Annotated in this window: 50 protein-coding genes; 27 read left to right on the forward strand and 23 right to left on the reverse strand. The window is 67.7% G+C overall.

Going from position 1 to position 55755, the window contains the following annotated elements; genetic code table 11:
- Positions 1-937 (reverse strand): peptidylprolyl isomerase (locus AAC997_RS03160; RefSeq protein WP_340644248.1); only part of this gene is annotated, 937 nt, incomplete at its 3' end.
- Between the two features lie 262 nt (positions 938-1199).
- On the opposite strand from AAC997_RS03160, the gene AAC997_RS03165 reads away from it, so the two are divergent.
- The 3 genes from AAC997_RS03165 (at position 1200) to AAC997_RS03175 (ending at position 7027) form a co-directional block, all read left to right on the forward strand.
- On the forward strand, positions 1200-2375 hold the full coding sequence (locus tag AAC997_RS03165) for an acetyl-CoA C-acyltransferase (protein ID WP_340644249.1): 1176 nt from the start codon (positions 1200-1202) through the stop codon (positions 2373-2375).
- Positions 2376-2888: 513 nt separating this feature from the next.
- Entirely contained in the window at positions 2889-5651 is a 2763-nt protein-coding gene (gene secA, locus AAC997_RS03170) for a preprotein translocase subunit SecA (protein WP_340644250.1), read from the forward strand.
- Between the two features lie 104 nt (positions 5652-5755).
- Complete coding sequence (locus tag AAC997_RS03175) at positions 5756-7027, forward strand: flavin-dependent oxidoreductase (RefSeq protein WP_340644251.1); 1272 nt, start codon at positions 5756-5758, stop codon at positions 7025-7027.
- A gap of 218 nt (positions 7028-7245) precedes the next feature.
- Here AAC997_RS03175 and AAC997_RS03180 read toward each other — a convergent pair whose 3' ends face one another.
- Genes AAC997_RS03180 through AAC997_RS03200 form a run of 5 tightly spaced genes read right to left on the reverse strand, consistent with a single transcriptional unit; the run spans position 7246 to position 11558 of the window.
- On the reverse strand, positions 7246-7635 hold the full coding sequence (locus AAC997_RS03180) for a nuclear transport factor 2 family protein (RefSeq protein WP_340644252.1): 390 nt from the start codon (positions 7633-7635) through the stop codon (positions 7246-7248).
- Positions 7632-8612 carry an NADPH:quinone reductase gene (locus AAC997_RS03185; RefSeq protein WP_340644253.1) on the reverse strand — a complete coding sequence of 327 codons (981 nt, stop codon included), beginning with the start codon at positions 8610-8612 and terminating at the stop codon, positions 7632-7634. Before AAC997_RS03185 ends, AAC997_RS03180 begins: the two co-directional genes overlap by 4 nt.
- On the reverse strand, positions 8609-9043 hold the full coding sequence (locus AAC997_RS03190; RefSeq protein ID WP_340644254.1) for a DoxX family protein: 435 nt from the start codon (positions 9041-9043) through the stop codon (positions 8609-8611). The genes AAC997_RS03185 and AAC997_RS03190 overlap by 4 nt, the downstream gene beginning before the upstream one ends.
- Before the next feature lie 53 nt (positions 9044-9096).
- Complete coding sequence (locus AAC997_RS03195; RefSeq protein ID WP_340644255.1) at positions 9097-10485, reverse strand: carotenoid oxygenase family protein; 1389 nt, start codon at positions 10483-10485, stop codon at positions 9097-9099.
- Between the two features lie 26 nt (positions 10486-10511).
- Entirely contained in the window at positions 10512-11558 is a 1047-nt protein-coding gene (locus tag AAC997_RS03200) for a DUF2855 family protein (RefSeq protein ID WP_340644256.1), read from the reverse strand.
- 87 nt (positions 11559-11645) lie between these two features.
- Between AAC997_RS03200 and AAC997_RS03205 the strand changes: the two genes are divergently transcribed.
- From AAC997_RS03205 to AAC997_RS03220, 4 genes are all read left to right on the forward strand, one after another.
- Positions 11646-12248, forward strand: coding sequence for a TetR/AcrR family transcriptional regulator (locus AAC997_RS03205; RefSeq protein ID WP_340644257.1), 603 nt, complete (start codon positions 11646-11648; stop codon positions 12246-12248).
- Positions 12249-12420: 172 nt separating this feature from the next.
- Positions 12421-14304, forward strand: coding sequence for a methyl-accepting chemotaxis protein (locus AAC997_RS03210; RefSeq protein ID WP_340644258.1), 1884 nt, complete (start codon positions 12421-12423; stop codon positions 14302-14304).
- A gap of 51 nt (positions 14305-14355) precedes the next feature.
- Positions 14356-15504, forward strand: coding sequence for an epoxide hydrolase family protein (locus AAC997_RS03215; RefSeq protein WP_340644259.1), 1149 nt, complete (start codon positions 14356-14358; stop codon positions 15502-15504).
- Between the two features lie 37 nt (positions 15505-15541).
- Entirely contained in the window at positions 15542-16549 is a 1008-nt protein-coding gene (locus tag AAC997_RS03220) for a beta-eliminating lyase-related protein (RefSeq protein ID WP_340644260.1), read from the forward strand.
- On the opposite strand, the gene AAC997_RS03225 is transcribed toward AAC997_RS03220, so the two are convergent.
- The 5 genes from AAC997_RS03225 to AAC997_RS03245 all read right to left on the reverse strand — a co-directional run bounded on the left by AAC997_RS03225 (position 16546) and on the right by AAC997_RS03245 (position 21704).
- Positions 16546-18243: an alpha/beta fold hydrolase gene (locus AAC997_RS03225; RefSeq protein ID WP_340644261.1), complete on the reverse strand. Its 1698-nt coding sequence runs from the start codon at positions 18241-18243 to the stop codon at positions 16546-16548. The genes AAC997_RS03220 and AAC997_RS03225 overlap by 4 nt on opposite strands.
- 142 nt (positions 18244-18385) lie before the next feature.
- On the reverse strand, positions 18386-19381 hold the full coding sequence (locus AAC997_RS03230) for a nitronate monooxygenase family protein (protein ID WP_340644262.1): 996 nt from the start codon (positions 19379-19381) through the stop codon (positions 18386-18388).
- A 49-nt stretch (positions 19382-19430) separates the two neighbouring features.
- Positions 19431-20345: a hypothetical protein gene (locus tag AAC997_RS03235; protein ID WP_340644263.1), complete on the reverse strand. Its 915-nt coding sequence runs from the start codon at positions 20343-20345 to the stop codon at positions 19431-19433.
- Between the two features lie 16 nt (positions 20346-20361).
- On the reverse strand, positions 20362-20745 hold the full coding sequence (locus AAC997_RS03240; RefSeq protein WP_340644264.1) for a lysozyme inhibitor LprI family protein: 384 nt from the start codon (positions 20743-20745) through the stop codon (positions 20362-20364).
- Positions 20742-21704, reverse strand: coding sequence for an acetyl-CoA carboxylase carboxyltransferase subunit alpha (locus AAC997_RS03245; RefSeq protein WP_340644265.1), 963 nt, complete (start codon positions 21702-21704; stop codon positions 20742-20744). Before AAC997_RS03245 ends, AAC997_RS03240 begins: the two co-directional genes overlap by 4 nt.
- Before the next feature lie 138 nt (positions 21705-21842).
- Between AAC997_RS03245 and AAC997_RS03250 the strand changes: the two genes are divergently transcribed.
- The 4 genes from AAC997_RS03250 to AAC997_RS03265 all read left to right on the forward strand — a co-directional run bounded on the left by AAC997_RS03250 (position 21843) and on the right by AAC997_RS03265 (position 25240).
- The gene (locus AAC997_RS03250; RefSeq protein WP_340644266.1) at positions 21843-22394 is read left to right on the forward strand and encodes an SRPBCC family protein; all 552 of its coding nucleotides are present in this window, start codon (positions 21843-21845) and stop codon (positions 22392-22394) included.
- Positions 22394-23329: a methyltransferase gene (locus tag AAC997_RS03255; protein ID WP_340644267.1), complete on the forward strand. Its 936-nt coding sequence runs from the start codon at positions 22394-22396 to the stop codon at positions 23327-23329. Before AAC997_RS03250 ends, AAC997_RS03255 begins: the two co-directional genes overlap by 1 nt.
- A gap of 62 nt (positions 23330-23391) precedes the next feature.
- A complete protein-coding gene (locus AAC997_RS03260) occupies positions 23392-24369 on the forward strand; it encodes a hypothetical protein (protein ID WP_340644268.1) in 978 nt (325 codons plus the stop codon).
- 130 nt (positions 24370-24499) lie between these two features.
- A complete protein-coding gene (locus AAC997_RS03265; protein WP_340644269.1) occupies positions 24500-25240 on the forward strand; it encodes a glycine zipper 2TM domain-containing protein in 741 nt (246 codons plus the stop codon).
- A gap of 58 nt (positions 25241-25298) precedes the next feature.
- Here the strand turns inward: AAC997_RS03265 and AAC997_RS03270 are convergent, their stop codons facing one another.
- Together AAC997_RS03270 and AAC997_RS03275 are read right to left on the reverse strand one after the other, a co-directional pair.
- Positions 25299-26213: a tyrosine recombinase gene (locus AAC997_RS03270; protein ID WP_340644270.1), complete on the reverse strand. Its 915-nt coding sequence runs from the start codon at positions 26211-26213 to the stop codon at positions 25299-25301.
- Positions 26210-27520 (reverse strand): hypothetical protein, encoded by a 1311-nt coding sequence (locus tag AAC997_RS03275; protein ID WP_340644271.1) that lies wholly within the window; start codon positions 27518-27520, stop codon positions 26210-26212. Before AAC997_RS03275 ends, AAC997_RS03270 begins: the two co-directional genes overlap by 4 nt.
- Positions 27521-27588: 68 nt before the next feature.
- Here AAC997_RS03275 and AAC997_RS03280 point away from each other — a divergent pair, with 68 nt between their 5' ends.
- The 5 genes from AAC997_RS03280 (at position 27589) to AAC997_RS03300 (ending at position 31254) form a co-directional block, all read left to right on the forward strand.
- Positions 27589-28146 (forward strand): shikimate kinase, encoded by a 558-nt coding sequence (locus AAC997_RS03280; protein ID WP_340644272.1) that lies wholly within the window; start codon positions 27589-27591, stop codon positions 28144-28146.
- Entirely contained in the window at positions 28143-29258 is a 1116-nt protein-coding gene (gene aroB / locus AAC997_RS03285; protein ID WP_340644273.1) for a 3-dehydroquinate synthase, read from the forward strand. The genes AAC997_RS03280 and aroB overlap by 4 nt, the downstream gene beginning before the upstream one ends.
- The gene (locus tag AAC997_RS03290; protein WP_340644274.1) at positions 29255-30556 is read left to right on the forward strand and encodes an HlyC/CorC family transporter; all 1302 of its coding nucleotides are present in this window, start codon (positions 29255-29257) and stop codon (positions 30554-30556) included. Before aroB ends, AAC997_RS03290 begins: the two co-directional genes overlap by 4 nt.
- A 169-nt stretch (positions 30557-30725) precedes the next feature.
- Entirely contained in the window at positions 30726-31100 is a 375-nt protein-coding gene (locus AAC997_RS03295; protein ID WP_340644275.1) for a response regulator, read from the forward strand.
- A gap of 4 nt (positions 31101-31104) precedes the next feature.
- The gene (locus AAC997_RS03300) at positions 31105-31254 is read left to right on the forward strand and encodes a hypothetical protein (RefSeq protein ID WP_340644276.1); all 150 of its coding nucleotides are present in this window, start codon (positions 31105-31107) and stop codon (positions 31252-31254) included.
- Between the two features lie 82 nt (positions 31255-31336).
- On the opposite strand, the gene AAC997_RS03305 is transcribed toward AAC997_RS03300, so the two are convergent.
- Genes AAC997_RS03305 through AAC997_RS03320 form a run of 4 tightly spaced genes read right to left on the reverse strand, consistent with a single transcriptional unit; the run spans position 31337 to position 35383 of the window.
- On the reverse strand, positions 31337-33601 hold the full coding sequence (locus AAC997_RS03305; protein ID WP_340644277.1) for a xanthine dehydrogenase family protein molybdopterin-binding subunit: 2265 nt from the start codon (positions 33599-33601) through the stop codon (positions 31337-31339).
- Positions 33598-34551 carry a xanthine dehydrogenase family protein subunit M gene (locus AAC997_RS03310; RefSeq protein ID WP_340644278.1) on the reverse strand — a complete coding sequence of 318 codons (954 nt, stop codon included), beginning with the start codon at positions 34549-34551 and terminating at the stop codon, positions 33598-33600. The genes AAC997_RS03305 and AAC997_RS03310 overlap by 4 nt, the downstream gene beginning before the upstream one ends.
- A complete protein-coding gene (locus tag AAC997_RS03315; protein WP_340644279.1) occupies positions 34548-35054 on the reverse strand; it encodes a 2Fe-2S iron-sulfur cluster-binding protein in 507 nt (168 codons plus the stop codon). The genes AAC997_RS03310 and AAC997_RS03315 overlap by 4 nt, the downstream gene beginning before the upstream one ends.
- A gap of 56 nt (positions 35055-35110) precedes the next feature.
- A complete protein-coding gene (locus AAC997_RS03320; protein ID WP_340644280.1) occupies positions 35111-35383 on the reverse strand; it encodes a BolA family protein in 273 nt (90 codons plus the stop codon).
- 52 nt (positions 35384-35435) lie between these two features.
- Here AAC997_RS03320 and AAC997_RS03325 point away from each other — a divergent pair, with 52 nt between their 5' ends.
- The gene (locus AAC997_RS03325) at positions 35436-36089 is read left to right on the forward strand and encodes a J domain-containing protein (protein WP_340644281.1); all 654 of its coding nucleotides are present in this window, start codon (positions 35436-35438) and stop codon (positions 36087-36089) included.
- Between the two features lie 69 nt (positions 36090-36158).
- On the opposite strand, the gene AAC997_RS03330 is transcribed toward AAC997_RS03325, so the two are convergent.
- Complete coding sequence (locus AAC997_RS03330) at positions 36159-37031, reverse strand: TauD/TfdA family dioxygenase (RefSeq protein WP_340644282.1); 873 nt, start codon at positions 37029-37031, stop codon at positions 36159-36161.
- Between the two features lie 100 nt (positions 37032-37131).
- Here AAC997_RS03330 and cobS point away from each other — a divergent pair, with 100 nt between their 5' ends.
- Positions 37132-38136 (forward strand): cobaltochelatase subunit CobS, encoded by a 1005-nt coding sequence (gene cobS / locus AAC997_RS03335; protein WP_340644283.1) that lies wholly within the window; start codon positions 37132-37134, stop codon positions 38134-38136.
- A gap of 113 nt (positions 38137-38249) precedes the next feature.
- Here cobS and AAC997_RS03340 read toward each other — a convergent pair whose 3' ends face one another.
- Positions 38250-38429 (reverse strand): DUF1328 domain-containing protein, encoded by a 180-nt coding sequence (locus AAC997_RS03340; protein ID WP_215338773.1) that lies wholly within the window; start codon positions 38427-38429, stop codon positions 38250-38252.
- Between the two features lie 72 nt (positions 38430-38501).
- Positions 38502-39740, reverse strand: a complete 1239-nt coding sequence (locus tag AAC997_RS03345) for a hypothetical protein (RefSeq protein ID WP_340644284.1) — start codon at positions 39738-39740, stop codon at positions 38502-38504.
- Between the two features lie 138 nt (positions 39741-39878).
- Between AAC997_RS03345 and cobT the strand changes: the two genes are divergently transcribed.
- Genes cobT through AAC997_RS03360 form a run of 3 tightly spaced genes read left to right on the forward strand, consistent with a single transcriptional unit; the run spans position 39879 to position 43552 of the window.
- Positions 39879-41831 (forward strand): cobaltochelatase subunit CobT, encoded by a 1953-nt coding sequence (cobT, locus tag AAC997_RS03350; RefSeq protein ID WP_340644285.1) that lies wholly within the window; start codon positions 39879-39881, stop codon positions 41829-41831.
- A complete protein-coding gene (locus tag AAC997_RS03355; RefSeq protein ID WP_340644286.1) occupies positions 41828-42793 on the forward strand; it encodes an esterase-like activity of phytase family protein in 966 nt (321 codons plus the stop codon). Before cobT ends, AAC997_RS03355 begins: the two co-directional genes overlap by 4 nt.
- A gap of 12 nt (positions 42794-42805) precedes the next feature.
- Positions 42806-43552, forward strand: a complete 747-nt coding sequence (locus tag AAC997_RS03360; protein WP_340644287.1) for a dienelactone hydrolase family protein — start codon at positions 42806-42808, stop codon at positions 43550-43552.
- 61 nt (positions 43553-43613) lie between these two features.
- On the opposite strand, the gene rpmB is transcribed toward AAC997_RS03360, so the two are convergent.
- Positions 43614-43919: a 50S ribosomal protein L28 gene (gene rpmB, locus AAC997_RS03365; protein WP_293497165.1), complete on the reverse strand. Its 306-nt coding sequence runs from the start codon at positions 43917-43919 to the stop codon at positions 43614-43616.
- Positions 43920-44306: 387 nt separating this feature from the next.
- Here rpmB and AAC997_RS03370 point away from each other — a divergent pair, with 387 nt between their 5' ends.
- Positions 44307-47261 carry a TonB-dependent receptor gene (locus tag AAC997_RS03370; protein WP_340644288.1) on the forward strand — a complete coding sequence of 985 codons (2955 nt, stop codon included), beginning with the start codon at positions 44307-44309 and terminating at the stop codon, positions 47259-47261.
- Here AAC997_RS03370 and AAC997_RS03375 read toward each other — a convergent pair.
- Together AAC997_RS03375 and AAC997_RS03380 are read right to left on the reverse strand one after the other, a co-directional pair.
- Positions 47258-47833, reverse strand: coding sequence for an NUDIX domain-containing protein (locus AAC997_RS03375; RefSeq protein WP_340644289.1), 576 nt, complete (start codon positions 47831-47833; stop codon positions 47258-47260). The genes AAC997_RS03370 and AAC997_RS03375 overlap by 4 nt on opposite strands.
- Entirely contained in the window at positions 47830-49635 is a 1806-nt protein-coding gene (locus AAC997_RS03380) for a DUF4153 domain-containing protein (RefSeq protein WP_340644290.1), read from the reverse strand. The genes AAC997_RS03375 and AAC997_RS03380 overlap by 4 nt, the downstream gene beginning before the upstream one ends.
- A 148-nt stretch (positions 49636-49783) precedes the next feature.
- Here AAC997_RS03380 and AAC997_RS03385 point away from each other — a divergent pair, with 148 nt between their 5' ends.
- The 5 genes from AAC997_RS03385 to AAC997_RS03405 form a co-directional block, all read left to right on the forward strand.
- A complete protein-coding gene (locus AAC997_RS03385; RefSeq protein ID WP_340644291.1) occupies positions 49784-50413 on the forward strand; it encodes a TetR/AcrR family transcriptional regulator in 630 nt (209 codons plus the stop codon).
- Positions 50410-51381, forward strand: coding sequence for an HlyD family efflux transporter periplasmic adaptor subunit (locus AAC997_RS03390; protein WP_340644292.1), 972 nt, complete (start codon positions 50410-50412; stop codon positions 51379-51381). The genes AAC997_RS03385 and AAC997_RS03390 overlap by 4 nt, the downstream gene beginning before the upstream one ends.
- The gene (locus tag AAC997_RS03395; protein ID WP_340644293.1) at positions 51378-52295 is read left to right on the forward strand and encodes an ABC transporter ATP-binding protein; all 918 of its coding nucleotides are present in this window, start codon (positions 51378-51380) and stop codon (positions 52293-52295) included. The genes AAC997_RS03390 and AAC997_RS03395 overlap by 4 nt, the downstream gene beginning before the upstream one ends.
- On the forward strand, positions 52292-53425 hold the full coding sequence (locus AAC997_RS03400) for an ABC transporter permease (RefSeq protein ID WP_340644294.1): 1134 nt from the start codon (positions 52292-52294) through the stop codon (positions 53423-53425). The genes AAC997_RS03395 and AAC997_RS03400 overlap by 4 nt, the downstream gene beginning before the upstream one ends.
- 200 nt (positions 53426-53625) lie before the next feature.
- Positions 53626-55755: helicase-related protein (locus AAC997_RS03405; protein ID WP_340644295.1), on the forward strand; the 2130-nt coding region annotated here is incomplete at its 3' end.

The following is a 55755-nucleotide window of genomic DNA, read 5'->3' on the forward strand; positions in this document are numbered from 1 at the left end:
GTACGTCAGCGGCGCCCGGCGCCGACGGCGGTGCGGTCGCCGGCTCCTTGGGCTGGCCGGGCACATCCTGCGGCGCGCGGATCAGGGTCTGGATCTTGGAGCGGGCGCGCAGCTTCTCCAGCAGGTCGCGGACCTGGTCATAGGTCAGGAAGCGCACGATCTGGGGCCGCGCGGCTTCAAGGGTGATGGGCTGCTCAAGGCGACGGTCCTCAACCTTCACCAGGGCCCAACCGCCATCGACCTCGAAAGGGCCGGCGATCTGACCGGTCTTGGCGGTCTTCAGGTTGGCCTCATAGGCTTCGGGCATGACGTCGGTGGTGAAGTAGCCGAGATCGCCGCCGTTGAAGCGGGTGGCGGCGTCGGTGGAGCGCTCCATGGCCAGGGCCTCGAAGGACGCGCCGGTGGCCAGCAGCTTCTTGACCGCGTCGGCCTCGGCCAGGCTGCCCAGCACGATCTGCCGGGCCTTGAGCTCTTCGGACTGTTTGGCGAGCTTGAGCTGCTCCTGGTAGAGGCCGCGGATCGCGTTCTCGTTGACGGCGTCGGAGACGGTGCTCTCCACCAGCATGTCGCCCAGGATGCGCTCGCGGGCGGCGGCCAGGCGGCGCTGGGCCGCAGGGTCCTTGTCGAGCTTGCGCTTCAGCGCCTCGCTGGCCAGCAGCTTCTGGTCCACCACCTCGTCCATCACCCGGCGGAAAAGATCGGAGGAGACGTCCAAGGGCTCACCCTCGCCGATAAGCCCTTGAGCCACGGCCTCGCGCTTGACGTCGGAGGACCAGACAGTGCGGCCGTCGACCTTGGCCACGGCGGTGTCGCCCGGCTCGGGCGGATGTTCCGTGCCCGGGCCCTTCCCGCAGGAGGCCAACATCAGGGTCGCGGCCAGCACGACAATCATCGTGCGGACCGGGTGCGAAATGCGGGTGAAACTTCCCAACGCCATCGGCCGTACCTCGAAGTCGAAAATGCCGTTCGTCCGGCGTCCGTCCCTAGAGCCTTTTAGGTTCAAATGGAAACATTTGAACCGTTCGAAAAGGCTCTAATTCTTAGGGGCAGAGCGCGACCGTCGCCGGAACCGGCGGCCACTTCCGGCTGTCGCCGCTCTAGCCATTTACGCCACGGGATGCAAAGGTTGCCGCCGATCTAACCTGCGCGGCCCCATCATTCAGGCCGACGTGGTCCATTTTCCGGGAGGATATATTTTCATGACGCGCGAAGCCGTAATCGTTTCCTATGCCCGCACGGGCCTGGCCAAGTCGGGTCGCGGGGGCTTCAACATGACCCCGACCATGACCATGGGCGCCCACGCGGTGAAGCACGCCGTCGCCAAGTCCGGTCTCGACGCCTCGGCCATCGAAGACTGCGTCATCGGCAACGTGGCGCACGGCGCCGGCAACCTCGGCCGCCAGGTGGCCCTGCTGGCCGGCATGCCCATCACCACCTCTGGCGTGACCGTCAACCGCTTCTGCTCCTCGGGGCTGAACACCATCGCCACCGCGGCCAACTATGTTCGCAACGACGGCGCGGACGCGGTCGTGGCTGGCGGCGTGGAGAGCCTCTCCTTCCCCGGCGGCGGCGGTTCGCGTGAGAACAACGACCCGGCCCTGTTCCAACAATATCCCGGCGTCTTCATGCCGATGATCGACACCGCCGACATCGTGGCCGAGCGCTACAAGGTCAGCCGCGAAGCCCAGGACGAGTACAGCCTGGAATCGCAGCGTCGCATGGCCGCCGCGCAGCAGGCCAACAAGTTCAAGGACGAGATCGTCGCCCTGAAGACCAAGATGAAGGTCGTCAACAAGGAGACCAAGGAAGAGTCGATCGTCGACTTCGTGGTCGACAAGGACGAGTGCAACCGTCCCGACACCACCCTGGAAGGCCTGGCCAAGCTGAAGCCAGTCCGTGAAGGCGACAACAAGTTCATCACCGCCGGCAACGCCAGCCAGTTGTCGGACGGCGCCGCCGCCGTGGTGATCATGGACTCCAAGGCCGCCGAAAAGGCCGGCCTGTCGCCGATGGGCGCCTTCAAGGGTTGGGCCGTCGCCGGCTGCGAGCCTGACGAAATGGGCATCGGCCCGGTCTTCGCGATCCCGCGCCTGCTGGAACGCCACGGCCTGAAGATCGACGACATCGACCTGTGGGAACTGAACGAGGCCTTCGCCTCCCAGTGCCTCTATTCCCGCGACAAGCTCGGCATTGATCCCGAGAAGTACAACGTCAATGGGGGCTCCATCGCCATCGGCCACCCCTACGGCATGACCGGCGCCCGTCTGGCCGGCCACGTCCTGCAGGAAGGCAAGCGCCGCAACGCCAAGTGGGCTGTCGTGTCCATGTGCATCGGCGGCGGCATGGGTGCGGCCGGCCTGTTTGAGGTTTACTAAGAACTAACCTCAAGAACGCCTTTATTGTTGTCAGTTATGGCCCTCTGGATTCCGACCCAGAGGGCTATTTCATTCTACAATACTCATTCTGGATAGATCAGAAGCAGCCTACCCTTAGGATCTCCCCGCTAAAGCTTCTGAACGGCGTCAACAACTTGGCTGAACTGCTCTCGGGCTCAACGCTCGATCCCCGGCAGGCCGAGATGGTTCGGCTGATCGAAGGGCGGACCATATCGGTGCATCCATTCAAAATCGTCCCCGACTTCGCCCCCGTCCACCTGGTGGGCGGAGGTGGCGGCGCACCGGAGAAAGGGCGCTGTCGACAGGGAAACGGCACTCACCGCTCGGCGAATCCTGGGTTTGGGCGTATGGCTTGCTGACCCTAGCCGCGTTGACACTTGGTGGGGCGCTGCTTAAGTCTCGCGCGCCCTGAAAAGAGCGGAATTTCCGGGCAGGCGAAGGGTCCCTAAGCGGCCCCGCCGCCGCCCCGCATCATCCGGACGTCCCCCTCGCATGCTCTTCCAACGGTTCTTCGGCTCTTCCAACGACCGCAAGGTCAAGGCCATGACGGCCCGCGTCGCGAAGATCAACGCGCTCGAACCCCAGATCCAGGCCCTGTCGGATGAGGCGCTGCGCGCCAAGACCGCCGAGTTCAAGGCGCGCCTGGCCAAGGGTGAAACCCTGGACCAGTTGCTCGAGGAAGCCTTCGCAGTGGTCCGCGAGGCCGCTCGTCGGGTGCTCGGGCAGCGCCACTTCGACGTGCAGCTGGTGGGCGGCATGGTCCTGCATCAGGGCGGTATCGCCGAGATGCGCACCGGCGAAGGCAAGACCCTGGTCGCCACCGCGCCGGTCTATCTGAACGCGCTGATGGGCAAGGGCGTCCACGTCATCACCGTCAACGACTACCTCGCCCAACTTCACGGCGACTGGATGGGTCAGGTCTATACCTTCCTGGGCCTGACCAGCGGCAACATCGTGCACGGCCTGTCACAGGGCCAGCGCCAGGCGGCCTACAGCGCCGACATCACCTACGGCACCAACAACGAGTTCGGCTTCGACTACCTGCGCGACAACCTGGTCTATGACGCGAGCGAGATGGTCCAGCGGGGCCACCACTTCGTGATCGTCGACGAAGTGGACTCCATCCTGATCGACGAGGCGCGCACGCCCCTGATCATCTCGGGCCCCACCGAGGACCGCAGCGAGCTCTACAAGACCATCGACCTGCTGATGAAGGAGCTGATCAAGGATCCCACCACCTTCGATCACGACGAAAAGCAGAAGCAGGTCATCCTCACCGAGGAGGGCGCGGAGAAGATCGAGGACATCCTGATGTCCGGCGGTCACCTGGCTGAGGATACCGCCGGCCTCTATGACGCCGCCAACGTCTCCATCGTTCACCACGTGAACCAGGCCCTTCGGGCCAACGTGCTCTACACCCGCGAGAAGGACTACATCGTCCGCTCGGGCGAGGTGATCCTGATCGACGAGTTCACCGGCCGCATGATGCAGGGCCGCCGCCTGTCCGAGGGCCTGCACCAGGCCATCGAGGCCAAGGAAGGCGCCCACGTCCAGCCCGAGAACCAGACCCTGGCCTCGGTCACGATCCAGAACTATTTCCGTCTCTATTCCAAGCTGTCGGGCATGACCGGCACGGCCACCACCGAGGCCCAGGAATTTGGCGACATCTACAAGATGGACGTCATGGAGATTCCGACGAACCGGCCGGTGGCGCGGATCGACGACGACGACGAGGTCTACCGCACAGAGGCCGAGAAGAACCTGGCCATCCTCAAACAGATCGAGGAATGCCACCTGCGCGGCCAGCCGATCCTGGTGGGCACCGTCTCCATCGAGAAGTCGGAGACCCTGTCGGAGCTGCTGAAGGACCACAAGTTCACTGACGCCAAGGGCAAGACCGTCAAGGGTGTGCCGCACAATGTCCTGAACGCCCGCTATCACGAGCAGGAAGCCCTGATCGTGGCCGACGCCGGCATCCCCGGCGCGGTGACCATCGCCACCAACATGGCCGGCCGCGGCACCGACATCCAGCTCGGCGGCAACGTCGATATGCGGGTGCTGAAATGGCGTGACGAGCAGCTGGGCCTGGGCATCGAGGTCACGCCCGAGATGGCCATCAAGCGCAAGGCCGAGATCGAGACCGAGATCGCCGACCTGAAGGTCCAGGCCCTGGCCGCCGGCGGCCTGTTTGTTCTGGGCACCGAGCGTCACGAGAGCCGCCGGATCGACAACCAGTTGCGCGGCCGCACCGGCCGTCAGGGCGACCCCGGTCACTCCAAGTTCTTCCTGTCCTGCGAGGACGACCTGCTGCGCATCTTCGCCGGCGAGCGCCTGGACGGGATCATGCGCACCTTCGGCGTCCAGGAAGGCGAGGCCATCACCCACAAGTGGCTGAACGGCGCCATCGCCACGGCCCAGAAGCGCGTCGAGCAGCGCAACTACGAGATCCGCAAGAACCTGCTGAAGTACGACGACGTCGTGAACGACCAGCGCAAGGCTGTGTTCGAGCAGCGCGCTGAGTTCATGGACGCCGCCGACCTGTCGGACGTCATCAACGAGATGCGCCAGGACACCCTCGAGGACCTGGTCACCCGCCACCTGCCTCCCAAGGCCTATGCCGAGCAGTGGGACGTCGACGGCCTGCACGAGCATGTCGTGGGCATGCTGGGCATGGATCTGCCGATCGCGGGCTGGGCGGCCGAGGAAGGCATCGCCAACGAGGAGATCCAGGAGCGCATCCAGAAGGCGGCCGACGCGCGTGCCGTCGAACGTGAAGCCGCCGTTTCGCCTGAGCAGATGCGCACCATCGAGAAGAGCTTCCTGCTGCAGATGATCGATCTGCAGTGGCGCGAACATCTGATGCACCTGGACCACCTGCGCAACGTCATCGGCCTGCGCGGCTACGCCCAGCGCGACCCGCTGAACGAGTACAAGACCGAGGCCTTCTCGCTGTTCGAGAAGCTGCTGGTGGACCTGCGCCAGAACGTGACCCGCTGGCTGATGACGGTGGAGTTCAGCTACGCCGAACCGGAAGAGCCCGTCCCGCTGACCAACTACACCGAGGTCCACGTCGATCCACTGACCGGAGAGAACGCGGCCCAGATGGGCGCCCTGCCCGAGGGCCTCTCGGTGGAGCAGCGCCAGGCCCTTCCCGTCGCCGCCTTGCCGGAAGGATGGCAGCAGACGGGCCGCAACTCGACCTGCCCCTGCGGCTCGGGCAAGAAGTTCAAGCACTGCCACGGGACGCTGGTCTAGGCGCCCGATCGCCGTCTGAGCCAATCGGCGCCGCCGCCTGCAGGCTTGCGCGCACCGCTCTCCCCGCCTAGCAACAACGGCGAATGCGGGGAGAAGCCAATAGTATGCGTGTCGTCATTGTCGGCGCCGGGATCGGCGGCCTTACCCTGGCGCTCAGCCTGCACGCCGCCGGCATCGAGGCGGTGGTCTATGAAGCTGCGCCGGAAGTCCTGCCCCTGGGGGTCGGCATCAACATCCTGCCCCACGCGGTGCGCGAGCTGACCGATCTGGGCCTCGCAGACCAGCTGGCCGACAACGCCATCGCCACGCAGGCGCTGATGTACGCCAACCGCTTCGGTCAGGAGATCTGGCGCGAGCCGCGCGGCCTTCACGCGGGCTACAACTGGCCACAGTATTCGATCCATCGTGGCGTGCTGCAGCTGCTGCTGTTCAACGTCGTGCGCGAGCGCCTGGGCAAGGGTGCGGTGCATCTGGACCACGAGGCCACCGGCGTCGAGACCGGGCCCGATGGCGCCACGGTCAGCTTCCGCTCCAAGGCCACCGGGGCGGCCCAGGCCAGCGCCCGCGGCGACGTGGTGGTGGCTGCCGACGGCATCCACTCGGCCCTGCGCGCTCAGTTCTATCCCGACGAGGGCGCGCCGATCTGGAACCGCCGGGTGCTGTGGCGCGGGGTGACCGAGAGCGCTCCCTTCCTGGGCGGCGCCACCATGATCATGGCCGGCCACCAGGACGTGAAGTTCGTCTGCTATCCCATCGACCCGAAGGCGGCGGGACGCGGGACCTCCACCATCAACTGGATCGCCGAGCTGCGCTTCCCCGATACGGTCGAGTGGCGGCGCGAGGATTGGAACCGCAAGGGCGACCTGGCCGACTTCCTGCCGCGTTTCGAGAGCTGGGACTTCGGCTGGCTGGACGTGCCGGAGATCATCCGCGGCGCGGGCCAAGTCTATGAGTATCCCCTGGTGGACCGTGATCCCGTCGACCGCTGGACCTTCGGCCGCACGACCCTGATGGGGGACGCCGCCCATCCCATGTATCCGATAGGCTCCAACGGGGCCTCACAGGCCGTGCTGGACGCCCGAACCCTGGCCTATGAGCTCGCCACCCAGCCCACCGTCGAAGCCGCCCTGGCGGCCTATGAGGCGGCGCGCAGGCCCGCCACCAGCCGCATCGTGCTGTCCAACCGCGGCAACGGCCCAGAGCAGGTAATGCAGATGGCGGAGGAACGGGCGCCCGAGGGCTTCGCCCACGTCCATGACGTGATCAGCCGCGAGGAGCTGGAGGCGACGGCCGGGGCGTACAAGAAGATCGCCGGCTTCGACCGCGAGGCGCTCAACAGCCGCGCCTCGCTGGTGGTCGGCAAGGTCAAGGCCTAGCCCCACCGCATGGATTTAGCTGAAGGCGTGGCCTGACCAGGTCGACATCGCCATGCTGATCGTCACGCCCAGCGTGAGCAGCGGCCACAGGATTTTCACGGGTCTCTCCAAGGGGGGAATGCGTCGCCGGGGGAGCGGCGACAGCCCGTATATGGGGTGAGCTTGACCATTGCGGGAGGGGTCAGTTTCGCAGACCCGCTCTACAGAACCGCATGGGGTCAGGCCGGGGTCTCGGTGAGCGTGACGAAGAGCTCGGACTCGATCACCCACTGGCCGGTGACCTTCCTCCAGACCGCCAGATAGGTCCCCGTCAGGGTCGGCGACCCGCGCCAGGTGGCGACCCAGGTCCCGGTCTCCGCGGCCCGGACCTCGTCCTGATCGGGGCGGACGCTCTCGGTGGTCCGCAGATAGGTGACAAAGGCCGGATCGCGGAACTGGCTGTCGAAGGCCGCCAGCACGGACTCCACCCCCACCATCAGACTGCCGTCCCCGGCGATCAGGTTAATGTCGGACGCCAGGAAGGGTCGCAGGCGGGCGGGCTCGTGGGAGGCGATCAGCTTGTTGGTCAACTTGCGCCGGGCGCGGATGGCAGTCTCGGCCGGCGTCACGGCTCCACCACCACTGTGCCCACCTTGGCCCCGGCCTCCACCAGTTCGTGAGCCCCGGCGCAGTCCTCCAGCGGGAAGCGACCGGCGACCGAGAGGATGCGCGCGCCGGTCCCGATCCAGCGGGTGATGTCGGCTTGGGCCCGCTTGCGCGCCTCGGGCGGGGTGATCGGCAGATAGACGCCGTGGACGCCGAGGTTCAGCCCCATCAGGGCCCCTGCCGCCACCACCGGCTCACGGGCGCCCTTGGTGGCGTAGAAGGCCACCGAGCCGTTCACCCGGACCACCTGCAGGGTCGCGGCGATATTGCCGCCGAAGTCGACATCGACCACGTGGTGGACGCCCTCCCCGTTCGTCAGCTCCCGGACCCGCTTGGCCACCTTCTCCTGGCGGTAGTCGATGACGTGGTCGGCGCCGCCGTCCCGGGCGCGCTGCGCCTTCTCTTCGGAACTGACCGTCGCGATCACCGTGGCGCCGGCCCACTTGGCCAGCTGGACGGCGTAGTGGCCCACGGCGCCCGCGCCGCCGGTCACCAGGACGGTGCGGCCCTGGACGGGCCCGGCCACGAACAGGCTGCGGTGGGCGGTCATGCAGGGGATGCCCAGGGTCGCGCCCTCCGCGAAGGACACGCTGTCGGGCAGTTCCATCAGCAGGTCGGTGTCGAGCTCGATGTACTCGGCGGCGGACCCAAAGGCCCGGCCGTTGCGCTGGCCGTTGTAGAACCAGACTCGCTTGCCGGCCCAGGCCGCCGACACGCCGGGGCCGACCGCTTCCACAATCCCCGCGCCGTCGCTGTTGGGCGTGATGCGGGGATAGGCCATGGCGGCGGGCCCGGCGCGCATGCCGGCGTCGGAGGGGTTCACGCCCGAGGCTTTCACCCGGATCAGGGCCTGGCCGTGCCCGGGCTCCGGGGTGGGCCGGTCGCCGTATTCCAGCACCTCGCGAGCGGGGCCCGTGGCGTCGTACCAGATGGCTTTCATGCGGGCTTCCTCGGGAATGGCCAGTCGATCACCCCACCGGCGAACAAGGCCCACCAGACGAACACCGGCTGAAAGGCCAGGCGTGGCCCGTGATACCACCAGCTCGATGGCAGCCCGCCCACGTCAACTTGGCCGAAGGCGTGATGCAGGTTGGCTGGATAGACGCAGACGGCATAGAGCGCCAACATGACGCCGGAGATCCAGCGCAGGCGCGGGATCAGCAGGCCTGCCCCGCCCAGAATCTCGCAGACCCCGGTGAACAGCACCACCTCCAGCGGGTACGGAACCCAGGGCGGCATGATGGCCAGGAAGCCCGGCGCGCTGCGCAGGTGGACAACCCCAAAGGCGATATAGATCACCGCCAGCAGCCAGCGCAGGGTCGCGCGCAGGCGGGGGCGCGGTCGGGACGGGTCTGGGATCGCGAAGGTCATGGCGCGACCATCGCGGCGAGCCGGCCGAGGGGCAAGCCCTCGGCCGTCCTAAGTCAGTCGGCGACCCAGTTTCCGTGGAAGCCGAAGGGCACTCGGCGCGGCATGTGGGCCATGCCGATGGGGCCCTTGGCGACGTCGAGGGCCTCGAAGACCACGAAGTCGCTGCGGTCCTCGGCGGCGCGGTAGACCACCGCCGTCAGCCAGCCGTCGCCTTCGGCGGCGTCGGGCGAGCGGGGGGTGAAGACCGGCTCGGAGGTCATGTCGCCGCCGGTGAAGGCGTGGACCTGGCGCTTGCCGGTTTGCAGATCGAGGTGGGCGATGGCGTTCAGCTTCACCGACTTCGCATTCGTGGTGTCGCCGGCATAGAAGCCGTGGCGATAGGCGCTGCCCGCCAGCCGCTCGTCGAAGCGCGGGAACTCGCAGTCGAGGTCGTCGATGGCCTCTTCCTTGATGGCGTCGCTGGCGCCCGCCAGGTCGAAGGTCCAGCGGGTCAGGCGCGCGGCGGTGCGCAGACCGGGCGAGCCGTCAGCCATGGGGAACAGCGGGGCGGCGTCGTAGCGGGCCACCTCGGCGACGATCTTGCCGTCCACCTCATGGGCGTTCATCGGGTGGAAGACGTAGCAGGCCGGGACATTGAACCAGCGGATGGTGGAGACGTCGGCGTCGCGGCGCATGACGCCCACATAGCCCGCCTTCTCCGGCTCCCAGGCATAGGCCGGCAGGCCCTTCATGGCCCGATCGAGGCTGCCGGTCAGCGGCAGGACCGGGAACAGCACGTAGTTTTCGGTGACCAGGAAGTCGTGGATCATCGCCGAATAGGGCGCCTGGAAATCCGAGCGGCGGGTGACCACGCCATTCGCATCGGTGACGCCATAGCTCATCCCGGCCGACAGCGGCATTTCGCCGACGCCGTAGCCGAACCAGACCATCTCACCCGTCTTGGGATCGATCTTCGGGTGCGCGGTGACCCGGCCAAGGTACTGCGCAGCATACCCCTTGGGAGCCATGGTCCCGGCGGCGACCTCGAAGGGCATGTGGCCTTCTTCCAGTGCCAGCAGGCGTCCGGCGTGCCAGAGGATGTTGGTGTTGGCCACACCGCTGTCCTCGCCGGCGGCGACGGGGTCGGTGAGCATCGGGTTGAAGCCGCCGAACAGCGACCGGCCGTGCTCGTGTTCCAGCTCCCACTTGGGCGTTCGGACATAGCGGTTGCGATAGCTGACCTTGCCATCCGCGACCCGGAAGCCGTGCAGCATCCCGTCGCCGGTGAACCAGTGATAGTTGGGGTCCTTGGGCTCGAACTGCGGATTGGGGCCGGTGCGGTAGAGGGTGCCGCGAAGGCCCGCCGGGATCTCACCGGTGACCGGCAGATCGAAGTCATCCTCGGAACGCACGGGGGCGAAGTTGCCGCCGAGATAGGGATTGATGCGAACCTCGCCGTCCATGGCGTATCTCCCTTTAAGCCGCCGGTTCAGGCCGGCGTAATGATGTGTCCGTCCTGGGGCCGCACGCGACCTTCCAGGACCATGTGATAGGCGTCGGTCAGGCCCTGCTGGCCCTGGTGCTGGACCAGGTTCAGCCAGGAAGCGTCGGCGACGAAGGCGCGCAGGCCGGCGTCAAACCGGGTCTCGACTTCGCCCGGACCCCAATCGCTCATGCGTTTGCGGATTTGATCGGGGGCGAAGAACAGGGTGGGCGTCGGACCGGCGATCTCGACCTGGCCGCCGCCGGCTTCCCAGTGGGTGGCTCCGACGATGATGCTGCGGGTCAGGTCTGCGCCGAGCGCGGCATGGACCCTGGCGGTGGCGGCCCGATCCCCGGCGAAATCGACGAAGGCGGCGGGGCCGCGGGTCTTCAGGGACGCGACCTCGTCGTAGGTCAGGATCTGGTCGTAGAGCCCGAAGCCCGCGATCAGCTTGGCGTTGGCCGGAGAACTCAAGCCGATAACTTCCCGGCCTCGGGCCTTGGCGAACCAGGCCAGGCCCAGAGCGGTCTTGCTGGACGCGCTGGAGAGCACGAGGGAGGTGAGCTGCGCGTCCTCACCCAGGAAGTCATCCAGCAGGAAACTGGTCATCAACAGGGGGCGCAGGAGGGCGCGGTGATCGTCCAGGCGATCGGCCGGCGCCTCATTATAGGCGTTATAGGTGGGCGGCAGGTCAGCGCGGTGCGGCGCACGGTCGACGAAGCCGGTGCGGCCCTTGGCAAGCTGCATGACGAAGCTGGTGGACATCGGAAGGTAGCCGAACAGGCGCAGACCGACGGGCGCATCGGCCGCCTTGGACTCGGTCACCGTGGCGAAGCCCCACACCGGAATGCGGCCCAGGCCGTCCGGCGCCGGGAAGAACTTCCAATAGCCGAAGGCGTCACCGATGATTCCGTAGGTGATATTGTTTGCGGTGAGCGAGAACCGCTCCACCTCGAGCCGCACCTCGCCATCGGCCAGGGCCGGCGCCTGTGCAGGGACAATCTGCGCCTTGCGCAGATCCTTGCGGTCCACCAACAGGTCCCAAGCGGTCATCGCTTTCCTCAATCAATCTCTTACGTTGTAAATTTATTGCGTAAGAGGTAACGCCTTGCAAGCAGTTTGTTTGCTAGAGTTTCCGGTATGCCCCGCGTCCTGTCTGAAACCGATGTCGCCGACTTCCGAGAACGCCTCTGCGAGGCGGCCGAGAAGCTGTTCGCCGAGCGTGGTCCCGACGCGGTGACCATGCGCCAGCTGGCCTCCGAACTCGGCGTCAGCCCCATGACCCCCTACCGCTATTTCGCCGACAAGGAAGATATCCTGGCGGCGGTGCGGACCAACGGCTTCAATCGCTTCGCCCAGGCCCTGGAAGACGCCTACGCCTCTGGCGCCAGCCCCAAGGGCAAGAGCACGGCGGTGGGGGAGGCCTATCTGAACTTCGCCTTCGAGCATCCGCAGACCTACAAGCTGATGTTCGACCTGAACCAGCCGCATGAGACCGACTACCCCGACCTGATGGCCGCCGCCGACCGGGCTCACACAACCCAGACCGCCTATGTGAAGGCCCTGGTGGCCGCCGGAGTGCTGGCGGGCGACCCCGAGGAGATCGGCCGCATGTTCTGGGCGGCCGCCCATGGGGCGGTGACGCTTGAGCTCAGCGGCAAATTGCCGCCGGGCGCGGCGCGAAAACTAAATCAACAAATGGGTCACGCCCTGGCTCGAGGTCTTCGCCCTGGCGCTGAATAGTCAATTACGACTTCCAATTACCAAAAATTACGCGCCAAGATTGTCCGATACCTTGCCATCCCACCAGGGATTGCGGTCCGTCCACTTACCTTCTATTCACCATAACGTGGCCCAGTCGGATATCGGCCGCCGATCAACTTAGGAATCGGCGTCGAGATTCGGGAGGATCCTCATGAAATTCGACCTCAAGATCGGTCAGCGGCTGCTGATGGGCTTCGGCCTCGTCATTGTCGGTATGGCCCTGACCATCGGCTTCGTGACCATGAAGACCGGCGACGCGGCGCGGCAGGCCAAGATCGTGGCCGAACTCCGGGCCCCCGCCGCCGACACCAGCTTGAGACTTTCCGCCCAGATTCTGGCCAGCGCCAACACCTTGCGCGGCTTCATGCTGCTGCATGACCCCGCCATGAAAACCCAATGGGCCGACCAGTGGAGACAGATCGACGCACTATCGGCCCGGATGGACGGCCTCGCCAAACGGTTCACCAGCGCGGAAAATCAGAGGAGCTGGTCGGAACTGCGTGAAGTCCTGCCCAAGCTGCATCAGGCCCAGGCCGATGTGTTCGACATCGCCGCCACCAATCCCGACCCGACGGCCGCCACCGACGGACTGCGAACCGACGTACTGCCGCTGTTCAAGGCGGCCGAGACCCTGCTTGTCGGGGAAACGGGAGACGGCGGTCTCGCCGGTCGGCAAAGCGTCCTGATGACCACCGAACTCGAGAACACCAACAAGCAGATCCAGCGGGCCAACCTGCTGCTGATCCTGGGCCTGGGCGCCATGATCGTAGTCGCGGCGACCGTCGCCTGGCGGACGGCGCGCGGCATCACCGGGCCCCTGGGCCGCCTGGACGCCGTGCTCCAGGCCATGGCGCGCGGTCAGTTCGACCTCGAGATCCCCGGCGCGACCCGCAAGGACGAGATCGGCGCCCTGGCCCGCGCCGCCGTGGTCTTCCGCGAAAACGGCGTGGAGCGCGTCCGGCTGGAGGCCGAGGCGGCGGAATTCCAAAGACACCTGGACCAGAAGCTGAAGGATACCGAGGCGGCGTTCGCGGCGGCGGGCGAAGGACAGAGACATCTGATCGAGGTGCTCAGCCAGGAGCTCTCCCGGGTAGCCGGTGGCGATCTGGCGGCGCGCCTGGACGTGGCGGTGGCGCAGGAGCACCAGTCCCTGAAGGACGACTTCAACGCTACGGTCACCAGCCTGGACGACGCGATCCGGACCATCGGGGTCGCGGCGCGCGCAATCGAGGCCGGATCGGATGAAATCGCCCAGGCCTCCGACGACCTGTCGAGACGCACGGAGCACCAGGCCGCGAGCCTTGAGGAGACCGCCGCCGCGCTCGACCAGATCACTGCCACGGTCAGCAAGACCGCCGAGAACGCCCGGGACGCGTCCCGCGTGGTGGCGACGGCGCGGAGTGGCGCGGCACAGTCCGGCGAGGTGGTCGGCCAGGCCGTCGCGGCCATGGGCGCCATCGAAGCGTCGTCCGGCAAGATCACCCAGATCATCGGGGTGATCGACGAGATCGCCTTCCAGACCAACCTGCTGGCCCTGAACGCGGGCGTGGAGGCGGCGCGCGCCGGTGACGCCGGCAAGGGCTTCGCCGTGGTCGCCTCCGAGGTGCGGGCCTTGGCCCAGCGCTCCGCCGAGGCCGCCAAGGAGATCAAGGCGCTCATCTCGGAATCCTCCGACCAGGTCGGAACCGGAGTCAGCCTGGTCAGCCAGACAGGGGAGGCGCTGGGCAAGATCATCGAACAGGTGGCCGCGATCGACAGCCTGATCGCCGACATCACGGTGTCGGCCCAGGAACAGGCCTCGGGCCTCGCCCAGGTCAATGTCGCCATCAATCAGATGGACCAGGTGGTGCAGCAGAACGCGGCCATGGTCGAGGAAGCCACCGCCGCGGCGAGTTCCCTGAAGGATGAGACCGGCCAGTTGGCCAAGCTCGTCGGACGCTTCCGGCTGAGCGGCGCCAGCAAGTCCGAACACCCCGTCAGGGCCGCTCAGGACCGGATCGCCGCCTTCGCCGGGCGAGGGACCCGGACGGCTTGACGACCCCAGGGGCAGGCTGACCAACTGCCTCCCGATATTCGGGAGGACAGCGTGGCTGAGATCAAACCGTTCGAGGTCGCCTGGACCGACTCCCAGGCGCAGGCCGTGCTGGATCAGGTGCGCGCCTATCCCTGGCCCCCGATCCCCGACGTCCCGGACGGCTGGGCCTATGGCTGCGACGCGGGCTATCTGAAGGGGCTCTGCGAGCACTGGACAGAGCGCTACGACTGGCGTTCGGCCATGGCCGACCTCAACCGCTTTCCGCAGTTCACAGCCAGGGTCGAGGAGTACGACCTGCACTTTCTGCACGTGATCGGCGAGGCTGGCGGCAAGCGACCCCTGCTGCTGACCCACGGCTGGCCAGGCTCCCACTACGAGTTCTGGGGCGCCATCGAGAAGCTGGCCTTCCCCTCGCGGTTCGGCGGCGATCCAAAGGACGCCTTCGACCTGGTGGTCCCGTCCCTGCCCGGCTTCGGCTTCTCGTCCAAGCCCACCAAGCCCATCGGCCAACGCACCACCGCGCGGCTGTTCAACACCCTGATGACCGACGTGCTGGGCTATCCGAGCTATCTGGCCCAGGGGGGCGACTGGGGGGCGATGGTGACCTCGTGGCTCGGCCATGACCACGGCCAGCATGTCCGCGCCATCCACCTGAACATGATGGGCTTCCGGCCCTTCGGCGGGCCGAAGACGCCGGAGGAGATCGCCTGGCTCACCCGCCAGGGCGCCATGATGGACGTCATGGGCGCCTATTTCCGGCTGCAGGCCTCCAAGCCCCAGTCGCTGGCCTGGATGGGGGCCGGCAATCCGGTCGGCCAGGCTGCCTGGATCGCCGAGCGATTCCACGACTGGTCGGACCTGAGGGAGAAGCCGCTGGACGCGGTCCACCCCAAGGACCGGATGCTCACCAACATCATGATCTATGTGATGACGAACAGCTTCGCGACCGGCGCCTGGTATTATCGCGGCCTGCTGGAAGAGGGCGGGGTCGCCTTCAAGGAGGGCGAGCGCTGCGAGACCCCCACCAGCTTCGCCAACTTCCCCGGCGAGCCGCTCTACACCGCCCCGCCCAGGACCTGGGCCGACCGCGCCTACAACATCACCCGCTGGACCGAGATGCCCCGCGGCGGGCACTTCGCGGCCATGGAGGAGCCCGACCTCTTCGTCGCCGACGTGCGGGACTGGGGAAAGGGCGTCTAACTCTTTCCAAGCCAGTGGGATCGGTTCTATTCGGCGGATGGCCCGATATGACTTCGCATCCGACAACACCGCCCCCGCCACGCCCGAGGCGATGAACGCCCTGGTGGCCGCCAATAGCGGAACCACCTCCGGCTACGGCTCCGACCCCATCACCAAGGCCGGGGCCGACGCGGTGCGCGCCCTGCTGGACACCGACGCCAGCGTGCGGTTCCTGGCCTCCGGCACGGCGGCCAACGCCATATCGCTGGCCACCCTCTGCCAGCCCTTCGAAGGCGTGCTCTGCCACCAGCATTCCCACGTCGCCACCGACGAGACCGGGGCGCCGGGCTTCTTCGGCCACGGCCTGGGGATGATCACCCTGGCCGGCGCCTCCGGGCGGATCGACCCGGCGGGTCTGAGGGCGCCGCTCGCCGCGCCGGACCAGCCGCACTGGCAGGCCCCTGCGGCCCTGTCGGTCACCAACGCCACGGAATACGGCACGGTCTATTCCGTAGGTGAGCTGAAAGCCTTGATCGATCCGGTGAAGGCCAAGGGCTACCGGGTCCACTTCGACGGCGCGCGGCTGGCCAATGCGGCGGCGGCGGGTTTTGACCTGAAGGCCATCAAGACGCTCGGGGTCGACATCCTGGTGGTGGGCGGAACCAAGTCCGGCATGACGCCGTCAGAGGCGGTGGTGATCTTCGACCCCGCCCTGGCTCACAGGTTCGACGCGCGGCTGAAGCAATCAGGCCAACTTCCTTCGAAGGGCCGGTTCTATGCCGCCCCCTTCATCGGCATGCTGGAGGGCGGCGCCTTCGTGCGCCACGCCGCCCACGCCAACGCCATGGCCAAGCGTCTGGCGGCCCTCATGCCCTTCCCCATCGCCCATCCGGTGGAGGCCAACGCGGTGTTCGTGCAGATGGACGCGCCGACCCTGCAGCGCCTGCATGACGCCGGCTGGTTCGTCTACCGGTTCATCGACGGCTCGGTGCGCTTCATGTGCTCCTGGGCGACAAGGCCTGAAGCTGTCGACGAACTGGGCGAGGCCCTAAAGGCCATCCGCTAGCTCGCCAGCCAGGCCAGCACCTCTGGCCAGTGCTTGTGCGGCAGAAAATGGCCGGCATCGGGGAAGGTTCGCACGTTCTCCTGGCGATTGTTCAGCCAGGCGGCGACCTCCGTGGCGCTGTTCATCGGGTCCTGTTCCCCGTGCCAGACGGTGATCGGGGCGCTCAGGCGCGCGAGGTCCAGGACAGGACTTCGGGCCGAGCACTTGATCTCGTCGGCGATGCCCCGGCTGGTCAGGGCCAGCGACTCCGAGATGTAGTCGACGATGAAATCCAGCACTCCGGGATGGGTGCGCAGATAGGCCGCGTCGCCTGGCGCTGAGGCCGCGGCGCGGACGAACTTCTCCAACTGCCTGCGGGTGAGCTGCAGGCGCATGACCGCGAAGACCATGTCGGCCAGCCAGGCGTTGCGCATGATCCGTCGACGGAAGAGAACCACGGCATGCCCCTTGTCACGCTCGGTCTCCAGGGTTTGACCTGAGGGTCGGGCCGAGGCCAGCAGCACCCGGCTGGCGATGGGGCCAAGCTCCCGGGCGGCCATCAGGGCGAAGGGCGCGCCGGACATGAAGGCGGCCACCTGAACCTCGGCCAGACCCTGGTCGCGGCAGAGATCGGCGAAATCGCGCCCCACGCCCTCGTAGCTGAAGTCCGGCCTGACGTCGGAGCGGCCGGCCCCCGGACGTTCGGGACAGATCAGGCGTAGACCAAGGTCTCGGGCCAGGGTGTCGGAGCCACGCGGCATAACACTGCAACCCAGGCCCTGGTGAACCACCAGAACCGCCTTGCCCTTCGGATCGCCATAGGCGCGCCAGGCCAGGCGGCGACCGTCGGGCAGGGCCAGGAAGCGGATCGGCGGGGCGGACTCCACCGCGCCGCGCTCGGTGGCGGCGATGGCGGGTCCCAGCAAGCCACGCCCGGAGCCTTCCTGGAATGAGGTGGAGAGAGATCCGAGCTGGGTCAGGGTGCGGATCAACTCGCTCTGACGCGAAAGGCCGACCTTCTCGAAGATGGCGCGAAGCTGGTTGCGGACCGTGTTGAAACTGACGCTCAGCTCACCGGCCGCCTCCTTCAGGGTCAGGCCGTCCTTGAGCCGGGCCGCGAGCCTCGTCTCGGCCGGGGTCAGACCGAAGCTTTCCCGCAGGTTGGCCCACAACCGATCGGTGGCCTCCACCGCCGGGAAGACCACGGCGCAGGTCCCCTCCCCCGTCGTCAGGGCGCCGCCCAGACCCGAGGTCAGCGCCGGCGGCAGGCCGCTGGCCGGCACCACATAGGCGAAGTGAGGCGCCTCGTCGTCGGACTGGCTGAACTTGACGATGACCTGCCGGCCCTCGGCGCCCCGCAGCCGGCGACGGGCCTGGTCGAGAGCCTCATGATTTGTAGGGTTGAAGAAGCGCAGGCCGCGCGCCTCGATCACACCCAGCCGCTGATGGAAGACCGCCTCGCCCGCCGCGTTCCAGGCGCTGGCCCCGCCCGCGGCGTTGATCAGCACCACACCGACCTGTACGGCCTCGCCCCGGTCGGCCGCCAGGGTGGCCAGCCGCGCGACGCCCTCGGCCTCTGGGGGCGCATCGCTGGCCTCCACATCCAGGGCCTGGACGATCTGCTCCCATTTGTCGGGCTCGGCGGCGATGGCGTACATGGTCTCGATCACCATCGAGACGTTGGCCTTGGCTTTGGGGGTCAGGTCGGGCGGCACGTCAGGTGTCGTCTCTAGGCTCGGGGGACCTGAAGCTTACACGACTCCCGCCTGCTAGATCACGCTATGATCTAACATCTTGGGTTGAGCGGAGCCGCAGTGGAAACAGGCTTCCACCTTTCCCGGGCCCGCCACCGATATGTCAGGCGCTGGCCATAGGCTTGCCGCCGACGAATCGCGCCAGACGTCCGGTGATCAGGTCTTCGGCCTCGCGGACCATGCGGCTGATCAACTCCTCGCAGGAGGGGATGTCGTGGATCAGGCCCTGGATCTGGCCGGCCGACCAGATGCCGGCGTCGTTGTCGCCGACCTCGTAGACGTTGCGGCCGCGACTACCGGCCACCAGTTCCCGGACATCCTCGAACTTGGCGCCCTGCCTCTCCAGCGCCACCACCTGCTGGCTGACGGCGTTGCGGGCCACCCGGCTGGTGTTGTGCATGGTCCGGAAGATCAGGTCGGTGGCGCGTTCGTCATTGGCGACGATCTGCTCCTTGATGGCCTGGTGGATGGGGCTTTCCTTGGTGGCCATGAAGCGCGTGCCCATGTTGACGCCCTCGGCGCCCAGCGCCAGCGCCGCCACCAGTCCGCGCGCGTCGCCGAATCCGCCCGAGGCGATCATCGGGATCTTGATCTTGTCGGCGGCGGCCGGGATCAGGATCAGGCCCGGCACATCATCCTCACCCGGGTGTCCGGCGCACTCGAAGCCGTCGATGGAGATGGCGTCGACGCCCATGCGCTCGGCCGACAGGCCATGGCGCACGCTGGTGCACTTATGGACCACGATGATGCCGTGCTTCTTGAACTCGTCGACGTGTTCCTGCGGCTTGTTGCCGGCCGTCTCGACGATCTTGACGCCGCTATCGATGATCGCCTGGCGGTACTCGGCATAGGGCGGCGGGTTGATGGCCGGGAGTATTGTGAGGTTCACGCCGAAAGGCTTCTTGGTCAGCGACCGGCAGCGCTCGATCTCCTCGCGCAGTTTGTCCGGCGTCGGTTGGGTCAGGGCGGTGATGAAGCCCAGGCCGCCGGCATTGGCGACTGCGGCCACCAGCTCGGCGCGACCCACCCACTGCATGCCGCCTTGGACGATCGGATGTTCAACCCCGACGAGCTCGGTGAAACGGGTCTTCAGGGCCATGACGTCCTCCCAACGGCTGCTTGAGACAGTTGAAACTGGCGACGCAGGGTCAATCAAGACGTTTGCGCGCGTGGACGATATCGCGCGCATAGGCCGTGAAACCGAGGCCGCCGTAGAGCGCACGGGGCGCCGGATAGCCCTCGTCGCCGCGCGGCCCCACGAGGGCCAGGCGGGCGCCGGCGGCCTTCAGGGCGTGCAGGCCAGACAGGCAGACAGCCTGCGCCAGACCCATGCGGCGGAAGTCGGCGTCCGTGCCCACGGGCTCGAAGAGGCCCGTCCCATGCACCGTGTCCAGCCACAGGCAGGCGTTGGCGGCGAGCCGGCCGTCGGGCGCCTCGATCACCCAGTCGAGGTCGGGACGGTAGGGAAAGGCCGCCATCACCTGGCGATAGCTCTCGCCGGTGACGCGGGAGCGTCCAGGCGGGTCGGCCTCACGTCCGGCGATCCGGCTCCAGGCGTTGCGATGGGCCAAGGCCCGGCGCTCGGGGTTTTGGACCTGCGCCATGGATAGCGCCCGGAAACCGTCGGGCAGGACGATAGGCGGCAGGTCTTCGAGGGACCGCGACATCTTCAGGGCGAAGGGGTGATCATCACCAAGCGCCCGATAGCCACGGCCAGCCAACCGAGCCAAGCCGTCCGGGTCGTTGTCCAGCACCACGGTCGTCAGGATCTCGCCGGTCGCGGTGGTCTCAAACCAGGCCAGGACCACATCGAACAGGTCGGGGCGGCCGGGATCGATGTGAAAATAGAGGTGGCCGCCGGCCTGGATCCAGCCCCAGGCCAGCACCGCCCCGCCGTCCAGCCAGAGCCGCGTTGGCCATTCGGGATCACGACCCACGTGCTCGAACCGCTCCCAGGCCAGGTTGCCAATGTGGAAGGGGCTCCGCAGGGACCAGGCATGCTGAGTCAGGGCCTGCATGGCGCGCAGGTCCTGCGGACCGGCATAGTCGCGGAAGGGGGTCATGATCGCCCCCACATGGTCAGCGGTCCGGGTAGGCGGCCAGTTCGTCGGCGCGCTCGGCGGTGCGGTCCAGGACGCACATGTTGGCGGTCACCCGCGACATGGTTCCCCAGTCGTCGTCCTGCAGGGACTGGCAATCGGCCTCCTTGAAGGCGATCCAGGCGCGCTGGGCGGCGCGCAGCTTGTCCTGCTGCTCTGATGTCAGCTTGGCCATGGCCTTGGCGTAGCTCTTGTTCAGGCGTGCATCCTGCACGCTCACGGCGTCGCCGATGCACATGATCTGGCCCATGGTGGTGTCGGCGGCTTTCGAGGCCAGGCAACGGTCCAGCGCTGATGTCGGTTTCGGCGCGGCCAGCGCGACGGCCGGCGCCAGCAACACCGCCACGACCAGGAGTATCCTCACTGGAGGCCGCTTCGGCCGATGGCGTAGAAGCGTTCGGCGCGCTGCTTCTTGAGTTCCGGTGCGGTCATCTTGGTGAGGATCGCAAGTTCCTCCTCCACCGCGTCGCCCACCGAGGCGATCGTGGCCTCGGGATCAGAGTGGGCGCCGCCGGGGGGCTCGGGGATGATCCGGTCGACGATCTTCATGCCGATCAGGTCCTGGGCGGTGATCTTCAAGGCCTTGGCGGCTTCCTCGGCGGTGCGCGCGCCGCGCCACAGGATCGAGTTGGCGCCCTCCGGCGGGATCACCGTGTAGATGGCGTGCTCCAGTATCAGCACCCGGTTGCCGCAGGCTATGCCGAGCGCGCCACCGGAGCCGCCTTCGCCGGTGACGGTGGCCACCATGGGCACGCCGAGCATCAGAGACTTCTCGGTGGCTCGGGCGATGGCCTCGGCCACGCCTCGCTCCTCCGAGCCCACGCCCGGATAGGCCGCGGCGGTGTCGACGAAGCTGATCACCGGCAGGTGGAACCGCTCGGCCATCTCCATCAGCCGGATAGCCTTGCGATAACCCTCGGGCCGACCGGCACCGAAATTGTGCTTCACGCGGGTGACGGTGTCGCGGCCCTTCTCATTGCCCATGACCACCACCGGCCGGCCGCGGAAGCGGCCCAGGCCACCCATGATCGCCTGGTCGTCGGCGAACTTGCGGTCGCCGCGCAGCTCCACGAACTCCTCGATCAGGCCGGCGCAATAGTCGACGAAGTGGGGCCGTTCGGGATGGCGGGCCACCAGGGTTTTCTGCCAGGCGTCGAGCTTGGAATAGGCCTCGCGGCGCAGGGTCCGCGCGCGGGTCCGCAGCGCCTCGATCTCGCCTTCCATCGCCCCGGACCCGGTGGTCTCGGACAGCTTGGAGAGTTCTTCGATCTTGGCTTCGAGGTCGGCGATGGGACGCTCGAACTCGAGATAGTGCGCGACCATGCGGGGACTCTTCCTTCCGTTGGCGGAAGCGTCGGAAACTAGGCGGGAACCTTCCGCCTAACAAGTACGCGGCGTCGCGCCAGTTCCCTTGGACCGTTCCTCAGGGGAACGAAATCGCCCCTCGGGACCTCACCGAGCATGAAAATCGTCACCGCCGTCATCTTCGCCGCCATGGCCTCTCCCGCCCTCGCCGCCGGCGGGTTCGAGGCCGTCCCCACGGTTTCGGCCCAGGCAGAGGGCGGATCGGCCGGTGTGATCCACGCGGCCATGGACGTGGCCGCCCCGCCCGATGTGGTCTGGAAGGTTCTCAGCGACTGCGAGGGCGCCCCGCGGTACATGCCCAAACTGCTGAGCTGCAAGACCCTGGAGCGCGACCCCGCGGGTCATTGGGACGTGCGAGAGCACCGCCTGGAAGGCAACGCCTTCAAGCCCGTCATGCGTAACGTGTTCCGCACCACCCTGGAGCCTCCGCGGCGTCTGGCCTTCCACCGCACCGGCGGTGACTGGAAGCGGTCGGACGGCGAGTGGCGGCTGTCCGCCATCCCCGGCGGGACCCATGTGACCTATGAGTTGCACGTGGCCATCGACGCGCCGGTTCCGGCCGGAATGGTGCGCGGCGCGGTGGCCAAGGGCATGCCGGCCTCCATGTTGGCCCTGCGCAAGGAAGCGCTGGCGCAGGCGCACCGCTGATGACCTTTGAAGACGAGGCCCTTGTCGCTCTTCTGACGGCCCTGAAGGCCCGAAATTACCGGTTCGTCACCCCGACCAATGACACCCACCGCCTGGTCTCCTGGCGGCTGTTCCAGGGTTCACACCACACCCTGCGCGACATCTTTGGTTGGACTCGCCCCTTCCGCGACGGCGATGTGGAGCCGCAGATCCTGGCCCTGATGCGCAAGGCCGGGATCCTCATTCAACGCGGGCATCGGCTTACCAGCGCCCTGCGCGTGGCCAGCGTCGGTGACGACCTCTTCCTCCACTCAGCCTACCCGCCACGGGCGAAGGACGCGGTGTTCTTTGGGCCCGACAGCTACAGGTTCGCCGACTTCATCCGCGCCGAGCTGGGTCACGCCAACCGCGTGGTGGATATCGGCGCGGGCGCAGGGGTTGGCGGGCTCGTCGCCGCGCGGGTCTGCCCCGGGGCCGCCATCGTGCTGACCGACATCAATCCGGAGGCCGTGCGGCTGGCCCGGATCAATGCCGCCACCGCCGTGGTCAGCGCCGAAGTGATGGAGAGCGACGGCCTGGCCAAGGTCACCGGCGCCATCGACGTCGCCATCGCCAACCCGCCCTATCTGCTGGGCTCCGGCGGACGCACCTACCGCGACGGCGGCGACCTGCTTGGCGCGCGGGTCTCACTGGATTGGGCCAAGGCCGCGATGGCGCGCCTGCCGGCCGGTGGCCGCCTGCTGCTCTACACGGGCAGCGCCATCGTCGAGGGCCACGACAGGCTGCGGACCGAATTGGAAGGCCTCGCCGCGGCTGATGGCGCGGCTCTGCGCTATCGCGAGATCGACCCCGACGTGTTTGGCGCCATGCTGCTGCATCCGGCCTATCGCCGGGTCGACCGCATCGCCGCGGTGGGCGCGGTGCTGGAGAAGGCCGGGAACGCCGCGTCAGCTTGAGCGTATTGCCCAGCGGGTTCACTCTGGGCGCGCCCGCTCTCCTTCTAGGTTCTGAGGCTCCGATGAGCGAACTGCAGACGCGCGCGCCTGAAGGCTTCCTGCCCGGTCTTTCGCCAAAGGGAGGCTGGTTCAGCGACTTCAAATTCCACCCCGGTGGCCTGACGGTCCACAAAACCGGGACGGAGATCTGCCTGAACCGCGCCCTAATCGGCGAGTGCCTCAACTGGTTCGGCTATCACATCATCGTCCGCGCCCGGTCCTGGGGGATGGCGGCGACGCGGGCGCCCGGCCCGGCCATCTGGTTCACCCCCGACAAGCCTCGCCCCTGGTATCTGATCTGGGCGGCCATGGCCTGGAGCGGCAGCCGCATGGCGGGTTCAGCCGACGAGGCCGACGCCTGCTTCTGCTTCGAGGACGCCACCTGGGGCCTGCGGGCGCAGCCCACCCATGAGCGCGCCCTCAACTTCACCTGCCTGGACGTTTCCAAGAGCCACGTTTCGGCGGTGTTCGAGGAGGTGTTCGGCTATCCCCTGGCCATCGATCCCGAGATCTTCGTCGGCGAGGCGGTGGAGAAGGGCGAACTGAACGGGGTGCATGACGGGCGGATCGTGACCTGCCCGCACCCGCGCCTGCCGGGCAAGACCTACCAGCGGCTGGTGGACACCGCCGTCGGCCCCTTCATCCACGACCTGCGAACCCCCTGTGTCGGCGGCAGGCCCGTCGTTGTCTGGATCAAGCGCAAGCCGGCCGACAACCGCTTCTCCATCCACAACCTGGCTGTCACCCGCGCCGACCCGGCGGACGTCTACAGCGCCGAGGAGCTGGAGCTGATCTCCGCCTTCGCCGCGCGCATGGGGCTGGACTGGGGCGGCCTGGACATCCTTCGCGACCAACCCACCGGCCGCATCTACATCGTCGACGTCAACAAGACCGATGTCGGACCAGTGATCGCGTTGAGCCTAAGCGACAAGCTGAAGTCGACCGACGCCCTGGCTAAGGCTCTGATCGCGTTGCTGAAAGGCGCACCTCGCAAGGCTTGAAAGCAATCGAACAGCGTTCGTGCAACCCTGAACGCGACTCCACGTTTGGTTAGCCGAGGTCGTTAAGACCCCGAAGTTCACGAGACCGCCGGGACGGGAGCGGTCCGTCGTTTGTTCAGGAGAACGCACCATGAAGACGCTCAAGACTACCCTGGTGGCGACGGCGATGATGGCCATGGCCGCCCCCGCCTTCGCTCAATATCAACCGACCCAACAGTACCAGCGCGACATGCGCAACTATCAGCAGGACCACCGCGACTACCAGGTCACCCGCGCCGAGTACGACCGCGCCCGCGCCGAGTACGACGCCAAGCGCGATCGCTATGAGCGTGACCGCGCCCGCTATGACGCCCGCTACGGCTATGGCGCCTATGCGCGCTACTATGGCGCGGCCCCCACCTGGGATTCGGCCCGCTACGACGCCAACAACTATGGCCGCGACACCTCGTACTACGGGTCGTCCTATGCCGATCCCTGCCGGTCCTCCAATAACAACAACAGCCAAGTGGCTGGCGGTCTGATCGGGGCGCTGGCCGGCGCGGCCATCGGTTCCAACGTCGCGGCTCGCAATGCGCGGACCGAGGGCGCCGTGCTGGGCGCGGTGGTCGGCGGTCTCGCCGGCTCGCAGATCGGCAAGTCGTCTGCCAAGGCCAAGTGCGACAGCGCCGGCTACTACTACAACTACGCCGAGACGGTGCCCTACCGCGAGAGCCGCTATAGCCGCGGCCAACGCAACGGTCAGTACGACTACAGCTATTACAGCCGCAGCCGCTGCCGGCTGGCCACCGCGCCGGTGGACAACTACGGCAATGACGTGCGCTACGTGCGCGTCTGCCCCGACAGCCAGGGCCGCTATCGGATCACCGGCTAAACAGCTGGGTCCATGGCCCTGAGGGAAGCCGTCCGCTCACGCGGGCGGCTTTTCTCGTTCAGGGCTTGCGTGACAGCGGGTGCTTCGTGGCCACCACCTGGGCCAGGCGGTCGCCGGCCACGTGGGTGTAGATCTGGGTGGTGGCGATGTCGGCGTGACCCAGCAGCTTCTGCACGACCCTCAGGTCGGCGCCCCCCTCCAGCAGATGGGTGGCGAAGGCGTGGCGCAACACGTGAGGGCTGACCCGGGCCGGATCGATCCCGGCGTCGGCGGCGGCCTCGTCCAGCAGTTGCGCGAAACGGCGCGGCGTCATGCGACCCGCCTTGCCACGAGATGGAAACAGCCAGGGATTGGCCATATCCCCCTTGGGCAGGAAGGCTTTGCGGACGGCCAGATAAGCCTTCACCGCCTTACGCGCAGCATCGTTCAGCGGCGCCAACCGATCCTTGCCGCCCTTGCCGGTGACCATCAGATAGGCCGGGTCGCGGGCCAGGGCCGCCAGAGGCAGGGCGGTGAGTTCCGATATCCGCAGGCCGGAGGCGTAGATCAACTCCACGACGCAGCCGATCCGCAGGCCCTGCGCGCCATCCTTGGCGGAGGCGGCGGCGATGATTCGATCCACCTCGTCACGGCTCAGCACCTTGGGCAGGGGTCGCCCGCGCTTGGGGGCGTCCACACGCCGCGAGGGATCGTCGGTGCGCCAACCTTCCCCCAGGACAAAGCGGTAGAACTGGCGGACCGCCGCCCGGCGTCGCGAAGCGGTAGCCGGTGACAGGCCCCGCGCCCCGAGGGCCGCGAAATAGGCCTCGATGTCTTCGGCGCAGGCGTCGCCCAGATCCCGGCCCCGTCCGGAGAGAAACCCGGAGGCGTCGGTCAGGTCCTTGCCGTAGGCGGTGATGGTGTTTTTCGCCGCCGCCCGCTCGACGGCCATCATCTCCAGGAAGGCCTCGGCCCAGCCCGACGACGCGCTCATCGGACCGCCAGCAGACCTTCGAGGGCGAAGGCTCGCGCGTCCTCCTCCAGGCCGGCGGCGTTGAGCGCCCGGATGATACGCGCCCGATCTCCGGCGGCGGGACCCGTGGCCCCCGCGTCGGCCGAAATCCACAGGGCCAGCAGAGCAGTCTCGCCCTTAAGCTTTTCCGCCCCGGCGATGTCGAGCGCGAGGGCGCGAGCAGAGGGCGCCTTGGCCTCGACGGCCGTGAAGCTCGCGAACTGGCCGCGGGCCTGGGTGCTCATCTGCGCCCCGAACGCGGTCAGGATCACCGCGGCCTGCTGGGCGCGGGCGCGGGTCTTGGGGTCGGCGGCGGCGCCGCGCTCGATCAAGCGGTCCAGCGTCTGGGGATCAGACTTGCCCATCGCCGCCGCGAGCATGGCGTCCAGCAGGGCCAGGTCGGTGATCGTGGCCTCGGGGATGGTGTCGGAGATCATAGCCGCCCGCAGGGCCTGGGCGCTGGCAAGGTCCCCGGACGCGAGCGCGGCCATCGCCGCCTTCACAGGACCGGGGCCGCCTTCGAGGGTCCAGGTCGCCGACACCGCAGGATTGGCCGCCAGGGCTGCGGCCACGGCGGGCGCGGCCGGACCGGTGACCGGCAGGCCGAGATTGCGGCTCAGGGCATAGTCGAGGCCGTTGCGAAGGGACGGCGCGCCAGGATCGCCGGCGCCGGCCAGCTTGGCGCCCATCAGGCGGGCATAGACCGCGTCCCGGTCCTGGCCTTGGGCGAGGTCGAGTGTCAGACGAGCAGCGCCCGAATCCCCAGCCTTGAGCTGGCAAAAGGCTCGAAGTCGCATCCAGTAGACCTCCTCACGCCCCGCCACGAGACGATCGGAGATGGCGCAGGCGGCTTGGTCGTCCGCCGCCAGCAGGGCAGCCTCCGCGCCCGCCTGGGCCAAGACGGGGTTCTGCTCGAGGCCCGCGGTGCGCGACAGGATGGCGGCGGCGTCCTTCACTCCGCCCTGGGCGATCAAGGCGCTGATTCGAGCGCCCGCGACGCTCGCGTCCTGCCCAGCGCTCTCGGGACCAGGGGCGCCGGTGGCCAGGACCCGGCGCGCCAGGGCCTGGGCGGCCGGCGACAGCGGCTTGGCCGCCAGAAGAGGCAGGACGGTGCGAGCCGTCTGGCCCGACGCGCCACGCCAGAGATCCGCGCCGAGGCCGGTATCCCGAGCCCCCGCGGAGAAGAAGTCGGGGGGCGCCAGGGCCGTGACGTGAACGTCCTGCGCCAAGGCTGGCGCTGTAAGGGCAAGAGCGGTCAGAACCGCCAAGGAAATGCTTCGACCGGTCATGGTCTCATCCTAACCGATAGCGCGGGCATTGGCGCGGGGGCTCGCCCTGATGTAGACCTGCGCCGTTCATGGACCGTTACAAACCGCTACGCGCCCGCACCATCACCCTCGTCGGCCTGATGGGGGTCGGCAAATCCAGCGTGGGCCGCCGTCTGGCCAACGCTCTGGAATTGCCGTTCCGCGACGCCGACTCCGAGGTCGAAGCCGCCGCCGGCCGCTCCATCCCGGACATCTTCGCCGATCTTGGAGAGCCCGCCTTCCGCGAAGGCGAGCGCCGGGTGATCGCCCGTCTGTTGGACGAGCCCCCCCATGTGCTGGCCACGGGCGGCGGCGCCTTCATGAACGACGAGACCCGCGCGCTCATCAAGGCGCGCTCGCTCTCGGTGTGGCTCAAGGCCGACCTGGAGGTCCTGGCGCGGCGGGTGTCGCGCAAGGACAACCGGCCGCTGATCGCCGGGCGCGACCCGATGAGCGTGCTGCGGGAGCAGGCGGCGCAACGCTATCCGATCTACGAACTGGCCGACGTCATGGTGGAGACCGGCGACGCCGCCCACCACGTCACCGTCGACCAGGTGATCCAGGCCCTTTCGGCCCATCTGACCAAGACCGAGGAACCTCCCCAGTGAACCCGCGCATCGTCCCCGTTGGCCTGGGCGACCGTTCCTATGAGGTGGTGATCGGACGTGGTTTGCTGGAGGAGGCGGGGACCTGGATTGCGCCCTTCCTGACGAACAAGCGCGTCGCCATCGTCAGCGATGAGACCGTCTGGGCCCTGCACGGCGCCCGATTGACCACCTCGCTGGAGACCGCCGGCATCACTTGCCCGGCCATCGTGGTGCCGCCCGGCGAACAGACCAAGAGCTTCGAAGGCCTGGCGGACCTGTCGGACCGTCTGTTGGCTCTGGAATTGGATCGCGGCGACCTGATCGTCGCCTTTGGCGGCGGCGTGGTGGGCGACCTCGCGGGGTTCGCGGCCGCCATCTACAAGCGCGGCATCGATTTCGTGCAGATCCCCACCACTCTGCTGGCCCAGGTCGACTCCTCGGTGGGCGGCAAGACCGCCATCGACACGCCGCGCGGCAAGAACCTGCTGGGCGCCTTCCACCAGCCCCGTCTGGTCCTGGCCGACCTCGGCGTGCTCTCCACCCTGACGGACCGCGACATGCGGGCGGGCTATGCCGAGGTGATCAAGTACGGCCTATTGGGGGACTTCAGCTTCTTCGAGTGGCTGGAGGCCAACGCCGCCGCTGTCCTGGCGCGCGAACCCGAGGCGCTCTCCTACGCCGTCGCGCGTTCTGTGGAGATGAAGGCGGAAATCGTCATCGAGGACGAAAAAGAAGCCGGCCGCCGCGCGCTGCTCAACCTCGGCCACACCTTCGGCCACGCCCTGGAGGCCGAGACCGGCTACGGCGAGGCCCTGCTGCACGGCGAGGCCGTGGCCGCCGGATCGGCCATCGCCTTCCGCTTCTCCGCCTCTCAGGGACTATGTTCGGCGCAGGACGCCGTCCGCGCGGAGGCCGCCATCGCCGCCGCCGGCCTGCCCACCCGCATGGACGCCGTGGCGAATACCCCCTTCGCCGCCGAAGCCCTGGTCCGACACATGGGCCAGGACAAGAAGGCGCAGGGCGGCAAGCTGACCTTCATCCTGGCGCGCGCGCTGGGCGACACCTTCGTGGCCAAGGACGTGAGCGCCCGGGCCGTGCGTGATTTCCTCGTCTCCGAAGGAGCCAAACCGTGAGCGTCATCGCGATCCTCGCGGGTCTCGCCCCGATCCTCATCGCCCTGCTGAGTCTGTCAGGCATGATCTCGGCGGCAGAGACCTCGATGACGGCCGCCAGCCGCGCCCGGATGCATCAGTTGGAGCGTGAAGGCGACCGCGCCGCGCGCCGCATCAACGTGATGATGGGCGATCAGGAGAAGATGATCGGGGCCATCCTGCTCTCCAACAACGTCATCAATATCGGCGCCTCGGCCCTGACGACCCTGGCGCTATCGACGGCCTTCCCCGGCCCCCTCGGCGCCCTGATCGCCACCGGTGTGATGACGATCCTGATCGTCATCTTCGCCGAGATCCTGCCCAAGTCGCTCGCCATCGCCCGCGCTGACGATGTCGCCCGCGCCCTGTCGATCCCGACCTATTGGGTCGTGCGCATCTTCGGGCCGCTGGCCAACGGCGCCCAGTGGGTGGTGCGCCACACTCTGCGCCCCTTCGGCATCCGGCTCGGCATGGAGACTGATGTCCTGGCCGCCCACGAGGAGATCCGCGGCGCCGTGGAGTACCACCACTCCGAGGGCCTGGTGGAGGAACGCGACCGCCGCATGCTGGGGGGCGTGCTGGACCTCTCCGACATGGACGTCAGCGAGGTGATGGTTCACCGCATGTCGATCTCCATGATCGACGCCGACCTGTCGCCCTCCGAGGTGGTCACCGCCATGCTGGCCAGCGCCCACACCCGCGTGCCGCTTTATCGGGGCGACGCCGAAAACATCGTGGGGGTCCTGCACGCCAAGGACGTCCTGCAGGCCATCGCCGACGCCGGCGGCAAGATGGATAAGCTGGCCATCGACGACATCCTGCGCGAGCCCTGGTTCATCCCCGACACCACCAACCTGAAGGACCAGCTCAACGCTTTCCTGAAGCGCCAGAGCCACTTCGCCCTCGTGGTGGACGAGTACGGCGCCCTGCAAGGCCTGGTGACACTGGAGGACATCCTCGAGGAGATCGTCGGCGAGATCGACGACGAGCACGACAGCGCCATCCAGGGTGTGCGCCGCCAACCCGACGGCTCGGTGGTAGTGGACGGCTCGGTGACCATCCGCGACCTGAACCGCGCCATGGACTGGGACATGCCCGACGACGACGCGGTCACCGTGGCCGGTCTGGTGATCCATGAGGCCCAGACCATCCCGAAGATCGGCCAGACCTTCATCTTCCACCGCCACCGGTTCCAGGTCGTGAAGCGGGTCCGCAACCAGATCACCACGCTGCGGGTCTCAGCGCCCTTCGACGCCAGCGCACCGACTCCTGAGTCCTGAACCCGACATAGAAAGCATGATGACGACCATTGTCTTCATGGAATCTCGCACGCGGGGGATGGAGCGAGGCATGAACAGCCACGGCGTGGCATTTGTATGAGACTTGGCTCTGGTCAGCCGAGTCCGCAGTGGCTTATGGATAGTCGATGAACCTGCTGGAGCCTTGGCTATGAGCGCCCCCGATCTCGCCGGCCTGCGTGTCCTCGTCGTGGAGGACGAGATGATGGTCTCGATGCTGATCGAGGACATGCTCACCGATCTCGGCTGTATTGTCGTCGGTCCCGCCGCCCGGCTGGACGAAGCCATGGCGCTCACCGAGAGCGAAGAGATCGACTGCGCCGTGCTGGATGTGAACCTCGGCGGCCAACCGATTTTCCCCCTTGCTGACGTCCTCCGGTCCAAGGGCGCGCCCTTCGCCTTCGCCACCGGCTATGGCGATGCGGGGCTGCGCGACGTCGACAAGGGTTCACCGGTTCTGCAGAAGCCGTTCCGCGAGGCCGACCTAGCTCGCATCCTGGGCGAACTCCGCGCCAAGGTCGGTTAGCACCATGGCGCGCTGGGCTGGCATCTTCCTCGCTGTCATGGTCGCTGCGGCGATCGCAGGCTTCCTGATCGACGCGATCCGGGTGATCGCCGGCATCCTGTTCCTGGGCTGCGCGGCGGCCCTGGCGGTCACCTACCTCAACCGAAGCAAGTGACCGCCGAGGCGCAAGGGGCCTAGAGTCGCCAGGGTTAAGTGGAAGCCGGTTAACCCGTCTGGCGCGCTCTACTTCTTTGAGATTACAGCCCCTTGGCCATCAGGCCTTCCAGCACCTTGTCCGGGGTCATCGGGAAGTCCCGCAGGCGTACGCCGCAGGCGTTGTAGATGGCGTTGGCCACCGCCGCGCCGGCGCCGCAGATGCCCAGTTCCCCCACACCCTTGATCCCCATCGGATTGGCCTTGTCGTCGGCCTCGTCCAGGAAGATGGCGTCCAGGTCGACGATGTCGGCATGGGTCGGCACCAGGTAGCCGGCCATGTCCTGGTTGATGAACGAGCCGTAGCGGTTGTCCACCACGTTGCCCTCGGTCAGCGCCGTGCCGACGCCCCAGATCATGCCGCCCGTCACCTGGCTCTTGGCGGTCTTGGCGTTGAGAATGCGGCCGGCGGCGAACACTCCGAACATCTTGCGCATGCGCACCTCGCCGGTGACCGTATCGACGCCGACCTCGGCGAAGTGGCCGCCATAGGTGTGCTGGGAATAGTCGCGGGCGTCGGCGGCGGGGCTGATGGAGCCCTCCACATAGACGCCCTCCGGCGCGGCGCGGGAGACCAGGGTCGCCAGACTCTCCGAGCGGTTCTCGATGGCGATATTGCCGTTGCCGAAGGTGACGTAGGTCGGGTCCCCGCCATAGAGCGGCGAGTTGGGATCGCCGATGGCCAGTTCGGCCAGGGCCTTGCGCAGGTTCATATTGGCCTCGAAGGCCGCCGAACCGGCCGTGGCCGCCCCGAACTGACCGCCGGAGCCGGGGGCCGGCGGGAACTCGGAATCCCCCAACTCGATCTTCACCTGATCCATGGTGACGCCCATGGTCTCGGCGGTGATCTGGGCGAGGATCGTATAGGTGCCGGTGCCGATGTCGGTCATGCCCTGGCGCAGGGTGACGACCCCGGTTCCGTCGATCCGCACGCCCGCCTTGGCCGGCAGCAGGAAGTTGCCCCGGATCGCCGCGGCCATGCCCATGCCCACCAGCCAGCGGCCGTCGCGCACCTGACCCGGCTTGGGATTGCGGCGGCTCCACCCGAAGCGCTGGGCGCCGGTGTTCAGGCATTCCGTAAGCTGACGGATGGAGAACGGCTTGCCGGTCTCCGGGTCCACCTCGGGCTCGTTGCGCAGGCGCAGCTCGATGGGGTCGATCCCCAGCTTCTCAGCCAGCTCGTCCATGGCGCATTCCAGGCTGAGCATGCCCGAGGCCTCGCCCGGCGCCCGCATGGGGCCGGCGTGGGGGATGTCCATCTTCACCAGCCGGTGGCCGGTGAGTCGGTTGGGGGCGGCGTAGAGGTTGCGGGAGAAGTTGGCCGCATGCTCCACGAAGGGCGCGCTGCGGGCGCAGTGGGTGACGGCCTCCACGGCGAACGCGTTCAGGCGCCCGTCGGGCTCCGCGCCCAGCCGCACGCGCATGCTGACCGCAGGCCGGTGGATGGTGGCCTGGAACATCTGCTGGCGGGTGTAGGCGAGCTTCACCGGCTGCCCCAGCGCCTGGGCGCCGAGCGCCGCCAGCACCAGATCGTCATAGGCCTGGCCCTTGCCGCCGAAGCCACCACCGATATAGCGGGTCAGCAGGTGAACCCGATCCGACGGGATGGCGAGGGTCTCGGCGAGCGAGTGCTGGCCGCCCTTCACCATCTGGATCGAGGTGTGAACGGTGACCTTGTCGCCCTCCCACCAGGCGGTGGTGGCGCAGGGCTCCATCTGCACGTGGTTCTGCAGGGGGCTGAAATAGGTCTCGTCGATCTGCGCCGGGGCCTTGGCGTAGGCGCCTTCGAAGTCCCCGATCAGCACGTCTTCCTCGCCATGCGGCATCTCGGCCGTCTCGAGGCTGGCGCGGAAGTCGAGGACGGCGGGCTCAGCGGCATAGCTCACCTGGACCAAATTGGCGGCGGCCCGCGCATTCTCCCAGGTGTCGGCGGCGACGAAGGCCACCGGCTGGCCGAAGAACTCGATGCGGTCGGAGGCCAGGGCCGGGTTGGAGGGCCGCTGGCTGCGGGGATTGATCCGCTCGCCCCGGCGCGCCTGGGCCGGCACGTTGAGGTGGGTCCAGACCAGCTTCACGCCGGGCGAGGTCTCCGCGGCGCCGGTGTCGATGGCGGTGATGCGGCCGCGCGCGATGGTGGCGGCCAGCAGGTAGCCATAGGCCGGCGGTGAGGGCGGTTCGACTTCATAGGCGTAGGCCGCCGTGCCGGTGACCTTCAACTTGCCCTCGTAGCGGTCGACGCCCTTGCCGATGATGCCGCTGCGGTTTTCCGTGACGGGGTTCGGGGCCGCCCAATCCTTGACCGAGCTCATGCGCCTCTCCCTTCACTGGCCTGCCTCAGGGCGTCCGCGGTCATGCGGGCCACCAGGGCGATCTTGAAGCCGTTCTTGCCGTTGTCCTGAGCGCCCGCCAGTTCGGCGTGGGCGGCCTCGACCGCACCCGCCCCGGACTTCAGCGCCCCCTCGGTCCTCTCCGCGCGCCAGGGCTTGTGAGCCACGGCGCCGAAGGCGACCTGCTGTCCCACCACCGCGACGCTGGCCAGGCCACCGGCGTATGCCGCCCGGTCGCGGGCCTTGCGATAGACCTGACCACCGGCCGGAGCCGGGGACAGGACGACAGCGGTGATCAGCTCACCAGACGCCAGGTTTGTCTCGATCTCCGGGGTGTCGCCCGGCAGGCGGTGCAGGTCGGCGACCGCCAGGGTGCGGGTCGCGCCGTCGGCGGTCATGGTCTCGAGCTGGGCGCCCAGAGCTGTAAGGGCCACGGCCATGTCGGAGGGATGGGTGGCGATGCAGGCGTCGCTGGCGCCGAAGATCGCGCTGTTGCGGTTCAAGCCATCGATGGCGCTGCAGCCGGAACCGGGGTGACGCTTGTTGCAGGGTTTGGAGGGGTCGTAGAAATAGGCGCAGCGGGTCCGTTGCAGCAGGTTGCCGCCGGTGGTGGCCTTGTTGCGCAGCTGGCCCGAACCGCCGGACACGATGGCCTGGGTCAGGACCGAGTAGCGCTGACGGACGCGGGCGTCGGCGGCCAGGTGGCTGTTGGTGACCATCGCGCCGATTCGCAGGCCCCCCTCGGGCGTGTCCTCGATCCCCGACAGAGGCAGGCGGTTGACGTCCACCAGATGGGTCGGCTGCTCGATGTCGAGCTTCATCAAATCGAGCAGGTTGGTGCCGCCGGCCAGGAACTTGGCCCCTGGGGTGGCGGCCACGGCCTTCACGGCGGCGGCCACGTCGGTTGGACGCTCGTAGGTGAAGGGCCTCATGCCACGTCTCCCGCCACATCGCGGATGGCCGCGATGATCTGGGGATAGGCCGAGCAGCGGCAGATGTTCCCGCTCATGCGTTCCCGGATTTCGGCGTCGGTCAGCGCGATGGCGCCGGTGAGGTCCTCGCTGGCCTGGCTGGGCCAGTTCTGCGCGGCCTCCTTCAGCATGCCCACCGCCGAGCAGATCTGACCCGGCGTGCAGTAGCCGCACTGGAAGGCGTCCTGAACCAGGAAGGCCTGCTGCATCGGATGCAGGTTTTCTTCGCCCCCGATGCCTTCGATGGTGGTGACCTCGTCCCCGTCGTGCATGACGGCCAGGCTGAGGCAGGAATTGATCCGCACCCCGTTCACCAGGACGGTGCAGGCGCCGCACTGTCCGTGGTCGCAGCCCTTCTTGGAGCCTTTGAGGTTCAAATGCTCGCGCAGAGCGTCGAGCAGACTGGTGCGGGTGTCGAGGTCAAGCGACCTGGCTTGCCCGTTTACGGTGATGGTCGTCTTCAAGCACGCCTCCCCAGCGCGGGGCCGCCTTGGTCAGCGGCGCCTATTCGAAAGTCAGATTAGTCCTCGCCGGGAGCGAGGGCTTTTACCGAAAGCGCATGCAGGGGACCTGCCAGCTCCTCGGCCAATGTCCGGTAGACCATCCGTTGCCGCGCCACCTTTGGGGCGCCCTCGAAGGCCTGGGCTTGAATAACTACATTAAAATGGCTCTCGCCCGAGGCGCTGGCCCCCGCATGACCCGCGTGGCGGGCGGAATCGTCTTCGATTTCCAGACGGGTGGGCGAGAACGCTTCGGTGAGCTTGTGTTGGATGGCCTCAAATATGGCGCCCATTTGGATAATCTTCAATTCTTGAAAGGGTCTCAGACCGCTTCATACTTGGGTCATGGCCGGCGCGTTTCAATACAAGCCTAAGTTCGTCGATATCCGGGTGCGCCCGCCGACCCCTGGGGAGGCGGCGCAGACCGACGACGTCTATGCGCTGAAGCCCGGGGAACGGGCTTGCGACCATCCGGGATGCCGGCTGGCCGGCAGCGCGCGCGCGCCGAAATCCCGCGACATGCTGAACGAGCACTACTGGTTCTGTCAGCCGCACGCGGCGGAATATAACCGCAACTGGAACTTCTTCGCCGGCATGAGCGAGGGCGAGATCAAGCAGCGCCAGGCTCAGAGCGCCCAGGGCGACCGTCCGACCTGGGATTTCAAGGCCGGCCGATTCTCTCGCGAGGCCGCCGCCGCGGCCCATGGCTTCGGCCAGGGCAAGGGCTACCGCGACCCCTTCAACCTGTTCGGCAGCGGCAATGGCGGCGCCCGGCCGGCCAATGCGCCGGAGGCCCGGCGCCTGGGCAAGCTCGAGCGTAATGCCCTCGCCGACCTGGATCTCGACGAGAACGCCGACGGCCCGACGATCCGCGCCCGCTACATCGAGTTGGTGAAGCGGACACACCCTGACTCCAACGGGGGCGACCGTTCGGCCGAGCACAAGCTGCAGCGGGTCATCAAGGCCTACCAGCAGCTTCGCAAGGCCAAGATGGCGTAGAGCGCGATGCGATCAGGCGGAATCGACTGAACGCTGAATCGAGCTCCAATTCAAAAGTTTAGCGCCGCCTCAGGCCGGCGTGTCGCCCGCCACCGTCGTGCGGTGCATCAGGCGCAGGTGGCCATCATAACCGCCCTCGGCCAGGTGGACCGTGCAGCGATTGTCCCACATCAGCAGCATGTTGGGCCGCCATTTGTGGCGGTAGATGAACCGCTCCTGGGTGATATGCGCGAACAGGAATCCCAGGATGGCCTGGGCCTCCTTCGCCTCGAAGCCCGCGATGCCGACCGTGTAAACCGGGCTGACGAACAGCGCCTTGCGGCCGGTGACCGGATGGGTCCGCACCAGGGGATGGGTCAGGCTCTCGTCGGCCGCCTCGGAGACGATGATCTCCATGGTCCGCTTTTCGGTCTCGCGGGCGAAGACCCCCTTGGTCCCGTAGGCGCGGCCGGCGGAGTGGACCGCCTTCAGCGGCGCCAGCATCGCCTGCATGGCCGGCGACAGGGCGTCATAGGCGCTGGCGCAGTCGGCGAAGAGGGTGTCGCCCCCGACCGGTGGGACCACCTTGGAATGCAGCAGGGTGGCGGCCGGCGGCTTCTCCTGAAAGCTCCAGTCGGAATGCCAGCCCGCGCCGAAGTTCGTCGCCTTCTCGTCAGGCTCCCGGCGCAGCTCCAGCACATTGGGGTGGCCCGGCATGGGGGCGATGAACGGGTCGACCCCGAATTTTCCCATCTGCAGGGTGAAGGCCTCCAGTTCGTCCAGGCCGAGCGGCTGGTCGGGGAAGCTCACCACCGAATGGCGGGCCCAGGCGGCGCGAATTTCCTCGCGGGCCTCTGGGGAAAGCGGGCGGGAAAGGTCGACGCCGACGATCTCGGCGCCGAAGCCCTCCTCCGAGGCGAAGACCTGGATCGCGCGATAAGACCGTGTGGCCTGCTTCAACATGGGTGGACGCTCCCTTCGTCATTCCGGTATGGGTCGCAGGGACTGCCCTCATCAAACACACGTTTGCTTCGCATGCGTAAGCCTGAAATCGAACCGGACCATGACCTCGTTCGCTGAAAATCAAGACGACAAGCTCCTCACCCTGGTCCCGGACAAGAAGGTCTCGGTCCGCGAAGCCTTTGGTGTGGATATCGACATGACCGTGCCCGCCTTCAGCGAGCGCGACAGTCACGTGCCGGACCTCGATCCTTCCTACAAGTTCGATCCCGAAACCACCCGGGCGATCTGCGCGGGCTTCGCCTTCGACCGCCGCGTGATGGTCCAGGGCTATCACGGCACCGGCAAGTCGACCCACATCGAACAGGTCGCCGCGCGCCTCAACTGGCCGCTGATCCGGGTCAACCTGGACAGCCACGTCAGCCGGATCGATCTGGTCGGCAAGGACGCCATCGTCCTGAAGGACGGCAAGCAAATCACGGAATTCCGCGAGGGTATCCTGCCCTGGTCGATCCAGCGGCCGGTGGCCCTGGTGTTCGACGAGTACGACGCCGGCCGTCCGGACGTGATGTTCGTGATCCAGCGCATCCTGGAAGCCCAGGGCAAGCTGACCCTGCTGGACCAGAACCGCGTGATCCGGCCCAATCCGTTCTTCCGGCTCTTCTCCACGACCAACACCATCGGTCTGGGCGACACCACCGGCCTCTATCACGGCACCCAGCAGATCAACCAAGGTCAGATGGACCGCTGGTCGATCGTGACGACGCTGAACTATCTGGCCCACGACGTGGAAGCCGAGATCGTGCTGTCCAAGGCGCCGCACTACAACAACACCGAGGGCAAGCGCACGATCAGCGCCATGGTCCGGGTCGCCGACATGACGCGGAACGCCTTCATGAACGGCGACATCTCGACGGTCATGAGCCCGCGGACGGTGATCACCTGGGCGCAGAACACCGAGATCTTCGGTGGCGACATCGCGCTCGGCTTCCGGATGACCTTCCTGAACAAGTGCGACGAGCTGGAGCGCGGCACGGTCGCCGAGTTCTTCCAGCGCGCCTTCGGCCAGGATCTGCCGGAATCCACGGCCAGGGTGCGGGTGGCCTAGGAGCCGCCCGCCAACAGGCCAAGGCCGTCTACTGGCGCACGCGACACGCTCGGAATCAGAAAGGGCGCGGAGGTGACTCCGCGCCCTTGTCCGTCTCAGTTTTCAGCGGTGGCTCAGCCGCCGCTTATCTTCTTGCCGACGAAGGCGCCCAGCGCCAGGAACAGCACGAAGCCGATCACGGCGACGAAGAACAGCAGTTTGGCGATACCCGCCGCCGCACCAGCCATGCCGGTGAAACCAAGCGCACCGGCGATCAAGGCGACCACCGCGAAAATCAGGGCCCATTTCAACATGTCGAACTCCAGCCAAAGACATCCAAGGTCTTTGCTGGTAACGCGGGCTCAGCGCTCGCGTTCCTGGCGCGGTTAGGCCGCCAGTAGCGGCAATGTGTCGGGCGGCTGCATCCGGCCGCCCACCGGCGTGGTCTGAAGACGGCAGACCCCCGGACCGGTCACGAAGGGCACATGCGCCGCGATGCAGGCCTCCAGTTCGATGCGGTTGCGCACATTGGTGACCGCCGCCCAGATTTGCTTCTTCCGATAGAGACCCAGCCGCTCGGCGAAGCGCCGCAGCACGGCCAATCGGGCCCGCTGGTCGCCGTTCGGCAGAACCAGGGTCACGCTGGTCACCGCGTGAGGTGGCAGCTTCTCCACCTCGAAACCGGGATCCTCGGTGCGAAGGTCGATATTGGTGACGTACTTCGACAGCATCGACCGGATGGTGGCCAGTGCAGTAAACGCCGGATCGCGCGGCACATCATAGACCGCGGCCGCCAGCTGCCCCTTGGCGGTTTGAGGCAGGGTCGCCAGCATCTCTTCATAGACCGCGCGCTGGGAGGCGCGGACGATGTTGGAGTAGCAGATGGGCAGGTAGAGCATCGAGCGAGGTCCTGGCCCGGCCAGCATTCGCGAGGCCAAGGCCAAACAGTCCGCGTCGAAGGCCTGAGGATCGGCGGGCATATGCTCGTCGCCTTCGACGAGGCTGAGATGCGTCCTCAGGGTCCCGGGAGTGGAACTCACCACATCGCCGACAAAGACGCTGCGCAGAGTGAAGTAGATGCCCTGGACGCCTTCGAGATGCGGCATCGGCTGGTTGGCGCCGGCCTCGGCGATGTCCTCCAGAGCAGCCTGTTGGGTCACCCATACCGGCCCCGTCGAGGCGCCTATCGGCAAGGCGGGTTTGTCGCCGGGTTCAGCATCGGTCACCTCGACGCGGCTCAGCCTGCCCCCCGGAGGCAGCAGAGAGGGATCAAGCAGGGCTGCGCTGACGGCCGCGTTGTCGAGGGCTGCGAAGGCCTGCACCGCCTCGGCCGAGCCCTCGAACAGCAGCAGGCCGACCTTGCCAGCGTCGTCGTCACCTTCGCCGAACAGCTTGATCTGCAGGTCGTCCCCCAGCCGGGCCAGCTCTTGGACATCAAGTTCATCGGCGCGCGGGTCGGTCAGCAGGAACGAGTAGTGCGTCAGGGGCGCGAACTGCCGCGGCCACTGCCATTTCCCCTCCAGATAGAGGCCCGCGAACTTGGCGACTAGCGGCCCGAGCACGGCGGGCTTCAGCCCGGTCTTCTCCGCATCGACCGCCACTCTCAGACACGCAACCGCCGTCACCGTCGTCACTCCGTTTTCTTCTCGGAACGACCGAGGCGCTTAAACTGTAAAGGGATGGTGAAACGGGCCTGGGTGTTTTGGCCGCGGCGCCAACCAGGACTTTCCTCGGTTCGCCCCGACGCGCTATGGAAGCTGACCATGGCCAAGAACCCGGAAAGCCCGCTCGAGCCCTTTAAACGCGCCCTCGCCAACGCTGCGCGCTCCCTGGCCGAGTCACCCGACCTGGAGATCGTCTACTCCGGTGAAGGCCCCGTGCTGTCGGGCAATCGCGCGGTCTTGCCGCACCCGCCCCGCGACCTGACGCCGATGGACGCCGCGCGCATCCGCGGGCTGGCCGACCAGATGGCCCTGCGCATCTCGCACCATGACGCCCAGATCCACGCCAAGACCCGTCCCGGCTCCGCGCTGGGCGCGCCGGCCTATGACGCCCTGGAACAGGTCCGCATCGAGTCCATCGGCTCCAATGCGCTGGGCGGGGTGCGCGAGAACCTGAAGGTCGTGCACGAGCAGGCCTGGCTCAAGCGCCCCTTCAATCCCGTCGACGCCCAGGCCAATCCGCCGATGGCCGAGATCGTCGCCTTGATGGCCCGTGAGCGGCTGACCGGCGTTGAGTCGCCGCCGAACGCCAAGCTGCTGGTGGACATGTTTCGCGACGAGATCGAGGCCCGCGCTGGCGCCGATCTCGACAAGCTGATCGACAAGCTCGACGACCAGAAGGCCTACGCCAAGATGGCGCGCACCATCCTGCGCGACCTCTCCATGGGCGATGACCTGTCCGACGCGCCCGACCAGGCCGATCAGGACGACGAGGACGGCGACGAAGGTGAGGCCGAGGCGGCCGAGGACGGGGACGAAGGCGACGGCGAGGGGCAATCCCCGCAGCAGGCCTCCATGGACGACAGCGAGGCGACCCACAGCGAAAGCGAGGACGCCGACAGCCAGATGATGCAGGCCGAGGATGATCCCAACGCCGAAGACTCTGACGAGCAGCCGGAGATGGGCGAGGGCGACCAGCCCGCGCGGCCCGACCCAAAGGGCGACGCCAAGACGCCGACCTACAAGGTCTTCACCACCGCCAATGACGAGATCGTGGCGGCCGAGGAGCTGTGCGATCTCGAGGAGCTGACCCGGCTGCGGGCCTATCTCGACCAGCAGCTCGCCAGCCTGTCCAGCGTGGTCTCGCGCCTCGCTAACAAGCTGCAGCGCAAGCTGATGGCTCAACAGAACCGTTCCTGGACCTTCGACCTGGAGGAGGGGCTGCTGGACGTCGCCCGCCTGACGCGGGTGATCACCGACCCCACCGCCTCGCTGGCCTTCAAGGAAGAGGAAGACACCGAGTTCCGCGACACGGTGGTGACCATCCTGATCGACAACTCCGGATCCATGCGCGGCCGCCCGATCATGGTGGCCGCCGTCTGCGCCGACATCCTGGCTCGCACCCTGGAACGCTGCGGCGTGAAGACCGAGATTCTGGGCTTCACCACCCGGGCCTGGAAGGGCGGCGCCAGCCGCGAGGACTGGCTGAAGGCCGGCAAGCCCGCCCAGCCGGGGCGCCTCAACGACCTGCGCCACATCATCTACAAGGCCGCAGACGCCCCGTGGCGCCGGGCCAAGCGCAACCTCGGCCTGATGATGCGCGAGGGACTGCTGAAGGAAAATATCGACGGCGAGGCCCTCATGTGGGCCCACCAGCGGCTGATCGGCCGGACGGAGGCTCGCCGCATCCTGATGGTGATCTCCGACGGCGCGCCGGTGGATGATTCGACCCTGTCGGTGAACTCCGGCCACTACCTCGAGCGCCACCTGCGCGAGGTGATCGCCGAGATCCAGGACAAGAGCCCCGTGCAGCTGATCGCCATCGGCATCGGCCATGACGTGACCCGCTACTATCGCCGGGCCGTGACCATCGTGGACGTCGAGCAGCTGGCCGGCGCTATCGTCGATCAACTGGCCGAGCTCTTCCAAGAGGAGCCGCGCAAGGCGAACCGCAAGACCGCGGGCCTGCTGGCCCCGCCGCCCAGCACGCAAGGCCCCCAGGGCGGCGCTACCCGGCGGTCCACCTTCAAGGAAGTCCGGAGAGCCGTGGCGTGAAACGACTGATCCTGGGAGCCGCGCTCGCCGCGCTTGCCGCCTGCGCCCAACCGTCCACCCTCCCCAAGGGTCCGATGGCTGCGGGTCCCGGGATCACCATCACCGCCACACCTGTTCCGCTCAATCCGGCGGACCTCGCACAGGACCGCATCGGCGACTTCGTCTATGCGGGTGGCCTCGTGCTCTCGTCGGACCAGACCTCACGTTTCCATGGCCTGTCGGATCTTCGGGTGACACGGGATGGCAAGCTGGTCTCCATGAGCGACGAGGGCGACCTGCTGGAAAGCCGCGTCCTGCTGGATAAGGCAGGTCGCCTGGTTGGTGTCGGCCCCGGCAAGCTGACCGTCCTCACCGGGCCGGACGGCAAGCCTCTTCAGGGCAAGAAGGAAGCCGACTCAGAGGGCCTGGCCGTCATGCCCAACGGCGACCGCCTCGTCAGTTTCGAGGCCATCGACCGCATCCTGCTCTATCCGGCGAAAGGCGGCGCTGCGCGCGTGGTCCCATCCCCCGTGGGCGCGACCTTCCCCGGCAACGGGGGCATGGAGGCCCTGGCCTTCGATCCCGCCGTCGGCCCCGATGGCTACATCACCGCCGGTGAGGATTCCGGCGAGACCTGGACCTGCCGCCTCAGCGCGGCCTGCGTGAAGGGACCCACCCTGGAAAAGCCGGCGGAGTTCGGCGTGGTGGCGGTCGACCGGCTGGACAGCGGAAACACCGCCTGGCTGTTCCGCGCCTGGGACCCGGTGCGCGGCAGCCGTATCACCCTGAAGATTCTCGGCCCCACCGGCGAAGTCGCCCGGCTGGACCTCGCCAAGCCCCTCACCGTCGACAATATCGAGGGGGTGTCCGCCGTTCCAGGCAGGGACGGCGCGACTCGATTCTATCTGCTTTCCGACGACAATTTTTCCAATTCCCAGAAGACCTTCCTGCTGGCTTTCGACTGGAAGCCCGCGAAGCATTAGCGAGGCGCCATTATGAGCCAGTCCGAAATCGCCCTTCCCACTCCGGACGGCGACGCGCGCGCCTTCGTCTTCAAGCCCGACTCAGGCGCCGGCCCCTGGCCCGCCGCCATCATCGCGATGGACGCCCCCGCGATCCGCCCCGCCCTCTTCGAGATGGGCGAACGCCTGGCCGCCGCCGGTTACTATGTCCTGCTGCCCGACCTGTTCTGGCGCGCCGGCCCCTATCCGCCTCTGGACATCGCTGCGGCCCGGGCGGGGGACAAGGCGGCGGGTGAGCTATTCGCCAAGCTGCGCGCCAGCACCGGCGCCGGTCGCCAGATGACCGACGTGAAGGCCTGCCTCGACTACATCGACGCGGACCCGGCCGCCAAGCCGGGCAAGGTGGGGATCACCGGCTACTGCATGGGCGGCTCCATCGCCCTGCGGGCGGCGGGGACCTATCCCGACCGCATCGGCGCGGCGGCTTCCTTCCACGGCGGCGCCATGGCCACCGACGACGCGCGCAGCCCCCACCTCCTGGCGCCTGCGATCAGGGCCAAGGTGCTGGTGGCCGGGGCCATCGAGGACCGCAGCTATGACGAGGCCCAGAACACCCTGCTCACCAAGTCCCTGAGCGAGGCCGGCGTCGACGCCGAGGTGTCCATCTGGGAAGGCTGCAAGCACGGCTGGGTGCCCACCGACATGCCGGTGCACAACCCCGAGGGCGCTGAGCGCCACTGGCGCGAACTGATCGCGCTTTTCGACTCGACGCTGAAATAGCGGACAAAGAAAAAGGCCGGCGTCACCGCCGGCCTTTTCCAGATCTGGATGGTCGCTGCGCCTAGGCGGCGGCGGCCGGCGCTTGCGCGGCGAGCTTGGCCTTCAGCTGGCGCTTGATCTTGAGGGCGCGGGGCGAGAGCTGCTCGTCCTTGGCCTTGACCAGGAAGACGTCCAGGCCGCCACGGAAGTCCAGGGTGCGGCGGGCCGCATTGGAGATGCGCAGCTTGAAGGTCTGACCCAGGGCGTCCGACTGCAGGCTGGCGGGCGCCAGGGCCGGCAGGAAGCGGCGCTTCGTCTTGATATTCGAGTGGCTCACATTGTTGCCGACCATGGGGCCGATACCGGTGAGTTCGCAGCGACGCGACATGGCTTAAGACCTAAGCGAGAAAAGAGTGACGGCGGGCGGACCCGCGCGAGAGCGGGCGATATAGTCGAAGGCAGGCGGCGGCGTCAAGGCGGAGCCGCCCTTCAAGGCGCTTCATCGCACTTTCCCACCCCATCGCCAACCTGACCGCGCCTCGACCGTCTTGTGTCCGCAAACCCTTGGGATACAATACCTTGTAGGGAACAAATCCCGAATCGCTCCGAGTCACTGATTCGGTCCTGATTCGTTGCGGCCACGTTCCGGCGGCTCCTCCCCTCCATTAACCTGCTCATTCTGCGCCAGTGGCGGCGACGCGCGCCTTCGCCTAGCCTGGGCTGCAAATCACCCGCGTGGGTGGATCAGGCTTGGGCTTCGGTGGGGATGTCGAACATGACGACAATGCGAGCAGGCCTGCTGTGCGCCAGCGCCCTGACGGGCCTCCTGGCCCTCAATCCCGCCCCGGCCCTGGCCCAGGACGCCGAGGTTTCGGAGATCGTGGTCACCGGGAGCCGCATCGCTCGCAAGGACTATGTGTCGGAGAGTCCCATTGTCACGGTGGGACAGGAGCAGATCGCCGCCGTCGGCATGGTGACGATCGAGAACACCCTGAACCAATTGCCGCAGTTCACGCCGTCCAACGGCTCGGGCACCAACACCACCAACTTTGTCACCACGCCGGGCCAGGCGTACGCCAACCTGCGGGGCCTGGGACCCACCCGCACCCTGGTGCTGATCGACGGACGCCGGGTGGTGGCGGGCAACCCCAACGCCGTCGTGGACCTGAACACCGTGCCGACCTTCCTGGTGGACTCGGTGGAGACCATCACCGGAGGCGCGTCTGCGGTCTATGGTTCCGACGCCATCGCCGGCGTGGTGAACTTCAAGCTGAAGCGCAATTTCGAGGGCCTGCAGGTAGACGCCCAGTTCGGCGCCACCGAGCGGAACGACGCCGGTCAGCTGACCGCCTCGGTGGGCTGGGGCAAGAACTTCGAGCGGGGCAACCTTGCCGTGGCCGCCACCTACGACAAGCGCGAGGGCCTGCTGGCCTCCGACCGCGACTGGTCGGCCGTGGGCTATTCGATCCTCACCACCGGCCTGACGCCGTCGGGCGCGGCGACAATTCCCGACGGGCGGTTCGACCCGGCCTCGAATACCGCCGGCGCGGCCAACCTGCCCAGCCAGGCGGCGATGAACGCGGTGTTCGGCGCCTATGGCTTCGCGCCCGGCACGGTGGCGCGCGGGACGAGCCTGTCGTTCAACGCCGACGGGACGCTGTTCTCCACCTCGCCGGTGAACAACTACAAGGGCGTGCGCAGCGCAGGCTTCTCGCCCTCCAGCTACACCTTCAACAGCGCCGCCTACCGCTACCTGAACCTGCCCCTGGAACGCTGGAGCCTGTTCGCCTCGGGCCGTTACGACCTGACCGACAACCTCGAGGCCTATGGCACGGCCGGCTACACGACCTACGACGTCTCGCGGCAGCTTGGCCCCGCATCGGCCAGCGACGGCGCCTTCCCCGGCCCCGACATCGTGGTCCCGGTGACCAACCCCTTCATCCCCGCAGACCTGCGGACCCTGCTGGCCTCGCGCGCCGATCCAACGGCGGCCTTCTATCCCCGCCGCGCCTTCAACGAGGTGGGCGGCCGGCTCTCCAACAACACCTATGAGACGACCCAGGTGGTGGCCGGCCTGCGCGCAGCCCTGCCGATCAAGGATTGGAAATGGGACCTCTATGCCAGCTACGGCCAGATGGACCACAGCGAGGACCAGTTCGGGAACGTGAGCCGGGCGGCCATGCGCACCCTCACCTTCGCCCCTGACGGCGGGGTCGCCATCTGCGGCGGCTTCAACATCTTCGGCGCAGCCAAGGTCAGCCCCAGCTGCGCGGCCTATATCGCCCGCGAGGTGACCAACTCGACGACCATCAAGCAGACGGTCGTCGAGGGCTACACGACCGGTAGCCTGATCGACCTGCCCGCGGGGGCGCTCAAGTTTTCGGCCGGCGCCCAGTATCGCAAGGACGACTTCGACTATTCACCCGACCTGCTGCTGCGGGGGCCCGATATCGTTGGCTTCAACCCGGCGGTCCCGGTCAGCGGCGACATCACCTCCAAGGAGGTCTACGCCGAGCTGCTGGTCCCAGTGCTCGCCGACCTGCCGCTGATCGAGAGCCTGGACGTGACACTGGGCGGCCGGGTCTCCGACTATTCCACCACCGGCCAGGTCAGCGCCTACAAGGCCGACCTCACCTGGAAACCGGCGTCAGGCCTGCTGATCCGCGGCGGCTACCAGCGCGCCGTCCGCGCGCCCAACATCGCCGAGCTGTTCTCGCCTGCGTCCCTGGGCTTCGTCGGCATCGGCTCGCCCGGGACCGGCACCACGGCGGGCGACCCGTGCGACGTGCGCTCGTCCTTCCGCACCGGCGCCAGCGCCACGGCGGTCCGCACGCTGTGCCTGTCGCAAGGCGTGCCCACGGCGATCATCGACACCTTCAACCAGGCCTCCACCCAGGTGGAGATCGTGGGCGGCGGCAATCCGGCCCTGACCGAAGAAACCGCCGACAGCTTCACGGCCGGCGCCGTCTGGTCGCCGGCCGTGGACGCGCCGTTCCTGCGCCGCTTCAGTATCAGCCTGGACTACTACAAGATCGAGGTGGCCGACGTGGTGGGGACAATCGGGGTCCCGACCATCCTGGCCTCCTGCTTCAACGCCGATGGATCGAACCCCGGCCTGTTCAACACCAACTTCTACTGCCAGCAGTTCACCCGCCTGACCTCGGGCCAGATCACCGGCGTCGCCCAGACCCAGGTGAACCTCGCCTCGGTGAAAACATCGGGCATCGACGCCCAGGTGGACTGGGCCTTCGATCTCGCCGACCTGGGACTTCCGGAGAGCGCCGGGGCGCTGGCCTTCAACCTGGTGGTCACCAAGCTCGACAGCTTCGAGCGCCAGGCGCGGCCCAGTGCGGCCTTCGTCGACTATGCCGGGACCATCGGGGCCGACCTCTCCGGCGGCGCCTTGCCGGACTGGAAGTCAGTGCTGTCGGCGACCTGGACCGCCGGACCCGTGAAGACCACCCTGCGCTGGCGGCACATCGCGGCCATGACCGACGCCCGCAGCGTGCCCACCTTCAGTCCCACGGCGGTCAACACGCCGGACTACGACGTCTTCGACCTGTCGGGGTCATGGAAGGTCGACGACCGGGTCACCTTGCGCGCCGGTATCAATAACCTCGCGGACAGGGATCCGCCCTACTTCACCAGCTACCCCAACTCCAACACCGACCCCTCGACCTTCGACATCCTGGGCCGACGGTTCTTCGTGGGGATCAACGCGAAGTTCTAGGCGCGCTCCGTCAACAGCAGGTGCTGGATCAGCATGATGGTCTTGGCGTCGACGATGACGCCGTCCCTGACCATCTGCAGGGCCTCGGTGAGGGGAAACTCCAACACCTCGATGTCCTCGCCTTCGCCCGCGTGGCCGCCGCCGGCGCCGACCTTGTCGGCCGGCGAATAGTGGGCGGTGAAGAAGCTGAGCTGCTCGGTGACGCTGCCGGGGCTCATATAGACCTTGAAGACCGGGGTGACGGCCGAGAACCGGTAGCCCAGTTCCTCCTCGGCCTCACGCCTGATGGCGGTCTCCGGGTCGTCGGCGTCCAGCAGGCCCGCGGCGGCCTCGATCAGCGGCTCCTCGTGACCCGTGACATAGGCCGGAATTCGGAACTGCCGGGTCAGCAGCACCGTGCCGCGATCGGGGTCGTAGGGCAGGATCACCGCCCCGTCGCCCCGGTCGTAGGTTTGGCGGACCTGAGTCTCCCAGGCGCCGTCGCTGCGGCGGTAGTCGAAGGTCACCCGCTTCAGGGTCGCCCACTCGTCGGAGAGGGTGTGGAAGGCGAGGTTGCGGACCTGGTCGCTCATTTGGTCTCCGGCGGCGGGGGCTTGATCTCCGACACGTCTGCGACGTCGCCCGCCGTGCCGTCAGGGCAGTTGTCGTTGTCGGGCACGACGCGCAGGCGCCGGCCCGCCACCACCACATCAGCCAGGGGCTTGGGATCGGCGTTGACCGCGAACCGGCCCGCCTTCAAGGCCTCGCCGTCCTTGGCGCAGTAGGATCCTGACAGAGTCCCGATCCTCGACCAGAGGCCCTTGTCCTGCCCATAGACCCTCCGGTCGCCCATGGCGAAGACCACCACCTCCGGCGCGGCGTCGCCATCCAGATCGGCCACCACGGCGTCGCACAGACGGCCGGCCTCGCAGTTCTGCAGCGGGTCCTCGTAGCTCTTCCAGTTCTGCTCCAGGAAGCCGGCCGGGAAGGCGCCACCGCCGGCGACGCGGGCCAGCTCCTTGCGCTCCACCACCGAGGTGGTGGCCTCGCCGTACCGGGCCTTGCGGGCCAGGGCGGACTTGGCTCGCCTTGCGATCTCGGCGGCGTCGGGGCCGGTCTTGCGCTCTGCCAGCGCCTGCAGGGCGTCCATCCCAGCTTTTCCGGCCTCGAAGCGCAGGAACAGGTAGTCGAATTTCTCGGGCGTCACGGCGCCTCGATCCAGACGTGCGACCTGGTCATTCACCGACAGCCGGCCGGGATTGGCGATGGGCGAGAACAGGGCCAGCAGCACGGCCACCACCACGTGGGCGGCGATCACATTGGTGACCTCCAGCCGCTTCAGCCAAGGGCCAGGCCAGAAGACAGCCGCCGCGTAGCCCGCCGCATAGACCACCGCCACGAGGGTGCAGGCGGCGCCATAGATGCGGTCGGGTGTCAGGCCGTACTGGCCGATGCGCAAGATCAGACCATAGGCGGCGATGGCCACGAGCGGCGCGATGATGACGCCGGTGATACGGCCGGCCCACTTCAGGGCCACGGGCGGATGGCCCTCGCCTTCGCCTTCCTGGTAGGCGGCGTTGAGCAAGACGATCAGGGCCGCTGCGGCGGAGAGCAGGATGCCCGCCGCGCTCTTCGTGTCCCACAGCAGCGCCAGGCCGGTGAACGGCAAGGCGATCAGGAAGCCCGCTCCGATCACCGCCATCACGGGCAGCAGCCAGGAAAGCAGCGTCAGCGCCACCGTTCTGATACCGCGCACCAGGCTGGCGCGGACATCGGTCAGGTGGATGGCGAGCGCGAAGAAGGTGGTGGTGGCGGGGAAGGCGAACCACGGCTTGTTGATGGTCTGGCCAACCCACTTGATACCGATCAGGTCGAACAGGGCGCCGCCCAGGGACAGCAGCAGCCACAGGGCGCCGACGAACAGCACGGCCATGGCCAAGCGAACCCCGTCCTTCCAGCCCTGGTCGAAATAGCGGTCATAGCTGGCGATCCAGCGCTGATCGGCGTCGGCGCCGGTCACCAGGTGATGGGCGATGAACAGGCCCACGGCGGTGAAAATCACCAGGGGCGGACCGGGCCAGTGCTCGGCGCCGGTCGGGATGGCGATGGTCCCATGATAGGCGCCGAGTCCCGCCACCACGACGGCGGCAATGGCGCCCCAGACGATCAGGGTCCGGGTCCGCAGGGTGCGCAGGCCGCCCAGTAGCACCACCGGCAGGAACAGGATCAACATGGCGCAGGCGCAGAACAGCGGCGAGGAGACGCCGTCAACCAGACCGTGCTTCTCCCATTCGTTCAGGCCGTAGAGGGCCAGGCCTTGGGCGAAGCCGATGGCGACTCGGGCGATGGCGACCGGCCGCGAGGCCGCAACCTGATCGGTTTCTCCGGCGAACATGATGCTGGTCTCTCCCCTGGTCGCCTCACGGTCGCATGACGGACGGCGGGGACCAACAAGCTTGGCTGATTGATGAACAAAAGCACGCCTTGCCACATCTAGGCTCCGGGCATATTGATAACTGACCGGTCAGTTATTTAGAGAATTCATGCCCCTCCCCGCAGGCCAACCCAAGTTCCGGCGCCGCAAGGCTGACCGTCCCGACGAGATCGTCGCGGCGGCCTTCGAGGTGTTCGGGGAAAAGGGTTTCGCCGCCGCGCGGCTGGACGACATCGCCGCCCGGGCCGGGGTCTCCAAGGGCGCGATCTATCTCTACTTCGCCACCAAGGAGGACATCTTCCAGGCCGTGGTGGAGCAAGGCGTCGCCCCAAACCTGCACAACCTCGCGGCCCTGGCCGCCGCGAACCCGCAGAGCTTCCCCGAACTGGCGCGGGCCTTCACCCAGATGATGGCCCAGGTCGCCTCCACGACGCCGCTCGGGGGCATCATCAAGATGGTGATCGCCGAGGCGCGGAATTTCCCGGAGCTGGCGCGGGTTTGGCACGACCGCCTGATCGTCCCGGCCCTCGGCGGGGTTTCCGCCGCCATCGCCGCGGCCCAGGCGCGCGGCGAGATTCGCCCCGGCGACCCGCGCCACTATGCGGCGGGACTGATCTCGCCCCTGCTGGTCGGCGTGATCTGGCGCGAGACCTTCACCCCCATCGGCGCCGAGCCCTTCGACCTTCCGGTCCTGATGGAACAACACGTCGAGACCCTGCTGCGGGGAATGGTCCCATGAAACAACGCCTGCTCGTCATCGTCCTGTTGCTGGCGGCGGCGGCCCTGATCGCGGCCCTGGTCCTGATCCCCCGCCTGACCCGCTCCAATGTGCTCACCGGTTATGTGGAGGGCGAGCCGCTCTATCTGGCCGCCCCGGTGTCGGGCGCGGTGGCCCAGGTCTATGTCCAGCGCGGCGACCGGGTGAAGGCCGGCGACCGGCTGTTCGTGGTCGATCCCAAGCAGCTCGCCGCCCAGCGCCAGCAGGCCCAAGCTGAGTTGGGCGCCGCTGAAGCCCAGGCCCAGGACGCCCGCAAGGGCCTGCGGCCCCTCGAGCTCGCGGTCTATGACGCCAATATCGCCGCAGCAGAGGCCCGCGCCCGCGACGCCGCGGCCGACATGCGCCGAGTCCAGCCCCTGGTGCGCAAGGGCATTTACGCTCCGGCCCGCCTGGACGACGTCCGCGCCGCCCTGCAGACCGCCAACGCCCAGCTCACAGCGGCCAAGCGGCAGCGCGACGCCGCCGCCCTGGGCGCCCGCGAGGGCCAGGTCGAGGCCGCCGACAGCCGGGTCGCCCAGGCCCAGGCCGGCCTCGCGGTCGCCGACGCCCGGCTCTCCGACCTCGCGCCGATAGCGCCGTCGGCCGCGCGCGTAGAGGAGGTCTTCTTCCAGCAGGGCGAATGGTCCATCGCCAACCAGCCCGTGCTGTCCCTGCTGCCCGACGACCGCATCAAGCTGCGGTTCTTCGTGCCCGAGCAAAGCCTCTCGGCCTATCGGATCGGCTCGGTGGTGCGCTTCGCCTGCGACGGCTGCGCCAAGGGCCTGAGCGCCAGGATTACCTTCGTCAGCCCGCGTCCGGAATTCACCCCGCCGGTCATCTACAGCCGCGAGGCCCGCGACCGGCTGGTCTATATGGTGGAGGCCAGGCCCAGCACCCGGCTCAATCCCGGCCAGCCCGTCGACGTGACGCCCCTGGAGCCCGTCCGGTGACACTGGCCATCGATGTCCAGGGCCTGAACAAGAGCTTCGGCGACAAGCACGTCGTCCAGGACTTTTCCATCCAGGTGGAGAATGGCCGGATCTGCGGTTTCCTCGGCCCCAACGGGTCGGGCAAGACCACCACCCTGCGGATGTTGTGCGGCCTGCTCACCCCCGACAGCGGCGACGGGACCTGCCTGGGGCTGGACATCATCGCCCAGGCCAACGCCATCAAGCGCCAGACCGGCTACATGACCCAGAAGTTCTCCCTCTATGAGGACCTGACCTTGGAGGAGAACCTGATGTTCTCCGCCCGGGTCCACGACCTGGATCGTCGCAAGGCGCGGGTGGATCACGCCCTGGAACGCCTGGGCCTGATCGAGCGGCGCAGGCAGTTGGCCGGCACGCTGTCGGGCGGTTGGAAGCAGCGGCTGGCGCTGGCCACCGCCACCCTGCACGAGCCCAAGCTGTTGCTGTTGGACGAGCCCACCGCCGGGGTCGATCCCAAGGCGCGCCGCACCTTCTGGGATGAGATCCATGCGCTCAGCGCCGAGGGCCTGACCGTGCTGGTTTCCACCCACTACATGGACGAGGCCGAGCGCTGCCATGAGATCGCTTACATCGCCTATGGCAAGCTGATCGCGCGCGGCACGGCCGATCAGGTGATCGCCGGTTCCCACCTGGTCACCTTCAATGGCGAGGGGCCGGGGATCGACCGGCTGTCGGCCGAGATCGGCAAGCGGCCCGGCGTCGAGATGGCCGCCCCCTTCGGCGCCGCCCTGCACGTCAGCGGGACCGACCGTGCGGCCATCGAGGCGGCCATCGTCCCCTATCGCCGCGACCCCTTCCGCTGGACCGAGGTGGAGCCGACCCTGGAGGACGTCTTCATCCAGTTGATGGAAGGCGCGGAGGACAACTTCCGATGAGCGGCTTTTCCGCGACCCGGGTCTGGGCGGTGCTGCTCAAGGAGTTCAAGCAGCTCACCCGCGACCGGCTGACCTACGCCATGATCCTGGCCCTGCCGGTGCTCCAGTTGCTGCTGTTCGGCTACGCCATCAATTCCGAGCCCCGCCACCTGCCCACCGCCGTACTGGTGCAGGAGGACAGCGTCTTCGCCCGCTCGATCCTGTCGGGGCTGCACAACAGCGCCTATTTCGACCTGGTGGCCCAGGCGCGCAGTCCCGCCGAGCTGGACGAATTGATCCGCCGCGGCGAGGTGCAGTTCGCCATCACAATCCCCGGCGACTTCACCCGGCGGGTGGCGCGCGGCGACAGGGCCCAAATCCTGGTGGAGGCCGACGCCACCGATCCCTCGGCCACCGGTCCGGCCGTCGCCGCCCTCGCCGCCCTGCCGACCCAGGCGCTTACCGGCGACCTGAAGGGGGCCTTGGCGCCCAGAATCCAGGCCAAGCCGGCCTTCGAGGTGGTGGTCCACCGCCGCTACAATCCCGAGGCCGTCACCGCCTACAACATCGTGCCGGGCCTGCTGGGCGTGATCCTCTCCATGACGCTCGTGATGATGACCTCGCTCAGCGTCACCCGCGAGACCGAGCGCGGCACCATGGAGAGCCTGCTGGCCACGCCCGTCGAGCCGATAGAGGTGATGATCGGCAAGCTGGCGCCCTACGTCCTGGTGGGCGTCGCTCAGACGGTCATCATCCTGACCATCGCCAAGCTGCTGTTCCACGTGCCGATGATGGGGGGCTGGTTGGGTCTGAGCTTCGGGATCAGCCTGTTCATCGTCGGCTCCCTGGCGCTCGGCTTCCTGATCTCCACGGTGGCGAAATCGCAGCTGCAGGCCATGCAGATGAGCTTCTTCTACATCCTGCCCTCGATCCTGCTGTCGGGCTTCATGTTCCCGTTCCGCGGCATGCCCGGCTGGGCGCAGGCGCTGGGCGAGGTGATCCCGGTCACCCACTTCCTGCGGGTGGTGCGCGGCGCCCTGCTGAAGGGCCAGGGCCTGGAGGACATGTGGCGCGAACTGGCGGCCCTGCTGGCCTTCGTCTGCGTGGTCACGGCGCTGGCCATGGCGCGGTACCGGCGGACGCTGGACTAGCGGCGGACTTCTCCTCTCCCCCCGTCTTTTCGGGGGGAGAGGGTAGGGTGAGGGGGGCCGCCCGTCCCGGTGGTGAGTGTCGGCACGATCCCCTCACCCTACCCTCTCCCCTTGGAAGGGGAGAGGAGGAGATCGGCTTTCATGTCGCAGACCCTCCGGCGCCGCTTGCCGCACGCCGATTCCCACCCCAACTTGAGGCCATGAGTCACCGCCCGACCGGGGCGCCTCCACCGCGTCTTGTTGCGGTGCTGGGGCCGACAAACACCGGCAAGACCCACCTCGCCGTCGAGCGGATGCTGGGGCACGCCTCGGGCATGATCGGCCTGCCGCTACGGCTGCTGGCCCGGGAGATTTACGACCGCATCGTCAAGGCGCGCGGCGCGCGTTCGGTGGCCCTGATCACCGGCGAGGAGAAGATCGTCCCGCCCCGGGCCGTCTATTTCGTCTGCACCGTCGAGGCCATGCCTCTGAGCCGCGAGGTGGAATTCCTGGCGGTGGACGAGATCCAGCTCTGCGCCGACCCCGAGCGCGGCCACGTCTTCACCCACCGTCTGCTGCACGCGCGGGGGACCTACGAGACCATGCTGATGGGCGCAGGGACCATGGCGCCGCTGATCCGCCGCCTGCTGCCGCGCGCAGAGATTGTCACCCGTGAGCGCTTCTCGAGCCTGACCTATGCAGGCCCCAAGAAGCTGACTCGCCTGCCGCGACGGTCGGCCGTGGTCGCCTTCTCCGCCGACCAGGTCTACGCCATCGCCGAGCTGATACGCCGCCAGCGGGGCGGGGCCGCCGTGGTGATGGGCAGCTTGAGCCCCCGGACCCGCAACGCCCAGGTCGCTCTCTACCAGTCCGGCGAGGTGGACTTCCTCGTGGCCACCGACGCCATCGGCATGGGCCTGAACATGGACGTCGACCACGTAGCCTTCGCCGGCCTGCGCAAGTTCGACGGCAAGCGGACCCGCTTCCTGCACCCGCAGGAGGTGGGCCAGATCGCCGGCCGCGCCGGTCGCTTCCGCACCGATGGCACCTTCGGGGTCACTGGCGAGTGCGAGGACATGGACGCCGACCTGGTGGAGGCGGTGCAGGAACACCAGTTCCAGCCCGTTGCGGCGGCCGAGTGGCGCAATGCCAAGCTCGACTTCTCGTCACTGACCAACCTGATGAAGTCGCTCGCCGCCCCGCCCACATTCGAGGTGTTGAAGGCCTCGGCCGAAAGCCTGGACGAGGTGACCCTGCGCCAGCTGGCCAGCGACCCCGACATCGCCGACCGCGCCCGCGACAAGCCCTCTCTGGCGCGACTGTGGGACGTCTGCCAGACGCCGGACTTCCGGAAGGTGGGCCACGAGGAGCACCTGCGGCTGACGCGGGACTTCTTCGAGTATCTCACCAGCCGTAACCGACGCATTCCGGAGGACTGGATCGCCGGCCAGTACCGCCACCTGGACCGCACCGACGGTGAAATCGACACGCTGTCGGCGCGGCTGGCCAGCGTGCGGACCCTGGCCTATGTCGCCAACCGTCCTGACTGGCTGACGGACGCCGGCGCCTGGCAGGCCAAGACGCGGGTGCTGGAGGACAAGCTTTCCGACACCTTGCACGAGAAGCTGATGGCTCGCTTCGTGGACCGCCGGACCAGCGCCCTGATGCGCGGCCTTCGGGTGCGGGAGGACATGCTGGCGGGCGTGGCCGAGGACGGCACGGTCACCGTCGAGGGCCACTATGTCGGCAAGCTGAAGGGCGTCACCTTCGAGGCCGAACACGGCGCCTCCATCCTGGAGGAGAAGGCCCTGCGCGCGGCGGCGACCCTGGCGGTAGGGCCCGAGATCAACAAACGGCTGGGCCAACTGGCGGGCGAGGCGAACGGGGCGTTCAGCCTGACGCCGAACGGCATGGTTCTGTGGCGCGGTCAGGCGACGGGCGCCATCTCCGGCGGCTCGCCCTTTGCGCCCCGCGTCCGCCTGCTGGGGGCGCTGGGCAATCCCGCCGCCCGCGAGCGCGCCACGCGGCGGCTGGAGGCCTTCCTCGCCGCCGAGGCCGTGCGGAGGCTGGGCGTCCTGCGACGGCTGGAGACCGCCATGGCGGAGGGCCAGATCAAGGGCCTGGCCCGGGGCCTCGCCTATCGGCTGCTGGAGGCGGGCGGGGTGCTGGACCGCCTCCAAGTTCACGCCGAGACCAAGGCGCTGAGCCAGGTGGAGCGCCGCGCGCTCAAGGGCCTGGGGGTGCGGCTGGGCCATTTCACGCTTTACCTGCCAGCGATGCTGGCGCCCGACGCCCTGAGCTTCGTGCAGGGCTTCGCCGACCGTGCCTGGCGCCCGCCCACCCACATCATC

Origin of the sequence: Phenylobacterium sp., from assembly GCF_037968635.1 — a bacterium.
Taxonomy (GTDB): Bacteria; Pseudomonadota; Alphaproteobacteria; order Caulobacterales; family Caulobacteraceae; genus Phenylobacterium.

Coding starts and splice junctions, on each gene's coding strand:
- AAC997_RS03305 (WP_340644277.1), bottom strand. CDS start 33,601: ATGAGCTCGGTCAAGGATTGGGCGGCCCCGAACCCCGTCACGGAAAAC.
- AAC997_RS03275 (WP_340644271.1), bottom strand. CDS start 27,520: ATGACCGGTCGAAGCATTTCCTTGGCGGTTCTGACCGCTCTTGCCCTT.
- AAC997_RS03295 (WP_340644275.1), top strand. CDS start 30,726: ATGAGCGCCCCCGATCTCGCCGGCCTGCGTGTCCTCGTCGTGGAGGAC.
- AAC997_RS03310 (WP_340644278.1), bottom strand. CDS start 34,551: ATGAGGCCCTTCACCTACGAGCGTCCAACCGACGTGGCCGCCGCCGTG.
- AAC997_RS03265 (WP_340644269.1), top strand. CDS start 24,500: ATGAAGACGCTCAAGACTACCCTGGTGGCGACGGCGATGATGGCCATG.
- AAC997_RS03260 (WP_340644268.1), top strand. CDS start 23,392: ATGAGCGAACTGCAGACGCGCGCGCCTGAAGGCTTCCTGCCCGGTCTT.
- AAC997_RS03280 (WP_340644272.1), top strand. CDS start 27,589: ATGGACCGTTACAAACCGCTACGCGCCCGCACCATCACCCTCGTCGGC.
- AAC997_RS03380 (WP_340644290.1), bottom strand. CDS start 49,635: ATGTTCGCCGGAGAAACCGATCAGGTTGCGGCCTCGCGGCCGGTCGCC.
- AAC997_RS03270 (WP_340644270.1), bottom strand. CDS start 26,213: ATGAGCGCGTCGTCGGGCTGGGCCGAGGCCTTCCTGGAGATGATGGCC.
- AAC997_RS03245 (WP_340644265.1), bottom strand. CDS start 21,704: ATGGTCGCGCACTATCTCGAGTTCGAGCGTCCCATCGCCGACCTCGAA.
- AAC997_RS03320 (WP_340644280.1), bottom strand. CDS start 35,383: ATGGGCGCCATATTTGAGGCCATCCAACACAAGCTCACCGAAGCGTTC.
- AAC997_RS03370 (WP_340644288.1), top strand. CDS start 44,307: ATGACGACAATGCGAGCAGGCCTGCTGTGCGCCAGCGCCCTGACGGGC.
- AAC997_RS03220 (WP_340644260.1), top strand. CDS start 15,542: ATGGCCCGATATGACTTCGCATCCGACAACACCGCCCCCGCCACGCCC.
- AAC997_RS03255 (WP_340644267.1), top strand. CDS start 22,394: ATGACCTTTGAAGACGAGGCCCTTGTCGCTCTTCTGACGGCCCTGAAG.
- AAC997_RS03195 (WP_340644255.1), bottom strand. CDS start 10,485: ATGGACGGCGAGGTTCGCATCAATCCCTATCTCGGCGGCAACTTCGCC.
- AAC997_RS03200 (WP_340644256.1), bottom strand. CDS start 11,558: ATGACCGCTTGGGACCTGTTGGTGGACCGCAAGGATCTGCGCAAGGCG.
- AAC997_RS03185 (WP_340644253.1), bottom strand. CDS start 8,612: ATGAAAGCCATCTGGTACGACGCCACGGGCCCCGCTCGCGAGGTGCTG.
- AAC997_RS03250 (WP_340644266.1), top strand. CDS start 21,843: ATGAAAATCGTCACCGCCGTCATCTTCGCCGCCATGGCCTCTCCCGCC.
- AAC997_RS03340 (WP_215338773.1), bottom strand. CDS start 38,429: ATGTTGAAATGGGCCCTGATTTTCGCGGTGGTCGCCTTGATCGCCGGT.
- AAC997_RS03325 (WP_340644281.1), top strand. CDS start 35,436: ATGGCCGGCGCGTTTCAATACAAGCCTAAGTTCGTCGATATCCGGGTG.
- AAC997_RS03190 (WP_340644254.1), bottom strand. CDS start 9,043: ATGACCTTCGCGATCCCAGACCCGTCCCGACCGCGCCCCCGCCTGCGC.
- cobT (WP_340644285.1), top strand. CDS start 39,879: ATGGCCAAGAACCCGGAAAGCCCGCTCGAGCCCTTTAAACGCGCCCTC.
- AAC997_RS03375 (WP_340644289.1), bottom strand. CDS start 47,833: ATGAGCGACCAGGTCCGCAACCTCGCCTTCCACACCCTCTCCGACGAG.
- AAC997_RS03235 (WP_340644263.1), bottom strand. CDS start 20,345: ATGACCCCCTTCCGCGACTATGCCGGTCCGCAGGACCTGCGCGCCATG.
- AAC997_RS03300 (WP_340644276.1), top strand. CDS start 31,105: ATGGCGCGCTGGGCTGGCATCTTCCTCGCTGTCATGGTCGCTGCGGCG.
- AAC997_RS03400 (WP_340644294.1), top strand. CDS start 52,292: ATGAGCGGCTTTTCCGCGACCCGGGTCTGGGCGGTGCTGCTCAAGGAG.
- AAC997_RS03385 (WP_340644291.1), top strand. CDS start 49,784: ATGCCCCTCCCCGCAGGCCAACCCAAGTTCCGGCGCCGCAAGGCTGAC.
- secA (WP_340644250.1), top strand. CDS start 2,889: ATGCTCTTCCAACGGTTCTTCGGCTCTTCCAACGACCGCAAGGTCAAG.
- AAC997_RS03390 (WP_340644292.1), top strand. CDS start 50,410: ATGAAACAACGCCTGCTCGTCATCGTCCTGTTGCTGGCGGCGGCGGCC.
- AAC997_RS03205 (WP_340644257.1), top strand. CDS start 11,646: ATGCCCCGCGTCCTGTCTGAAACCGATGTCGCCGACTTCCGAGAACGC.
- cobS (WP_340644283.1), top strand. CDS start 37,132: ATGACCTCGTTCGCTGAAAATCAAGACGACAAGCTCCTCACCCTGGTC.
- AAC997_RS03230 (WP_340644262.1), bottom strand. CDS start 19,381: ATGGCCCTGAAGACCCGTTTCACCGAGCTCGTCGGGGTTGAACATCCG.
- AAC997_RS03210 (WP_340644258.1), top strand. CDS start 12,421: ATGAAATTCGACCTCAAGATCGGTCAGCGGCTGCTGATGGGCTTCGGC.
- AAC997_RS03330 (WP_340644282.1), bottom strand. CDS start 37,031: ATGTTGAAGCAGGCCACACGGTCTTATCGCGCGATCCAGGTCTTCGCC.
- AAC997_RS03175 (WP_340644251.1), top strand. CDS start 5,756: ATGCGTGTCGTCATTGTCGGCGCCGGGATCGGCGGCCTTACCCTGGCG.
- AAC997_RS03360 (WP_340644287.1), top strand. CDS start 42,806: ATGAGCCAGTCCGAAATCGCCCTTCCCACTCCGGACGGCGACGCGCGC.
- rpmB (WP_293497165.1), bottom strand. CDS start 43,919: ATGTCGCGTCGCTGCGAACTCACCGGTATCGGCCCCATGGTCGGCAAC.
- AAC997_RS03165 (WP_340644249.1), top strand. CDS start 1,200: ATGACGCGCGAAGCCGTAATCGTTTCCTATGCCCGCACGGGCCTGGCC.